Raw genomic sequence first — 56,685 nt, 5'->3', positions numbered from 1 at the left:
GACCGTTTCAAGGAGAGCTTTCAGGTTGCCCAGAATTTTTTCCGGTCCAAAGGAAACCTTGCCCAGCGGGGCATGCAGCACGCCCGCCTTGTCCACCTTGAAATCAACGCGTCCGGCCTTCAGTTCATTGACGGCCTTGGCAACCTCAAAAGTTACGGAGCCTGTCTTGGCATTGGGCATGAGCCCGCGAGGACCGAGAACGCGGCCAATCTGGCCCACAAGCGCCATAACATCGGGCGTGGCAACGGCGGCGTCAAATTCGAGCCAGCCTTCTTTGATCCGGGCGACCAGATCTTCGGCGCCAACAACATCAGCTCCGGCTTCTCGCGCCTCGGCCTGCTTTTCACCCTTGCAGAAAACGGCCACACGCACCGTTTTTCCCAGCCCGTGGGGTAGGGTTACGGCGCCGCGCACCATCTGATCGGAATATTTCGGGTCAACGCCGAGACAGATGGCCACGTCCACCGTTTCGTCAAATTTTGCAAAAGCGGCGGAAAGGGATTTGCTGACGGCATCTTCCACACTGAAGCGTTCCTGAAGGTTGACTCCGTCAAGGGCCTTATGAAAATTTTTGCCATGTTTGGGCATGGGACACAATCCTTGTCGTTTGGCATCTCCTGCCCCTTTTCGGGGCAGTACAATTGATTTCAACGAATACTTTCAACGATCCCGGCTGTGCGCTCTCGCGGCACTGCGGGCAACGCACCGCTGCCGCGGACAACAGCGGCCTGAACTCAGCGTATGTCAATGCCCATGCTGCGCGCTGTTCCGGCAACCGATTTGACGGCAGCCTCAATGCTTGTGGCATTGAGGTCTGGCAGTTTGAGACGCGCGATTTCCTCTATCTGGGCCATGGTCAGGCTGCCGACCTTTGCGCGGTTGGGCTCGCCGGAACCTTTTTCCACCTTGGCCGCCTTCATGATCAGAACCGAAGCGGGAGGGGTCTTGGTGATAAAGGTAAACGAGCGGTCAGCAAAAACCGTGATCACAACGGGAATGATCATCCCTTTCTGATCCTGCGTCCGGGCATTGAATTCCTTGCAAAAGCCCATGATGTTCAGACCGTGCTGCCCTAGGGCAGGGCCGACCGGCGGAGAAGGATTCGCAGCGCCTGCGGGGATCTGCAACTTGATTTTGGCAACTTCTTTCTTGGCCATCTGGTTATGTCCTTACATAGCTCAAGCGACAGCAGCACGATGTCTGCCGTGCAAGGCTGGTCAATAAAAAAGGGGAAGCCGGAGCGAAGGGGCTGCCGGAAGGAGGAGAACATCCTCCGGCCTGTCCGTGCCTGTGCCAGGCAAACCCCTCGTACTCTGCCTATCCCTTGGAAACTTGCGTAAAATCAAGCTCCACCGGGGTTTGTCTGCCAAAAATGGACACAGAAACGCGCAGTTTCCCCTTGTCATGGTTGACATCGTCAACAACGCCGTTGAACCCGCCAAAAGGCCCTTCAACAACACGCACTTCGTCACCCCGATCAAAATTGAACTTCGGCCGGGGTTTTTCCTGCCGGTCTTCCATCAGGGCAAGGATCCGCTCCGCTTCGCTGTTGCGCATGGGAGCCGGGCGGTTTTTCCCGCCAACAAATCCTGTGACCTTGGAGATGGACTGGATCAGGTGCCAGGACAAATCTGTCATGACCATTTGGATCATGACGTAACCGGGATAAAACTTGCGCGTCGAGGTACGCTGCTGGCCGCCCTTGGTGGGTTCAATAACCTTTTCCGTGGGAACGACGACTTTCTTGATAAGCCCCTGATCCTGCCCGGTACGGCACAACTCGTTGATGGTCTTCTGCACTCGCTGCTCAAACCCGGAATAGGTATGCACAATATACCAGCGAGCCGCAGAGGACTGTTCCGAAGTTTCGTTGATTTCGGGCTCTTTCATGGGATCCTTCAGGAAAGTATCGTCTTTATCAGGGATGACAGACCAAGATCCACCAGTCCCAGAATGACAGCCATCACGGTTACAAAACCGAGCACGGCAAAGGTGGCCTTGCGCGTTTCCTTGACAGTGGGCCAGGTAACCTTGCGCAATTCCGCCCTGGCATTTTCAACATATCGCAGAAAACGCGTGACAGGATTGGGAGTTTCGTCCGACCTGGCATCGGCGCCTGCCTGAATCTGTTTTTTTGCCATTCTGCAATCCGTGATAAAAATGGCAGGGCAGGAGGGATTCGAACCCCCAGCTTGCGGTTTTGGAGACCGCCGCTCTAGCCGTTGGAGCTACTGCCCTGCATGCGTCCGGGAGCGGATGCTCCCGGACGAAGTTTGTCTGCTACCTGGTTTCGCGATGCACAGTGTGCTTCTTGTCCCAGGGACAATATTTTTTCATTTCCAGCCGCCCGGTGGTATTTTTCTTGTTCTTCCGGGTGCTGTAGTTACGTCGCTTGCACTCGGTGCAGGCCAGAAGGATATTCACTCGCATGGGACACTACTCGATGATCTCGGTTACAACGCCGGAACCGACAGTGCGGCCGCCTTCACGGATGGCGAAACGCAGTCCGGCCTCCATGGCGATGGGCGCGATAAGCTCGACGATAAACTGGGAGTTGTCGCCGGGCATGACCATTTCCACACCTTCAGGCAGGCTGATGACACCGGTGATGTCCGTGGTACGGAAGTAGAACTGCGGACGATATCCGGTGAAGAACGGGGTGTGACGGCCGCCTTCTTCCTTGGAAAGGGCGTACACTTCCGCCTTGAACTTTTTGTGCGGGGTAATGGATTTGGGAGCGGCGAGAACCTGTCCGCGCTCAACTTCGTCACGCTTGGTGCCGCGCAGCAGAGCGCCCACGTTGTCGCCAGCCTGACCCTGATCAAGCAGTTTGCGGAACATTTCCACGCCGGTGCAGGTGGTCTTTTGCGTGGCCTTGATGCCGACGATTTCCACTTCATCGCCCACCTTGAGCACACCGCGTTCCACACGGCCGGTCACCACGGTGCCGCGGCCGGAAATGGAGAACACGTCTTCAATGGGCATGAGGAAGGGTTTGTCAACATCGCGCTGCGGTTCGGGGATGAAGCTGTCGCAGGCAGCGAGCAGGTCAAGAATGCACTTGGCATCGGGCGAGTCGGCGGAATCGGCCTCCAGAGCCTTCAGAGCCGAACCGCGGATGATGGGCACTTCGTCGCCGGGGAATTTGTAGGAGGAAAGAAGCTCGCGCACTTCCAGTTCCACAAGTTCCAGCAGTTCTTCGTCAGGCATGAGGTCGCACTTGTTCAGAAAAACAACAAGCTGGGGCACACCCACCTGACGGGCAAGAAGAATGTGCTCGCGGGTCTGGGGCATGGGGCCGTCAGTGGCGGCCACCACCAGAATGCCGCCGTCCATCTGGGCCGCACCGGTGATCATGTTCTTGATGTAGTCGGCGTGGCCGGGGCAGTCAACGTGGGCATAGTGGCGGTTTTCGGTTTCGTACTCCACATGGGAGGTGGAAATGGTGATGCCGCGCTCTTTTTCTTCGGGGGCCTTGTCGATTTCGTCATAGGAAATGAACTTGCCCGAACCCTTGAGGCCGGCGATCTTGGTGATGGCCGCCGTCAGGGTGGTCTTGCCGTGGTCAATGTGTCCGATGGTGCCGATGTTCACATGGGGCTTTTTGCGTTCAAATTTTTCCTTGCCCATTGTACGTCTCCCTGGAGAAAAGATTTTTGCGTTGTACTTGCGTTACAGAGTTTTTTGCATACGCATTTTGTGGTAACGCCCGTTCCTGCGTGCACCGGACGGCAAAAAATTCGCCGCATGGCCGCACACGCTTTGTCCCTGAAAGCCAGGGAACGTGCATTGGCAGACAGGATTGAGAGGGGATCGAGCAGGAGTGGAGCGGGAAACGGGACTCGAACCCGCAACCCTCAGCTTGGAAGGCTGATGCTCTAGCCATTGAGCTATTCCCGCACGCTACTGTAGTTCCCCGACAGATCCTGTCTCCTACAGCCAAGGCAGTCTTTGTAAACGCCACAATTCTTCTGCATGGCAGAGAAATCGTGGTGGTGGAGGGGGGTGGATTTGAACCACCGAAGTCTTACGACGACAGATTTACAGTCTGTTCCCTTTGGCCACTCGGGAACCCCTCCACTTTTGCCTGCAAAGTCCGGAATACCGTCCTTTGTTCAGCTTTTTGTGGAGCTGGCGATGGGACTCGAACCCGCAACCTGCTGATTACAAATCAGCTGCTCTGCCAGTTGAGCTACGCCAGCAACAAGAGTTTTCTCTATCCTCTTCCGGAAAATTTGGCAAGAAAAAAATATTTGCCGGGAGATTTTGCAGAAAATGTGGATGCGTCTTGGAAGTGGATGCTCCCGACGGCTGCTCAGCGGCCTTTGCTCAAATCTTGTGGGCCAGGGTGCAACGCTCTTTCCCGGCCAGATCCTGCAGGGTGGTGATTCCGGAAAAATTTTTTGTGTCGTGCACAAGCTGGCGCACGGCCAGTCCCTGGGATGCCCCGTGCTCAAGCAGCACAATCCCCCCTGTGCGCAAGGCGCGCGAAGCCGCGCCGATGGCGGCAGCCAGATGCGCCAAGCCCCCGTCAGGTGAAAAAAGGGCTTGGGGAGGTTCAAAGTCCAGCACCTCCCGCATGACCTCCCCCCGTTCTTCCGGAGCGATGTAGGGAGGATTGCTGACGAACAGATCCAGCGAATCCGGAAGGAGGGGAGAGAAAAACATGTCGGACTGTATGGAAGCGACACGCTTTTCAAGGCCGAGCCTGCGGGCATTGCGTAGTGTCACTTCCACAGCCTGGGGGGTGACGTCTGCCAGCACGCCGCGCCACAGGGGGCGCTCCGCGGCCAGGGTCAGGCCGATGCAGCCGCAACCGGCGCCCATGTCTGCAAACAGGATATGGTGCGCGGGTAACAGGCGCAGGGCAGTGTCGACAAGCAGTTCTGTTTCCGGACGGGGAATGAGCGTATGGCGCGAAACAAGAAAGTCACGGCCATAGAATTCCCTGCGCCCCGTGAGCTGTGCAAGCGGTCTGCCTTCAGCGCGCCTGCGGACAAGAAAGTCCACAACGCGGCACTCCCGCTCCGTGAGTTCCCTGTTTTTCTGCATGAGGCAGAACAGGTGCGCCGCAGTGGCAGGCGCGCGCTCCAAGGCCATCTGCACCAGAACGGCAGCGCAAAGGCGGGGACTGTCTACCCCCGCCTTCTGCAGTTTTTCCGAGGCCGCGTTCAGGCATTGGTGCAGGCGCATACGAGCGGCGTTCCGCAGGCAGAAAGAAGCACTGGCTCCGCTTGGGCAGACTTGAGGGCCGCGGAACCGGGCATTTTTTTTCTTCCCGTCCCCTTGGGAGAAGGGGTGTCAAACACCAGAGGCAACAGATCATCAATGTGGGCAACGGGGTGAACCGTGATTTTTTTCAACAGATCCTTGGGAATTTCCTCAAGGTCTTTGGTATTCTGCTGGGGAATGGCCACATGCCGCAAACCTCTGGCAACGGCAGCCAGTATTTTTTCCTTGATTCCTCCCACCGGCAGAATGCGCCCCTGAAGCGTGATTTCGCCGGTCATGCACACATCCGCACGCACAGGGCGCTGGGAAAGGGCGGAGATGAGCGCGGTGGTCAGGGTAACACCGGCAGAGGGACCGTCCTTGGGGGTTGCGCCCGCGGGCACATGGATATGGATGTCGCGGCGGGCCGCGAACTGCGAATCCAGATCCAGGATTGCAGCCCGGCTGCGGATATAGCTCAGGGCGGCCTGGGCGCTTTCTTTCATGACATCGCCCAACTGGCCTGTCAGGATAAGGCCGCCCTTGCCCTTCATGATGGCGGTTTCCACCGTGAGGACTTCGCCGCCCGCAGGAGTCCAGGCCAGCCCAAGCGCCATGCCGGGCATGAGTTTCTTTTCTTTTCTGTCTTCAAGAAAGCGGGGAGCGCCCAGCATTTTTTCCACATCGCCCGTGCCTGCCCGGAAAGGCCCTTTTTGCCCTTCGGCCTTGCGTCGCGCAAATTTGCGGCAGACAGAGGCCAGCTCCCGCTCCAGATTGCGCAGCCCGGCTTCCCGCGTATATTCCTGAATGATTTTTTTCAGCGAAGCGGTATCAATGGAAACTTTTTCCGCACTCAGGCCGTTTTCCACGATTTTTTTCGGCAGAAGATGGCGGCGTGCGATCTCGATCTTCTCCTGCATGGTATAGCCGGGAAGGGAAATGACCTCCATGCGGTCGCGCAGGGCCGCGGGGATGTTTTCCAGATGGTTTGCCGTGCACAGAAACATGACGCGCGAGAGGTCAAAGGGGACGTTCAGGTAGTGGTCGCTGAAGGTGTGGTTCTGTTCGGGATCCAGCACTTCCAGCAAGGCAGAAGACGGATCGCCGCGAAAATCCGTGCCCAGCTTGTCCACTTCGTCCAGCAGGAGTACAGGATTGCGCGTGCCCGCCTGTTTGATGCCCTGAATGATGCGCCCGGGCATGGCGCCGATGTAGGTGCGCCGATGGCCCCGGATTTCTGCCTCATCGCGCATGCCTCCCAGGGAAAGCCTTTGGAATTTGCGCCCCAAGGCGCGGGCGATGGAGCGGCCCAAAGATGTTTTGCCCACGCCGGGAGGCCCGGCAAAACAGAGAATGCTTCCCTTGCTGCGAGGATTGAGCTTGTGCACGCTCAGAAATTCGAGGATACGGTCTTTGACTTTTTCCAGGGCAAAGTGGTCTTCATCAAGAATTTTTTTTGCGCGCACAATATCAAGGCTGTCGCGTGTGGTTTTTTTCCACGGAAGATCCGCCAGCCATTCCAGATAGGTGCGCACGACATTGGCTTCCGAGGAATCCGAATGCATGCCGGACAGGCGGCGCAACTGCTTGTCCGCCTCTTTGCGCACGTCCTTGGGCAGACCGGCTTTTTCCAGAGATTTTTTGAGGCTCGCCAGTTCTTCCTCGCCGCTGTCTTCCCGGTCGCCAAGTTCGTGGCGGATCGCCTTGATCTGCTCACGCAGAAAATAGTCCTTTTGCGCCTTGTCCATGCCTTCCCGTGCAGAACTTTGGATGCGCGCCTGGACAGTGGCCACCTCGACTTCATGCTGGAGGTGGGTGTTGACAAGCATGAGGCGGTCAAGGGGATTTTCCGCCTCCAGAATTCCCTGGGCTTCCGCGGTCTTCATGCGCATGTTGGCGGCAACAAGGTCGGCAAGACGGCCGGGATCATCCACCCCCTGCAAAACGCCCAGAACGTCCGGCGAGGAAAGGCCCCGCAAAGCCAGCACTTTTTCGCTCTGCTCGCGTACCGAACGCAGAAGGGCTTCCAACGTGGTGTCTGCGGGAGGAGCCTGTTCGGCAATGGGATCAATCTGCGCCTCAAGATAGGGGTTGACCTGTCGGAACTGCGTGATGCGCGCGCGGCTGACGCCCTGCACAAGAATCTTGACCCGCGAATCGGGCATTTTGAGCATGCGCATGATCTGCACTACCGTACCCACCGCATACAGATCCTGTGGCTGGGGGTCGTCGGTGCTTTCTTCCTTCTGGGCGCACACCAGCAGATGGCGTCCGGCTTTCAGGGCGGCGTCCACAGCCTGGACAGATTTTTCGCGCCCGATGAACAGAGGGAGAATCATGTAGTTGAAAATCACCACATCACGTACCGGGAGAACCGGAAGAACCCCGGGAATGTCCTGCCGGGCGGCTTCCAGTTCGTCACCGGAATCGCTGGCGGCAGGGGCAGTGGGCCGGGCTTCCGGCTCTTCAGCGGCAACGGCGGCCTGCGCCGTTTCTTCCGTTGCTCGCGCACAGTCGTCTTTTTTCTGTTCGTCAGCCATGTGTATGCTCCCTGACCGCCTCAGATGCGTTGTGAACGTGTCATGCTGTAGCAGTCTTCGTCTGTGACGATGATATGATCCAGAAAGCGCAGTCCCATACGCGGGGCAAGGGCCTGCAGTTCCCCGGTCAGTTTCTGATCCGCAGGGGAGGGTTCGGGGTTGCCCCCCGGATGATTGTGGACCAGAATGATTCCGCTGGCCTTGCGCAAAAGAGCCCGCTCGAAAACGTCTCTGGGTTCAAGGAATACTGAAGTCACGCCACCGTGACGCAGGCGTTCCCACGCCATCAGCCGGTTGCCCTGATCTACCAGAACCAGCCAGCATTCTTCATGCGGGCAACCCGCCAGGCGGGCCTGCGCCATCTGCGCTACGGATGCCGGGTCGGCAAGCACTGTGCGTTTTTGCACTTGCGATGCCATATAGCGGCGGTGCGCCTCTTGCAATACCTTCCAGAAGGCCAAAAGGCCTTTGCCAATACCCTGAACTTCCTGCAAGTCTTCTTCCCGTGCGTCCATGACTGCCCGGATGTTTCCAAACCGCTGCAGCAGGGCCTTGGCAAGGGGCTTTGTGTCCTTGCGTGTCAGTCCGTATCCCAGCAAGAGTTCAAGAACCTCATAATCCGCCAATGCGGTTGCGTCCCGCTCAAGACGTTGGCGCACTCTGGCGCGGTGTCCCGAGTGCGCCAACGGGGATGGTGATGCTTTTTCTGTCATAAAGGTAAGCAGTTTTCAGAGGTGTGCAAGGGGAGAGGGCAGAAAAAGGAGGAGGTATGGATGCTTTCTCCGGGGGCGCTACGGGCGCGAAAAAACGGCTGTTGCGCGTTCCAGAAGGCATTCCAGCCCTTGCAGCGTGGAGTAGCGGCCGCTTTTGACCTTCCATTCCACATCCACGAGAGTGGACATGATTTCCGCTAGATATTGTGGCCCCAAGTTCTCTGCCAGACGGCGCTTTTCCGCCTGACCGGACGGCGGCATGCGCACCTTCTCACCAGCCAGAAGCTGCCACAGCATACGGCATTCACGGGCAAGCAGCCCCGCCAGGGCAAAAAGCAGCCCATCATCGCTGCTCCGGGAAAACTCTTTCCATACGCCGACCAGATTGCCGGCCTGTATCTGCTTGAGACCAGAAAAAATATTTCCTTCGGCTGTCCAGGAGCCAGTAGCGATCATGGAAGGAGAAATGGAAAAGGACTCTGGATCTGTGCTGCTGCCTTGCTCCAGGACCGCATTGCGCAAAAAGGCAAGCTTGATGAGCTCGTTTTCAATGGCCTGGGCGTCAGGCGGCACGCAAGAGCACAATGCTTCCAGTGCTTCCGGCTCCATGCGCAGGGAGAGTGCGCGCGCGCGTTGCTGCACATATTTTTTGAGGGAATATTCTGTCAGACCTCCCTGTTTCCATACCCAGCCCTGCCTGTCGGCAAAAATCATGCAAGGCAGGCGGATCAGGTGAGCGGGTATCTTGGGCTGCCCCTTGTCCCAGGGCATTTCCAGACAGAACTGGGGCCAGACGTGCTCTGAAGGACTGGAGAGGATGCGGGAGATTTTTTTCCACACGTCCGCAGGCCAGAGCTGGGCCTGACGCACCAGAACAGCGCGGGAAGAAGGAAAGAGGCCGTGGAGGGTGATGTGCTCCCAAAAAGACGGTGGGGGGGCTTCGTCTCCCCAATAGACATGCCGCTCCCACTCACCGACGGCAGGCAGATGCTGCGTGAGCAGCCGGGCAAGCTGCTCACGCAGCATCTGCCCGTCCGGGCAGACCAGAAAGCTGAATCCGGGCCGTTGGCTGCTCATGGATCATTCCGGTTTGCGGATGCGCCGCCCCGGCAGACGCGCCTTTTTCCCGAGGGGACGCCTGCCGGGCACAAACTATCTGGCAACAATATTGACGAGCTTCCCCGGAACCACCACGACCTTGTGCACCGTATGCCCTTCAATATGGCGCTGCACGGCGGGGGAGGCCAGAGCGGCGGCCTCCTGCTCGCTACTGTCGGCTCCCTGGGGAATTTCCACGGTTCCCCGCAACTTTCCGTTGACCTGCAGGGCCACGGTGAGCATGTCTTCCGTGGTGGCGGCCTCGTCCCACAGCGGCCAGCATTCTTCCGCCAGTGGGGAGGAATGCCCCAAACGTTCCCAGAGTTCTTCGCAAATGTGCGGGATAACCGGGGAAAGCAGCGTCAGAACAGTCGCGATGGCAGAGGAGAATACGCGGCACTCCGCTTCCTCTGTTCCCAGCTTTTCACGCGTGAGGTACATGGCGTTGACCAGTTCCATGACAGAAGCAATGGCGGTATTGAATTGAAAGCGGTCATTCATGTCGGCGCTGCACTTTTTGACTGTGCGGTGTTCCCGGCGCCGCAGATTTCGCGCTTCCGGGGTTTGCGCATCATCCGCCGTTGCCTGGCAGGCCTTGAGAGGCTTCAGGCGGTGCCTTTCTTCCATGAACAGACGCCATATTCTGCCGATGAAGCGTGAAGCGCCTTCAATGCCGGAGTCTGACCAGTCAAAATCCCTTTCGGCCGGAGCGGCAAAAAGGCAGAACAGCCGAACCGTGTCTGCTCCGTACTTTTCGATCATGTCCGCAGGGGAAACAACATTGCCCTTGGACTTGGACATCTTGCTGCCGTCCTTGAGCACCATGCCCTGGGTCAGGAGGTTGGTGAAAGGTTCCGACAGGCCGGACGGGAAAAATCCCAAATCGCGCAGCGCCTTGGTAAAAAAGCGCGAATACAGAAGATGCAGAATGGCATGCTCCACGCCGCCGATATACTGATCCACCGGCAGCCAATAGCGCAGGGCATCGGCGTCAAAGGGGGCGTTTTCCATCCGTGCGCAGGCATAGCGCGCAAAATACCAGGAGGATTCCACAAAGGTGTCCAGCGTATCTGTTTCGCGGCGGGCGGGCTTGCCGCACTGCGGGCACATGCAGGCCACAAAGGACGGCGTGTCCGGCAGGGGAGAGCGGCCGTCTTCCCGGATTTTCACGTCCAGCGGCAGGACGATGGGCAGGTTTTCTTCTTTTTCCGGAACCACGCCGCACTGTTCGCAGTACACCACGGGAATGGGAGCCCCCCAGTAACGCTGGCGCGAGATATTCCAGTCCCTGAGGCGAAATTGGGTTGTCGCTCTGCCTTTGCCCGCTTTTTCCAGGGCCTGGGCAACGGCTTTTTTTCCTTCCTCATTGCCCAGGCCGGTGAACTGGCCCGAGGAAAGCATGATGCCTTCGCCGCTGAAGGCTTCTGTCATGCTTTCGGAAGACTGCTCCTCCCCGTGGGGAGCGATGACAACACGCACAGGCAGGGAATATTTGCGCGCAAAGGCAAAATCGCGCTGGTCGTGGGCAGGCACGCCCATGACAGCTCCTGTGCCGTAATCTGCAAGCACGAAGTTGCCAAGCCAGAGGGGGATTTTTTCTCCGGTAAAGGGGTGCAGGACATATGCTCCGGTAAAAATGCCCTCTTTTTCTGTTGTTTCGTTCTGGCGGTCCAGACGGTCCATGCGGCGGGCGCGGTCAACAAAAGCCCGAACCTCATCGGCCTTGGCGTAGTTCTTGATCAGTTGCTCAACAAGGGCATGTTCCGGAGCCAGAGTCAGAAAAGTCACGCCAAACAGGGTGTCGGGCCGTGTGGTGAAAACATCAATACTGCTGACGCCGTCCAGTGGTTTTTCCAGATCAAAGGTGACGGATGCGCCAAAGGATTTTCCTATCCAGTTGCGCTGCATGGCGATCACCCGTTCCGGCCAGCCTTTTTCCAGAGCGGCAAGGTCTTGCAGAAGTTCGTCGCCGTAGGCCGTGATTTTCAGGAACCACTGGGTGAGGTCCTTCTGCTCCACCGCAGAATCGCAGCGCCAGCACTGGCCGTCAACAACCTGCTCGTTTGCCAGAACCGTATGGCATGCGGGGCACCAGTTCTGCGGGGCTTTTTTGCGATAGGCAAGGCCTTTTTGCAGCAGGCGCAGAAAGAACATCTGCTCCCAGCGGTAGTATTCCGGGCGGCAGGTAGCGATTTCACGCGCCCAGTCGTAGGAATATCCCAGTCTTTTGAGTTGGTCGCGCATGGCGCGGATATTGTCATACGTCCAGAGGGAAGGGTGGGTGCGGTTTTGTATGGCGGCATTTTCTGCGGGCAGGCCAAAAGCGTCCCAGCCCATGGGATGGAGAACATTGAAGCCCTGCATGCGTTTGCTGCGCGCAACAACATCGCCGATGGCATAGTTGCGCACATGCCCCATATGAATTTTTCCCGAAGGGTACGGAAACATTTCAAGGACATAATATTTGGGCTTGTGTCTGCCGTTCTCGCAGGAAAAAGAATTTTTTTCCTGCCAGTACGCCTGCCATCTGGTTTCAATGCTGTGCGGGTTGTAGCGTTCTTCTGTCATGACGCGGTCACTCGAGTCGGGTTGGAGAAATGTGGGTGGAGCGGGATACTTCGCCGTTTTCCAGCGCACCGGCCACAGCGTCCAGAATGCCGTTGACAAAGCTTTTGGCCTTGTCTTCGCCGAAAAGGCGGCTCAGTTCCAGCGCTTCGTTGATGGCGACCTTGGGTGGAATGTCTTCACGGAACACCAGTTCAAAAACAGCCAGGCGCAGCAGCGTCAGTTCCACGCGGCCCATGCGGTCCACGCGCCAGTTGTGAGAAAAGCGTGTGATCACTGCATCCAGTTGGGGAGAGGTGCTCCATACCCCCTCCACCAGTTCCCACGCAAACGTCATGGCCCCTGCCGGCTGCTTTGTGTCCGCACGCCATTGGGCCATGCTTTTCAGAGATTCCGCAAAGATCCGCCGTAACGCGTTGATTTCCGTAACAGGAGAAAACGACAGGCTGTACAGCACCTGGAAGGCCAGTTCGCGTTCTCCGTGGCGGGTGGCTGCCTTCTGCCTGCGCATGGACTACAACTGCTCCATGACGCGGATAGTCTCAAGCATGGCGGACGCCGCTTCGACTCCCTTGTTGCCTACCTTGGTCCCTGCGCGTTCCACAGCCTGCTCGATGGTATCGCACGTCAGCAGCCCAAAGCCTACGGGCACGCCGGACTGGAGCATGACCTGGGCAAGCCCCTTGCTGGCTTCCGCGCAGACATAGTCAAAATGCGGGGTTCCGCCACGAATGACGGCCCCGAGGGCGAGAATGCCGTCAAACTTTCCCGACTGCGCAAGCTTCTGGCAAACCAGAGGTAGCTCAAAGGCTCCGGGAACGCGAACCAGCGTTCCGGCATCAGGGTCCATGCCGTGGCGTTCCAGATAGTCCAGGGCTCCGCTGATCAGGCGATCCACAATAAAGTCGTTGAATCTGGCAGCAACCACGGCTATTTTGAGCCCTTTGGCATCCAGGCGTCCCGCAATGGTTGTTGGTGCGCTCATGTTTCTCTCCTTCTGGTGGGTCCGTCATATCTTGCCGCCGCGCGTTCCTGACGTGGGCGGAGGGGCCGCAATCCGGGCTGCGGCGATATGCCTTCTACAAAAAGCCGTTGCGCAAGAGCATCTCACGGCTCAGCCTGCCAGCATTGTCCCCTTTGGGTAAGGTTTGCTGCATGCCGGGAGCCTGCCGCCAGGCAGACAGCAGGCTGTGGACGTATTTTCCGATGAGATCGGTTTCCAGATTCACCAGGGTGCCGGATTTCCAGCGGCGCATGGTCGTGCGTTTGCTGGTGTCCGGGATAATGTTGACCTCAAGAAAGTCCGGCCCGCAATCATTGACTGTAAGGCTTATGCCGTCAAGCGCCACAGATCCTTTGGGGATGATCTGCGGAGCATACTCTGAGGGAAAGGAAAGACGGCAACGGAGGGACTGGCCCGCGGGGCGTATGCTGTGTACTGTGGCAAGACAGTCCACGTGACCGCTCACCATGTGCCCCCCCAGGCGTTCGCCCAGGGCCAGCGCCCGTTCAAGATTGACAAAATCCCCGGCGCACAAGGCACCGAGTGTGGTGCGCGACAATGTTTCTGCGGAAGCATAGGCAACAAAAAAATCTGCGCCGTGTTCTTCCACGGAAAGGCAAACTCCGTTGACAGCAATGGACTCTCCGTCTGTCATGCGGGGCATGGCACAGTGGGGACGAATGCGGAAGCGCCGCTCCGCCGCTCCTCCCTGAAAAGCAAGAATTTCGCCCTGCCCCTGGATGATGCCCGTAAACACTCGCGCTCCTTATGTGTTTTCGCCGGAAACCGCAGGGCGGAAGCGTATGTGCAGGTCTTCCCCGCACGGGGAAACGCCGTACACGCGCAGGCGAAGCGCCTCATCCAGAGTGAGCGGGGAGCGGCCGGAAAAAAGAGGCGCTGCCTCCGCATCACCCAGAACCACAGGGGCCATATGCAGAAAAAAATCATCCACCAGACCGGCCTCAAGCAGGCTGAGCGCCAAGCGGCCTCCCCCCTCGCACAGCAGGTAGTGGCATTGCAGTTCTTCCCTCAACATCTGGAGAAGGGCGTGAAAATCCGGCCCCTCGTGCAGGCCGTGCGGGCTTGGGCCCAGCGCCAGAACGCGCACACCCTTGTCGCGCAGGGCCTTGGCCGTGGTGGATGCGGCAGCGGCTGGAGAAACCAGAAAGACGGTTTGCTCCGGGCGTTCTTTCAGGAGGCGAAAATCCGCATCTGGCAGAGGCAGGCGTGAAGTCAGCACACAGGCAAGAGGCTGGGGGCAATGTTTCTGGTCATGTACGCCCAGGTGGGGATTGTCTGCGCGAAAGGTGCCTCCGCCCACCAGCACCACGCCCCCGCACGGGGCGATACTCCGGCGCAAATCCTGCACGTGCTTGCGGGACGCCGCAGAACTGATCCACTGTGACTTGCCTGTACGGGTGGCAATGCGTCCGTCAAGGGTGGCGGCCATTTTCAGCATGACAAAGGGGCGGCTGGTTTTCTGCCAGACGAGGAAATCGGCCACAAGATCACGGCATTCCTGCACGCAGACATTTTCAATGACTTCGATCCCTGCCGCGCGCAGTTTTTTCGCTCCGCCACACGCCTGGGGATTGGGATCCGCCATGCCTGTGACCACACGGCGTATCCCTGCCCGGAGGATGGCATCGGTGCAGGGAGGAACCTTGCCTTCATGGCGGCAGGGCTCCAGTGTGACAACCAGCGTACACTCCGCAGGGTTCACCCCGTGAGTCTCCGCGTCCGCGAGGCATGCGACTTCCGCATGATCCTGCCCGGCAGCACGATGCCAGCCCCGTGCCACAATGCTGCCATCGCGCACCAGCACGGCACCTACAGTGGGGTTGGGGCATGCTTTCCATCTGCCCTGTTCTGCCAAGCCAATGGCTTCGCGCATGAAGGGAGCATAGTCCACGTCATTCATGGTTGCGCTTCTCCGTGCTGCGCGCTGATGATCGGGGGGGAAAACGGCAGTTTTTCCACGAGCACTCCGGCCTCGGCCAGCATTTGGGCCGCAAGGTCGTCAGGATAGTGCTCCGTGTACACGATGCGGCTGATGCCGCAGTTGATAAGCATTTTGCTGCAGAGAACACAAGGGTGGGTTGTGCAGTAAAGCTCCGCTCCCATGATGTTGATGCCGTGCACGGCAGCCTGGATGATGACATTCTGTTCCGCGTGAAGACCCCGGCAGATTTCATGCCGCTGTCCGGAGGGTATGCCCAGTTGTTCGCGCAGGCAGCCGATATCCAGGCAGTGGGGAATCCCGGCCGGAGCGCCGTTGTAGCCGGTGGCGAGGATGCGTTTGTCCTTTACGGCAACAGCCCCTACCTTGCGGCGGGTGCATGTGGAGCGTCCGCTCACAAGGTAGGTGATATTCATGAAATATTCCGTCCAGGGCATGCGCATGGGAATATCCGTGCTCAACCGGCAAACAGGGGAAAGCGGCGGGCAAAGGACACCACTTCCTTGCGGATCTGCGCAAGGGCCGCGGCATTGGCAGCTTTTTCCAGAGCCGCAACAAGGAAACCGGCGACAGAGCGCATATCGCTCTCGGTCATGCCGCGCGTTGTCAGGGCTGCCGTGCCGAGGCGGATGCCCGAGGTCACAAAGGGGGAGCGGGTCTCAAAAGGAACCGTATTCTTGTTTACGGTGATGCCCGCCTGATCAAGCGCATGCTCTGCGTCTTTTCCCGTCAGGTTCTTGCTGGTCAGGTCAACGAGCATGAGATGGTTGTCTGTTCCTCCGGAAACGAGATCATACCCCGCATCTACAAGGCATTGGGCCAGTGTCGCGGCGTTTTTGACCACGCGTTGCTGGTACTCCGCAAAGGCAGGCCGCAGAGCCTCTCCGAAAGCTACAGCCTTGGCGGCGATGACGTGCATCAGGGGGCCGCCCTGAATGCCCGGAAAAATCTGGCTGTTCAGGGTTTTGCCCATATCTTCGGATGCCAGGATCATGCCTCCGCGCGGCCCGCGCAGGGTCTTGTGGGTTGTTGTGGTGGTGATGTGGGCATGCTGCACGGGGTTCTGGTGCAGTCCCGCAGCCACAAGACCGGCGATATGGGCCATGTCCACAAGCAGTTTGGCTCCGGCATCGTCGGCGATACGGCGAAAGCGGGCAAAATCAATGCTGCGCGGGTATGCGCTGGCACCGGCGATAATGAGCCCCGGCTTGTGCTTTTGGGCAAGCTCGGCCACTTCGTCATAATCAATGCGGCCGGTTTCGCGCTGTACGCCATAGGAAACCACACGAAACAGACGTCCGGAAAAATTGACGGGACTGCCGTGGGTCAGGTGGCCGCCGTGGGAAAGGTTCATGCCCAGGACTGTATCGCCGGGATTCAGGCAGGCCAGGTAAGCTGCCATATTGGCTTGGGAGCCGGAGTGGGGCTGAACGTTGGCGTACGGGCAGCCAAAAAGTTTCCGGGCGCGCTCCTGCGCCAGGCTTTCCGCAATATCCACATACTGGCAGCCTCCGTAATAGCGTTTTCCGGGGTAGCCTTCCGCGTACTTGTGGGTCAGGATGCTGCCCTGCGCCTGACGCACGGCAGGGGAGACAAAGTTTTCCGAAGCGATCAGTTCAAGCTGGTCCATCTGTCGGTCAGACTCCAGGGAAATTGCCCGCGCCAGTTCGGGATCTTGCAGCAAAACTTCGTCCATTTTCCTGTCCTTTGAAAGATAGCGCCCGCCACAGGGCGGGCGTGGTGATTACGGCGCACAGCGCGAAAATACGGCTATGGAATCCATTTTTTGAAGATGACCGAGGCGTTGGTTCCGCCAAAGCCGAAGGAGTTGCACATGGCGTACTCACAGACGACATTTTCAGAGCCGCCGGCCAGATAGTCCAGATCACATTCGGGATCCGGATTTTCAAGATTGATGGTGCCCGGCAGCATTTCGTCGTGGAGAGCCAGGGCGGTAAAGACAGCCTCTATGCCTCCGGCCGCGCCCAGAAGATGTCCGGTCATGGACTTGGTGGCGGAAATCTTGAGCTTTTGGGCATGCTCGCCAAAAACCAGCTTCATGGCCTTTGTTTCCGTGCTGTCGTTGAGCATGGTGGACGTGGCGTGGGCGTTGACATGGCCGATGCTCTGGGGCGCAAGACCGGCGTCCCGCAACGCGCTGGTCATGGCCTGCGCCATGCCTTCTCCCGATTCACAGGGGGCTGTCATGTGATAGGCGTCTCCCGATGCGCCGTATCCCACCACTTCCGCATAAATTCTTGCGCCTCGCGCCTGTGCGGACTCCAGGGTTTCGAGCAGCAGCATGCCTGCGCCCTCGCCGATGACAAATCCGTCACGCTGTGCGTCAAAGGGGCGGGATGCCTTGGTGGGGCAGTCATTGTACTTGCTGGACAGAGCTTTGAGGGCCGTGAAGCCCGCAACGCCCAAAGGAGTGACTGTGGCTTCCACGCCACCGGTGATCACTGCGGTGGCCCGCCCGAGCAAAAGGGCGTCAAAGGCCGAACCAAGGGCATGGATGGCCGAGGCACAGGCAGTGGTGGTGACCACATTGGGGCCTTTTGCCCCGGTAAAAATGGAAATCTGCCCCGGTGCCATATTGGATATGAGCATGGGGATCATGAAGGGCGAAATTTTGTTGGGACCAGACTCCAGCAGTTTGGCGTGGTATGTTTCCAGAGTGTGCAGACCGCCAAGTCCAACGCCAAGAATGACCCCCGTATCCCGGGCATTCTGGTCGGTAATGCCAAAACCGGCATCAGCGAGCAGCATTTGCGCCGAGGCAACGGCGAACTGGGTGAAGCGATCCATGCGGCGGGCCTGCTTCACGGGGATGTGATCCTCGGCCGTAAAATTTTTTACTTCACCGGCAATACGCGAATCGTAGGCGGAAGCGTCAAACAATGTGATGGGCGCAATGCCCGACTCGCCAGCGAGCAGCTTTTTCCATGTGCTCTTCATGTCGTTGGCGAGTGGCGTAAGGCCGCCAACGCCGGTAATCACTACGCGGGGACGGGTCATGCAGGCTCCTTGTGGACGGGGGAGGTGCAAGGCCTCCCCCGTTCGGCGTATGCCGGAAAACGTGTTTTTATTGTTTGCTTTCGATATAGTTGACGGCGTCCTGAACCTTCAGGAGTTTTTGCGCGTCTTCATCGGCGATTTCGAGATCAAACTCTTCTTCCATCGCCATGATCAGTTCCGTCAGATCCAGAGAGTCGGCGCCGAGATCCTCGACAAAGGAGGCCGTGGGGGTCACTTCCTCCGCCTTCACGCCGAGTTGATCCACAATGATTTTTTTCACCTTTTCAGCAACATCAGACATGGTTTCCTCCAGATGCGTAGATGGTCTTCTTGCATGATCGCTGTATTCCTCAAAAAAGCATTCCGCACCGGCGTTCAGGGGAAGGGCGTGGTTTTGCGCATGCCGAAAACGGCGGCAAACAATGCCCTCCTGTCAGCAGTGCATTCCTCCGTTTACCCCCAGAACCTGGCCTGTAATATAGGAGGCTCTGTCCGATGCGAGAAAAGCCACGGCTTCGGCCACATCTGCAGCACTGCCCATGCGCTTGAGCGGAATGGCGTTGGCATAGCTTTCCTGAACCTCGGCGCTGAGTCCGGACGTCATGTCTGTCTCGATGAAGCCCGGCGCAACGGCATTGACGGTGATCTGCCGGGCAGCCAGTTCTTTTGCGCAGGATTTTGTCAGCCCCAGCAGGGCGGCCTTGGCCGAAGCGTAATTGGCCTGACCCGCGTTGCCCGTCTGGCCGACCACAGAGGAAATATTGATAATGCGCCCCTTGCGTGCGCGGCTCATGATTTTTGCCGCTTCACGGGTACACACAAACGCGCCGCGCAGATTGATGGCAAGAACCTGATCAAAATCTTCGTCCTTCATGCGTACAAGAAAGCCGTCCTTGGTGATGCCCGCGTTGTTGACAAGAACAGCCAAGTCCACGCGATCCTTGATCTCTGTTGCAAAAAAGCTGCTCACGGCCTCACTGTCGCCGACATTCAGGCGAAAAGCCTTGGCCTTGCCGCCTGCGGCGCGGATTTCCTCAACAGCGGCTTCTGCCTCCTCGGGGCGGCTCACATAGGTGAGAAAAACCTGAAAACCGTCACGCGCCAAGGTTTTTGCAATGGCACGACCAATGCCGCGCGACCCTCCGGTAACAAGGGCCACAGGCGTGCTGTCAGAGACGTTGGAATGTGTTGCGCTCATTGGGGGTACCCTTCTGATACGGTATTCTTGTTCTTTTGCTCTTGCTCCACATTTCCGGCAGGGGCCGCCTGCTGTCAGGGGGCCCCTGCCCCAGTGCCGGATCAAAACTGCAGGAGAGAAGCCCCCCAGGTAAGCCCGGCTCCAAAAGCTGTTATGAGAACCCTGTCGCCCTCGGCGATGCACCCTGCGGCGCGGGCCTCCGCAAGTGCCAGCGGTATGGAGGCGGAAGATGTATTGCCGTACTTGTCGACATTGATGAAAACTTTTTCTCCGGTCAAGCCCAGACGGCTGCCCACGGCTTCAATGATGCGCAGGTTGGCCTGGTGGGGAACCAGAAGATCCACCTGGGCGGCGGTCAGGTTGTTGCGGGAAAGGATTTCCGCGCAGACTTGCGACATGTTGCGGACAGCGTACTTGTAGGTTTCGCGCCCGCGCATGGCGACAAAAAAGTCTTCATCCACCGGATCGCCCTTCTTGTAGCGGCAGCGGGACCCCCCGCCAACAACAATAAGCTCGCTTTGCGTGCCGTCGCTCATGCAAAGCACATCTTCCACCAGAGCCATTTGTTTGTCGGGGACGGAAGCCACAAGGCACGCTGTTGCCGCATCGCCGAAGAGAATGCATGTGGAGCGGTCAGTCCAGTTGAGGCGCCGGGTGAGTGCTTCGGTGCAAACAAACAGTATTTTTGCCATGGGCGACTGCGCAAGCAGGGCCTGACAAAGGGAAAGGCCGTACAGGAAGCCGGAGCAGGCCGCGCTGATATCAAAAGCCATGGCATTTCTGGCCCCCAAGCGTCCCGCGACAAGGCAGGCAACAGACGGAGAAAGCGCATCAGGGGTGCACGTGGCTGCAAGCACATGCGTCAGTTCTTCCGGTTCTGTGCCTGCATCGGCCAAAGCCTTGCGGGCTGCGGCAAGGCCGAGATCCGAGGCGTTGTCTGTTTCCGGCAGGATGTGGCGCTGGCGTATGCCCGTGCGGGAAACGATCCAGTCGTCGCTGGTATCGACCCGTTGCGCAATGTCGTTGTTGGTCAGCACCGCGTCCGGTACATGGGTACTCAAGGAAAGCAGATGGCAGGCTGGGATCATGGAACACCGTCTGGGTTTGGAGCCGTTTTCTCAGGAGGTGGCTCTGTCGTTGTGCCAAAGAAGTTCTTACAGGCTCGCCCGGGGCAGCGCAAAACCCGAAATTCGCGTGCTAGATGGCGCGCGAAAAGCGCGTAAGCTCTTCATTGGCCGATATTGTTTCGGCCAAGCGCCTGTTTGTCCCCTTGCGCACAAAAACCCCCGCCATCTTGACGGCATTGGTGATGGCCAGCGCATTGGAGCGGCCATGACAAACAATGCCCAAGCTTTGCAGGCCCAGCAAGGGCGCTCCCCCGTATTCGGCATAGTCAATGGTGCAGGCAAAGCGCTTGAACGCGCCTCTGGCCAAAATGCCGCCCAGAGCAGGCAAAAAGCCCGAAGTAAAAACACGTTTGAGCATGCGTATCAGTGACGAGGCAAGGCCTTCGCTCATCTTGACTACAACATTGCCCACAAAGCCATCACAAACAACGACATCAAGATCCCCGGCAAAAATATCCCTTCCTTCTGCATTGCCGACGAAGTTGAGGTTTTGGGCCATCTTGAGGAGGTCGTATGCTTCTTTTACCTGGCTGTTGCCCTTGCCTTCTTCCTCGCCAATGCTCAAAAGGCTGACCCGCGGCGCGGCATACCCCAAAAGGTCACGGGCAAAAGCATCGCCCATGAGGCCGAACTGAAAAAGATGGTACGGGCGGCAGTCCACATTTGCGCCAGCATCCAGAATGACTACCGGCTCTTTTTCGGTTGGGAGCAGGGCCGCCAGAGCAGGCCTTTCCACCCCGGCCAAACGTCCCATGATAAACATGCCGCAGGCAACGGTGGCTCCGGAGTGGCCCGCGCTGACAACGGCGTCCGCCGCGCCCTCTCTGACATGGCGGCAGGCAACCTGGATGGAGGCATTCTTTTTGCGGCGCAGAACGTCAGAGGGCTTTTCATTCATGTGCACCACGTCATCAGCCTGGACAATATCGAAATGCACACCGGTCAGGTCAAGTCGGGCGAGCTCGGCCTCCAGCTTCGGAGTGTCTCCGACAAGCAGAATGTGCAAATCATGAATCCGGGAGGCCGCAACAGCCCCCGGAACAACCACGGCGGGGCCGAAATCCCCCCCCATGGCATCCACGGCAATGACGGGACGCTCGCTCATTATTCGTTTTCGGTCTTGGGCATCACCTGTCGGCTCTTGTAGACGCCGCAACTGGGGCATACGCGGTGGGGAACCGTGGGCTCGCCGCACGAGCAGTAAATAACAGCGGGCGTGGCCACCCGGTCATGGGACCGACGCATTCCCTTGCGGGAGCGGGATTTCTTGTTTTGCTGCACTGCCATGATTGTCTCCTTTTCGGCCCTGTGGGCCGTGCTGCACGGAGGCTGCAAGAGAGATCTTGCGGGCCTGTCCGCAAGCATGAAATGTTAGTCGAGAGTTTTATGAATGTCCAGTCTTGCGCAGAACGACACCACGCAATGCCGCCATGCGGGGATCCCCGGTCTCTGCGGGGCAGGCGCAGGTGTTTTCATTGAGGTTGGTGCCGCAACGGCTGCACAGTCCCTTGCATCGCGGCGCGCACAGGGGAATGGGTGGCAGGGCCAGAGCCAGCTCTTCCCAGCACACGGCGGCCAGATCAAGCATGGGGACTCCGCGAACAAGGGTGACCCAGCCCTGCGCTTCCCCAGCCCCGTCGCTCTCTCCGGCATCGTGCTCCGGCAGAAAGGCCATGTCTTCAAAGTGTATGTCGAGGTTGACGGCGGCATCTTCCGCACAGCGGCTGCACGGCAGAACCACCTCGCCCGCCAGTGTTCCGCGCACCAGCCAGCCTTCGCCTGCGGGCAAAATATGGACGCGCGCGGCAAGGGGACTGGAAATGCGGCATTCCATGCGAAATTCCCGTATGGGGTCTTCCCACACGGCAGGATCATCTACCACAAAATCCTTGCCTTCCCGCGGCAGATCGTTGAGAGAAACGTGGTGGTTCTGCATGCTTCTACCTCGAAACGCACTAAATACGCATGACATATGCGCCTGTCAAGACGCGCATGGTTGCCCCATGCAAGGGATGCTCCGGGAAAATCGTGCGGGCGTTGTTTTTTCTCCGGCTTATGGGCGGGGGAGTTTCAGGAAGAAGCAGGCCCGGCGTCCCCTTGAAGCAAAAAGGCGGCTTTTTTTTCGCGCGGCAGGGACTTGATCGTTTTTTCCAGGCGCAGTGCCTTGCTTCTGTTGGGGCACACACGGCAGGCCAGCAGGCGCACAGGTCGCCTGCCGCGCGTATAGCGCGCTCCTCCGGGGAGAAGGCCATTGTGCTGCAAAAGGCGTCGGTCCGGATCCGTGGTGATGCCGCAGTACAGAGTGCCGTCGCGGCACTGCAAAAGATATACATGCCAGAGCAAAGTCATGCGGAAAGTGTGGGGAGGACCCGGCGTTGCTTGTGCACGCAGGGCGTGCCCCTTTGGGGAGTATCCAAAATAGCGTCCGTTGGCATATGGTAGCGGAAAAAATCTCGGGCCGCCATACGTTTCTGCGCGCTTTCCCGGCACTGCCCCCTTGTGGATTTTCTGAATGTTGCGTATGCCATGCACAGGCATGATTGCATGCCCAACCATTGTTTATGTTGGCCCGCATGCCGACGGAGGTTCGCATGGCTCTTCCCGCTCTTCGTATCGGCCATCTCCTTGCCAAGGTTCCTGTGATTCAGGGCGGCATGGGAGTAGGCATTTCTCTTTCCGGACTGGCCTCTGCTGTCGCCAATCAGGGGGGCATAGGCGTTATCGCCGGCGCCATGATCGGCATGAAAGAGCCGGACGTGGCCAAGGATCCTCTCACGGCCAATCTGCGGGCCCTGCGCAATGAAATTCTCAAGGCGCGCGAGCAGTCTCCCAAGGGCATTATCGGCGTCAACCTGATGGTGGCCCTGACGACATTCAGTCAGATGGTGCGTACCTCCATAGAAAACAGGATCGACATTATTTTTTCCGGAGCCGGTCTGCCGCTGGATATGCCGCAGCACTTGCTGCAGGTTTGCGAGGAAAAAAAGGAAGAAATCAAAACAAAGCTGGTTCCCATTGTTTCCTCTGCCAGAGCGGCGACGGTGATCGCCAAAAAATGGGCTTCGCGCTTTGGATACACGCCGGACGCCTTTGTGGTTGAAGGCCCCAAGGCGGGGGGACATCTGGGGTTCAAGCCCGAAGAGATTCAGGATCCTGCCCACGCCCTTGAAGTGCTTGTTCCTCAGGTGGTGGACGCGGTAAAACCTTTTGAAGACAAGTGCGGCCGTGCTGTGCCCGTGATTGCTGCGGGGGGCATCTATTCCGGTGAAGACATCAGAAATTTTCTGGCGCTCGGCGCTTCCGGCGTGCAGATGGGGACACGCTTTGTGGCTACACACGAGTGTGATGCCGACGAACGCTTCAAGCAGTCATATCTTTCTGCGACAGAAAAAGACATCACCATCATCAAAAGTCCTGTGGGCATGCCGGGGCGGGCACTGGAAAACCAGTTCATCCATGCTTCACGCCTCGGGAACAAAAAGCCTTTCAAGTGCGTCTTTCAGTGCGTTCACACCTGCGAGCAGGAAAAAACCCCCTACTGCATTGCCCAGGCGCTCATCAACGCCATGAAGGGCAATCTGGAGCGGGGGTTTGCTTTTTGCGGAGTGAATGTTGCCCGGGTGAACCAGATCGTTTCGGTGCGTGAACTGATGGAAAGCCTGCAAAAGGAATTTGATGAGGCTGTTTCCTCTTTCAGCAGGGGCGTACAGAATATGCAGAGTTTTTTTGGATACGGAAAAAAGTGATTATTGCCCCGCGTGGCAGCGGAGGCCTTTTTGCGGAAACAGCCGACATGCGGGAGAGCAGGTCGGCTGTTTCCTTGGTATTTGTTTTCTGACAGTTGAAGTCCCGGAACCGGAGATCGGTTTTTTCCGTGCCAAGGCTGCCCGCATGGGGCGGTTCAGAGGATATAGCGGCTCAAGTCCTGATCATTGCGCACGTCACGCAAATGCTGTTCCACATAATCCCGGTTGACCTCCACATGTGTGCCTTTTTTGTCGGGAGCCTCGTAGGAAATGTCCGAAAGAATCTTTTCCATGATGGTATAGAGGCGTCGTGCCCCGATATTTTCTGTCCGGGCATTGATTTCCTCGGCAAAGGATGCAATTTCTTCCAGACCGTCCGCCGTGAAGTTGAGGACAACATCCTCTGTGGCAAGAAGGGCTGCATACTGTTTGGTGAGCGCATTGTCCGGTTCGGTAAGAATGCGCAGGAATTCCTTTTTGCCCAAAGGCTGCAACTCGACGCGCAGGGGAAAGCGCCCCTGAAGTTCCGGTATCATATCTGCCGGTTTGCTGAAGTGAAAAGCCCCAGCCGCAATAAACAGGATGTGATCTGTGCGCACCATGCCGTATTTCGTGTTGACGGAACTTCCCTCCACAATGGGCAGCAGGTCGCGCTGCACGCCTTCGCGTGAGATATCCGAACTGCGGTTTTGCGAGGTGCTGGCAATTTTGTCTATCTCGTCAATAAAAATGATGCCGGTCTGCTCCACGCGCTCGCGGGCCTTGTCCACAATGGCGTCCTGATCCACCAGCTTGCCGGACTCTTCCTGTGCAAGCACATTGAAGGCGTCCCGCACCTTCATTTTGCGGCGAACGCGCTTGGGCGGAAAGGCCTTGCTGAAGACGTCCTTCATCTGTCCGCCCATTTGCTCCATGCCGGGAATGGCAAAAACGTCTATATTGAGGCCCCCTTGTTCGGTGACTTCCATTTCCACTTCGCGCGAATCCAGAAAACCCAGGCGGAACTGCTGGAGGAGTTTTTCCCGCGTGGAAGACCGTTCTTCCGTGCCAAAGGAATGCGGCAGCAAAAGATCCATGAGGCGTGATTCGGCGGCAGCTTCCGCTGCCTTGCGAACGCGCCTGTTCTCCTCATCGCGTATGATGGTGATGCCGATCTCCATGAGATCGCGCACCATGGACTCGACATCGCGCCCCACATAGCCCACCTCGGTAAACTTCGTGGCCTCCACCTTGACGAACGGAGCGCCGGAAAGTTTTGCCAGGCGTCGGGCTATTTCCGTTTTGCCCACTCCCGTGGGCCCCATCATGATGATATTTTTGGGCGAAACCTCGTCCCGCAGATCAGGGGCAAGGAGCTGGCGCCGCCAGCGGTTGCGCACAGCCACCGCAACCATGCGCTTGGCCTGTTCCTGGGCCACAACATATTTGTCAAGCTCTGCAACAATCGCCTTTGGCGTCAATGTACTCATGCCCGGATTCCGCCTGTTCTTTGATATACTGCTTCAGATAGCCACTTTTCGGGACTTGGCAACGCGTCTGCTTTGAAAATGTCTCTTGTTGAGAATAATTCTTGACAGGATGGGCTTTCTGACACAAGCTGCCCAAAATACATCGTACATCAGGAGCTGCATCATGAATACAGTAACTTTTCAGGGCAACGTGCTGCACCTTGAGGGAGCGCCGGTGGTGTGCGGCCAGAAGGTGCCCGACTTCACCCTTTCTGCCAACGACCTGAGCCCGCGCAGCCTTGCGGACTATGCAGGCAAAGTGCTTGTGCTGGTGACCGTTCCTTCTCTGGACACGCCCGTATGCGACATGGAAGTGCGCCGGTTCAATACGGAAGCCGCTGCACTGTCGGACAAGGTGCGCATTGTGGCCGTGAGCTGCGACCTGCCTTTTGCCCAGGCCCGGTGGTGCGGTGCTGCGGGAGTGCAGGCCGTGGAAACCCTGTCGGACCACAAGGAGACGGCTTTTGGCAAGGCATACGGCTTGCTGATCCGGGAACTGCGCCTGCTTGCCCGCGCTGTTCTGGTCGTGACGCCCGATGGCGTGCTGGCCCACAGTGAGGTGGTTCCGGAAATCACCCACGAGCCGGACTATGCCGCAGCCCTCGCGGCCATCCGGAAGCTTGCCTGATTTTTTGTACGAGAAAGCCGTTGCGGCAGAATGTACATTCTGCCGCAACGGCTTTTTGAGCTCCCCGCCGCGCTTCCTCTCTCGTGACAGTGCCCATTTTTCGACAAGCGCCACAATCACAGATTTTTTCGGAGCGGGCAGGCTTTGCCCGCTCGCGGCGCGCGGGTGACACCGGGGAGTTTTCTCCGGTATTTTTGCGTCAGACCCCTTGAGCTTCCATGGCGCTGGCAACCTTGCGGAAGCCCGCAATGTTCGCCCCCAGCACCAGATTGCCCGGCTGGCCAAATTCTGTGGCGGTTGCTGCGGCAATTTTGTGAATGTTATACATGATCTGCCGCAGCTTGCTGTCCACCACATCAAAAGTCCAGCTCTGCATGCTGGCATTCTGGGCCATTTCCAACTGGCTGGTGGAAACTCCGCCTGCATTGGCTGCCTTGCCCGGCCCGTAGGCAATGCCGGCTGTGATAAAGGCGTGCACGGCGTCAAGCGTGCTGGGCATGTTGGCCCCTTCGGCCACACATTTGCAGCCGTTTGCCAGCAAGGTTTTTGCATCATCCAGGGCAAGTTCGTTCTGCGTGGCGCAGGGAAAAGCGGCATAGCAGGGAACGTCCCATACAGCATTGCGCCCTTTGGGATATTCGGTTGTCGGCGTATAGCGCGCCGTGGGCACAAGTTCCGCGTATCGCGCAAGGGAGGCGCGCTCCGTTTCCTTTACCTGCTTGAGCACATCAACCTTGATGCCCGCTGCATCGTGAACCATGCCGCGGGAGTCGGAAACCGTCACAGGCTTTGCGCCGATCTGGAGCAGTTTTTCGCAGCAGTAGATGGCCACATTCCCGGCCCCGGAAACCGCGCACGTTTTTCCTTCCAGGCTTTCGCCACGCGCTTCAAGCATTGCCTGCGCAAAATAGACAGCACCGTAGCCCGTGGCCTCGGTGCGGACCAGAGAACCGCCGAACAGCAGGTTTTTTCCGGTCAAAACACCTTCGTAGCGCTGGGTGAGCTTTTTGTACTGTCCGAACAGATAGCCGATTTCGCGCCCCCCAACGCCAATGTCTCCGGCGGGCACATCAACGGTCGCTCCGACATGGCGGTACAGTTCCGTCATGAACGCCTGGCAAAAACGCATGACTTCCATATCGGATTTGCCTTTGGGGTCAAAGTCGGATCCGCCCTTGCCCCCTCCGATGGCCAATCCCGAAAGGGAGTTCTTGAATATCTGCTCAAAACCCAAAAATTTGAGTACGCCCGGATTGACGCTGGGGTGAAAGCGCAGCCCGCCCTTGTACGGCCCGATGGCCGAGTTGTACTGGACACGGTATCCCCTGTTGACCTGAACCTGCCCCTTGTCGTCCACCCATTGCACCCGGAAGCTGATCATGCGTTCCGGCTCCACAATGCGCTCAAGGATTCGCAGGCGCTCGTAGTGTGGATTTTTGTCCAGCAAGGGCTGGAGGCTTTCCAGTACCTCTTGGGCCGCCTGCAAAAAAAAGGTTTCGTGGGCATATTTTTCTTTCAGTTCGTTCAGCACCTGATGCGCATAGGTCATGGTCATCTCCCAAAAAATAGAGGTTTCGCGCTTCCGGTATGTATCCAAGACGCTGCAGGCTGACAAGGGATTTTCTTGGCAGATTGGCGGAACAGACCGGGAAATAACGGTTTTTATGGGAGAAGTCTGTGCCAGACAGAGGGGGGGGGTCACTGTGCGCCGGTGAACGGGATTTTGCGCCCTGTGCCGTCAACACCAAAAAGGTTGTCCAGCTTTTTGTTGTCACCCGGAACGGAAAAATAGCCGTCCATGGTGCGTTCTGCCTGCCCTGCCTGCAAGAGGGTACTGACGGTCACGAAGCTGTATCCCTTGCGTCGGAGTTCCGACACAATGTTTTGCAGCAAAAGAGCAGAATGCCGGGGAACCAGATTGGCATGAAACAGCAGAATGGAGCCCGGTCGCACCCGTGCAGCCACATCCTGGGCCAGAAGGGGGCTGCTGTTGTCTCCCTCGCCTTCTGCCACAACATCCCACTGGACAACCTGAAGTCCCGCTTCGGCAAGAATTTTCAGGGCGGGAGTGCTGCTGCGACCGTACGGCAGGCGAAAAAGCGTCGGCACAGGAGGTATGGGCGGCAGCGCATGCCCGGCCGCCCTTGTCTCACGCAAGACTTCTTCCCGCAAAAGCTCATACTGCGCCTGCGTCCAGGCAATCTGGGCGCGTATGCCCTCTGGGGACAGCAGGGCAAAATTGCCGTGTGACCATGCGTGGTTGCCTATCTCGAACAGGGGTTCCGCCATGAGTTGTCTGGCCCGTACGGCATGCGTGCGCATCCACTTTCCGCCCATGAACAGGGTGGCGGGTATTTTTTCCCTGTGCAGAAAAGCCAGAATTTCCATGTCACAGCCAGTGGTTTGTGTGTCCAGCTCGCACAGGTCAAATGTCAGTGCTACCGTTTTGACGCCTTGCGGAAGGATGACGCGTCGTATTGTACCCATGCGCTCCGGAGGCAGCGAAGGGAGGGATGTCAGGGGAGTCGTGCGCCGGGGAGGGCTGGTATCGTTGGGGAGAGCGCGCCGCTGGTCCAGGGCATTGGGCTGCCATGCCGGTGCGGGGGCATTGGCATGGCTTGGTGTTCCGGAACCGCAGTCAGCCGGTGGAGGGAGGGCGCAGAACAGAAAAAAACAGACAGCGCAGGCCGACAAAAAAATGCGACAGGTGAAAGGGGAGCGTGCAGGCAAGGGGCTTCTCGGTGTCAAGGTTGCAGATCCGTCATACGTTGCGGTTCAGGGTGGGGAGGAGGGAGAGGCTGCTTTCGGCATAGCTGCCGAAGTACTGGGTACTCTGCCCCGAGCCTGCCCACCAGGAGGCCAGGGATTCTATTTGTATGCGCTTGCGCATTTCGCCAAGGGGAATTTGCATGGCTTTGCGGGCATCGTCCAGTCCCTCCAGGGCTTCTATCTGACGAAATTTTTTGACCAGAGCGGGATTGGCGTCAAAAAATTTCTGCAAGGAAACCTGGTACGCGCCCTCACTCTGGACGCGTACAGTGCCGTCCTGATCCGTCTTGAGCGTAAAGCGGGCGTGGGCGGGTACGCCGAGGCCCTGCATGCCTTCAAGCAGCGTTTTGCCCAGAGGTTGCTCCCGCAGCACCTGCCGGACAGTCTCTTCGCGCCCGGCCTGAAGCTCGTCCGGAGAAGCGCCGATTGCGGCATTTGTGCCGGGCGCGAGCACAAGCTCGCCTGTCGGAGAAACGGTCATGCGCAATTCCGGAATATCATCCAAACCCGCACGGACAAGAGCGGAAAGAAGGCTGTTTCCCAGGTCTCCCCGGGATTTCAGCCAGGACTGTACGTTGGTCTGGTCTGCCGCATGGTGGCTGTGGGCCGTGAGGTTTCCGTCGGGGTGCAGTGAAAAGACAACCTGTTCCGGATGGGCAACCCCTGTTCCGGCCAGTCCCCGCCTGACTTCGGCATTGAATTCGCTGGTCAGGGTGTCCCGATATTTGGCAATCTGGCTGAAGGTGACCTTGCTGGAACTGTCAAGCCCCATGGCGTTCATGGCGTAACGGCTGAGTTCGATCATGCTGGCCAACTGTCCGGCAACAGAATTTCTTTGCATCGGGGGTGGCGCTGCTTCTGAAGACGTTTTTTGCGAGTTTTCCGTGGCGGAGGCAGCCCCCAGCCTGCTTTGCCATTGGTATGCGGCCCTGCTCGAACTGTTGAGGATGCTTATGCTCATAGCTTTCGTTCCCGAGAGGTTGTCGGAGTGCCTGAACGTACTCCCATCTGCTTCAAAAAACTCAAGCAAAAAATGATCCATGTTTTTGATTGTGAAGAAAATCAGTAGTTTTTCCGGTGATGGACAGCAGTGGGGAAATGGGCTAGACGACAGCATGGCAATTTGTTCCTCCGAGTGTGAAACCATCGAGTTTGACGACCCGATTCTGGCCAATCAGCTGTTTGGTCCCCGCAATGCGCATCTGGATCTGCTTGCCGTGGCAAGCGGGGCGCAGATCAGCAGCCGTGGGGCAAGCCTCCGTATCTTCAGTGCCAGTGCTGATGTGCGGCAGACGCTTTGCAATGTTTTTCTGCAACTGTACGATGTGTTGCGCGAGGGTCAAAAGCTCGTTCAGCAGGATTTTTCCCGCGCCTACGACATGCTGCGGAGCACTCCCGGATTGCGACTGGAACAGGTTTTTTGCGATACCGTGCATACTCCCCGCAAGACGGTTACCGCGCGCACCGTGGCGCAGCGCAGTTACCTTGACCTCTTGCGCCGTCACGAAGTGGTTTTTTCTGTGGGACCGGCGGGTACGGGCAAGACATACCTTGCCGTTGCCGTGGGCTTGAGCATGCTCCGGCAGGGCCGGGTCAAGCGCATTGTTTTGACGCGTCCCGCCGTGGAAGCCGGGGAGCGTCTGGGATTTTTGCCGGGAGACATGGCGGAAAAGATCAATCCCTATCTCCGGCCCCTGTATGACGCCCTGTACGATATGCTCCCGCAGCCCAAGGTGACTGCCATGCTGGAGGCTGGATCCATTGAAATAGCGCCGCTGGCTTTCATGAGGGGGCGTACTCTCAACGAAGCCTTCATGATTTTGGACGAAGCGCAGAATACCACGCGGGAGCAGATGAAGATGTTTCTCACCCGCATGGGGCTGGGATCGCGCATGGTTGTGGCCGGTGACATGACGCAGGTTGACCTGCCGATGCCGTCCGGAGACGCGCGCTCCCGTTCCGGGCTGGTTCATGCCATGCACATCCTGAAAAACGTTCCCGGGCTTGCCATACACCATTTCACCAAGGCTGATGTGGTGCGTCATCCCTTGGTAGGAGCCATTGTAACAGCCTATGACCGCGCGAATACAGACAGCGAAAAAAGCTGGTAATATCCTGTCCCTTGTCCGGAGTCTGAAGGCCCGGCATCACTATGGCTGGGGGCTTGTGGTCCTCATTGCCGCGCTTTTTGCACTTTCTCTCCTGGCCGGAGCCAATTTCAGAGGCGTGCCCCGCATATATGTTGCCGGGCAGATCGCGGATGCCGAAGTTGTTGCCGACCGGGACCTTCTGGTGGAAGACACGCAAGCCACAAAAGCGCGGCGAAAACAGGTTCTGCTGATGCAGCCCCCGGTCTATGACCTGAGCCGGGAGCCGGGCATTGCCTTTCACGGGCGGATTGTGGATATCCTGCGGGGGCTTAGCAACAGTCCTGACCCCAAAAACGTCCACCACGGTGCCGTGCAGCGTCTTGCAGAAGAACTGACCCCTGCGGTTGCCGATGAAATTTTGCCGGAACTGGCCAATCCCGGCGTGCAGACATATCTTCTGAAAACGCTTCTGCCGCAGGTTCTTGAGCGTCTGTCCGAAGGCATGGTCAGCGATATACGCTCCGCCCGTGTGGGGAGGCCGGGCGTCATCGTGCGCAATCTTGATACCAATACCGAGATGCTGCGTTCCGATGTGACGGCCCTGCGGGACATACCGTCATTTTTGGCGGAACTCTCAGCCCAGATTCGCCAGACTTCCGGTCTGGATCCGCAGTCGCGCCGGGCGATCAATATTTTGCTGTCCACCACCATTCCGGCATCCCTGACCCTGAACCGCGAGGCAACGCAGAAGCGCAGCAGCGCGGTGATGGATATGGTGGAACCCGTGTACTACTCCATCCAGAAGGGAGAGTCGCTGGTGCGCAAGGGGGAGCGCGTCAGCCGGGAACAGCAGATCAAGCTCCAGACTCTGTACGACTCTTCTTCGGACCCCATGCGCTGGAACATCACTGTCGGTGCCTTTCTTTGTTCGCTGTTGCTGGCCGTGGGATTTTTTGTCGCGCCCAGCGGCCGTCCGGGAACACCGCTCCGGTTCAAGGATTTGCTCCTCATTTCCCTGATTTTGCTGTTGTCCGGTATTGCGGCCAAGGGGGTCTATGTGCTCGGGCTGCGCATGGACAATGCGGCCGGTCTGAAGTTGTTGGCACTGGGGCTGCCCATATCCGGCGCAGTGGGGCTTGTGGCAATGGTTTTTGCGGCCCGGCGCTATTGTGTGATGGGTATTTTGCTGGCCTTTTTTGCCATGCTCATGTTTCAGGAGAATTTTTACTTCTTTTTGTACCATTTTTTTGGAGGAATGCTGGCCACATGGCTTGTGGTCATGGCGCAGAGCCGCCAGGATGTTGTCTGGAGCTTTCTCCCCCTGACCATAGGGCAGGCGCTGATCTGGCTCGCCACGGCTTTTCTCTCCCACACGCCTTCCGCGGAACTGCCGATGCAGTTGGTTTCGGTTGCCGCCAACAGCCTTTTGTCGCTGATTCTGCTGTTTGCCGTCAGCCCTGTTCTGGAACTGCTTTTCGGATACAGCACACGCTTCCGCCTCATGGAACTGATGAGTCTTGAGCAGCCCCTCATGCAGGAGCTCATGGTGGCTGTGCCCGGAACCTATCACCACTCGCTGATTGTCGCCAATATGGTGGAGGCGGGGGCCAAGGCCATCGGAGCCAACAGCCTGCTGTGCAAGGTTGCCGCACTGTATCATGACGTGGGAAAGCTGTATTATCCGGAATATTTTATCGAAAACCAGTTTGGCGGCCCCAACAAGCACGACAGGCTGGCTCCTTCCATGAGCGCCCTGATTCTGCTTTCGCACGTGAAAAAGGGCGTGGAACTGGCGGAACGCTACAAACTCGGGCAGGAAATAACCGAGATCATCAACCAACACCACGGAACACGCATCATCCGCTATTTTTATCAGAAAGCCGTGGATCTTGGCGAAAAACCCCGTGAATCGGACTATTGCTATCTCGGCCCCCGCCCGCAGAGCAGGGAGGCGGCCCTTCTCATGCTTGCGGACTCTGTCGAGGCGTCAAGCCGCACATTGAGTGATCCGACTCCGGCACGCATCAAGACGCATATCGACACGATCATCAAGGGCATTTTTTCCGAAGGGCAACTGGACGAATCGGAGCTGACCTTCAAGGATCTCCATTATGTGAGCGAAAGCTTTCAGCGGATTCTGACCGGTCTTTTTCACCAGCGTATTGCCTATCCTGACGTCAAGGGCAAAGTTCCGGAAAAAAACGGGGCAAAACCGGCAGGTGCCCAGACGCCGGGCAGGGAGGCAGAGGGTGTTGCGGCCAGCGGCGATGCTGGCAAAGAGCCGCAGTGAATGATTGCCTGATCCGGGAAGAGCTATGCGCAAACAGGCTCCACTTTTCGTGGTATCACACCAGCGGGTGGGTGTGGTGCCCGTTGTCAGGATTTTTTGTTGTTATGCCGCCGCTGCATGGCTTTTGCCTCTGGACAGGCGCGCACTGCGCATATGCGTGGCGGCCATGACAAAAGCCGCACATCTGGCTGCCCCGCCTTTTTCCCCGCGCTCTGTGGACATCTGGCTGCTGGACGATGCCCACATGGGCGTAGCCAACGCGCGGCACATGGCGTGTTGCGGCCCCACCAACGTCTTGTCTTTTCCCGCAGGAAGTGACGGGGCAGGCGCGCTGCTGTTCGGGGTGGACAGCATGCGGCGCGAATGCCTTCTGTACGGACAGGAGCCAGTGGAGCATACCCTGCGCCTGCTGGCTCATGGCATGGCCCATGTGGTTGGATTTGATCACGGTTTTGGCATGGATGAGCTTTGCGAAAAACTTGTCGCGGCCGCCAGGACGGCATGTCATGTGCATTACCGGTCAGTGTCCGGCGCGGCCAGGGCCAGACAATGAAGCTCCCGCAGCTTTTGCGCCGAAGCCTCTCCCTTGTCCTGCCAGTCCGGGGGCAGTTTGACGCCCAGAAGAATGTCCCGTTCACGGTGGGCCTGCTGGCTGACTTCTGAACCGCAGTCCGCGTCAACCAGCTTCCAGAAGGGTTTCCACAGGCGGGACAGATGCACTCGCCACAGCAGGTCGCGGCGCGTGCCGATGCGCAACTGTTGCAGATTTCCCGCCTTCATGTGCTCCGTGGCTGCCAGCACTCCGGCTTTTTCGTGCACAGCAGGCAGGCGCAACCGGCGAACCATGCCGGAAACCAGAGGAGACCCGGCTTGTGTGTGTCTGTGGTGGTGGGGCAGAAGTTCCGGAGGCGTGGTGATTTTGCCCAGATCATGGCACAGCGCCATCCAGACTGCCAGCGGATCACCGGCCAGAGCGCCCATCAGTTTCAGGCTGTGTTCCAGAACGGAACTGTCATGCCAGCGTGCCGGACCGGCGGGGACATGCCGGGCCTTTTCCATTTCCTGGAACCAGGGCACGAGTGCATTCCCTTGTGCGAGTACGCGAAAAAAGCGCACAGGAGCCGGAGCGGCAAGCGCCTTGCACAATTCACGTCCCACACGCTCTGCGGGGATGGAGGCCAGGGCCGGAGCGTCGAGCGCGCGCATTTGCCAAAAGGCATCGGGATGGATATGCCAGTCAGGCCACAGGGCGGCAAAGCGCGCCAAGCGGAATATCCGGGCGGGATCAGCGGAAAAGGCGTGCGGAGAGGCCGGGCGCAGCGTGCGGTTTTTCAGGTCTTCCAACGCATGGGGATGCATGAGAAGGATCCCTTTTTCGTCCAGCGCCAGCGCGTTTATGGTCAGGTCGCGCTCCGCCAGATCCGCCTCCAGGCCGCAGTCGTGCAGGGGTGTGCATTCACGGCCCCGCCACAGGCATATCCGGACACTTTTTCCCACCTGCACAGCGTCCGGGAAGGCGCGCAGAAAATCGGAAGTCGGGCCGGAGAAGGAAAAATCCCACTCGGCGGGGCAACGCCCCAGCAGCATATCGCGGACAGCCCCGCCCACAAGGTAGAACTTCATGGAGCCACTGTGTCATACTTTGGGCAAGAGAAAAAGAGAAGCCTGGGGCATTGCGAGCATCCTTTCTTTCAGCGGCGCATATGGCGCTTTGGCGAAATCGCATCCTGCCTGGATACTGCCATGCGCCTTGCAGAACTGGGCTGGTTTGCGCCGTGGGACAGTGTTCAGGCCACATCACAAACAGCAGGGCGCGGGCAGTTGCGCCGAAGGTGGCATTCGCCCCCTGGCAATGTTTATGCCGCCCTGCGTCTGCCGCTGACGCCACCGTTTGCAACGACCGCAGCAGCCCCCGCAGTGGCGGCGTTGCTGGCTGGCGGTTTGGCGGAGGTGGGCTGGTCTGTACGCATCAAGTGGCCCAATGATCTGGTTCTTGTTTCCCCCGCTGGCGAAGTTCGGAAAGTGGGGGGAATATTGCTGGAGGAGCGGGGAGGCGTTCTTGTTGCCGGAGTGGGCATCAATGTGCTTTGCCCGCCGTCCCCCGATTTCTTGCGCAAGGGTTGCGCCATGCGGGCGACCAGTCTTGCAGAGGCGGATTTTTCCGGCCGCCTTCCTCTGGCTGAAGAACTTTGGCCGCTGCTTGTAAACTGTGCCTTTTCGGCATATGATGCGTACAGTTCTTCTGCTCTGTACTGGAAAACGCATGCGGAGAGCATGCTCCTGTGGCGTCACGAACAGGTGGAACTGCGCGAAGGCAGCCATCGTGTGTGCGGTACTTTGGAAGGGTTGACGGAAGAGGGCGGACTGCGCCTTTCGTCCGGTTGGCGGGAGCAGGAGTTTTTGAGCGGGAGCCTTTACCCCTGTCCATGACAGGGCAGGTCTGGTTCCCTGTTGCATGCCGGATCTTCATGAAAGGCAGAATTCATCCTGGCACAGCAACAAAAAGCGGAGAGTTCCGGCGGGCGCGGCACAGTTTCGCGTTATTGCCGGAGACAGGATAGGGGCAGGGCTTGCCCCACCAAACCACAAAGCCTGTCATGTGAATGCCCGCGTTGCGGGATTTTTTGGCGGGGAAAGGCTGAAGGCATGGCAAACAAAACATTTTCCGAAGTGCAAGATTTCCTGAAAGGCAAGGTAATACTGGTTGCCAACAGAGGTATTCCCGCCAGACGTATCTGCCGTTCCATTCGAGAGCGTTTTGATGCTGTGGCCGCCATGACAGCCACGGATGTGGACAAGACAGCGCCCGCGGCTTCCACGGCCCAGGAACTGCTGCTTCTGGGGGCAGAGCCGCGCGCGTATCTGGATGTGGACAGCATCATCGCCAAGGCGAAGCAGCGTGGTGTTGTGGGTATCCACCCCGGCTGGGGATTTGCCTCCGAGGACACGCGCTTTCCCCAGCGTTGCAAGGAAGCGGGAATAACGTTCATAGGAGCCACTGCCGAGGCCATGAATCTCTTGGGCAACAAGGTGCAGGCGCGCGCTGTTGCCACCAAACTGGGCATTCCGGTGGTGCCCGGTTCCGATGGCGCGGTGGACATTCCCACCGCCCGGAAGCTTATTGCAAAAATGGGCCTGCCCATCATGCTCAAGGCCGAGGGCGGCGGAGGCGGGCGCGGCATTTTTGCCATCCACAATGAGGCGGAACTGGAAGACGCCTTTTTCAAAGCATCGACCATGGCCCAGGCCTCGTTCGGCAATCCGCGCCTTTTTGTGGAAAAATTTCTGACCGATGTGCGCCATATTGAAATACAGGTCATTGCCGACATGTATGGCAATGTTTTTGCTTTTGACGAGCGGGACTGCTCCGTACAGCGCAACCATCAGAAACTTATTGAAATCACGCCTTCTCCCTGGAGCGGCATGACGCACGATTTGCGGGAGCGGCTGAAAGAATATGCCCGCCGCCTTGTCCGCGCGGTGGGCTACCACTCCCTGGCAACAGTGGAATTTCTGGTCACTCCTGAAGGCGAGCCATATCTCATTGAAATCAATACCCGTCTTCAGGTGGAGCACGGCATCACCGAATGCCGTTACGGCATTGATCTGGTGGAAGAGCAGATCGCCGTGGCTTTCGGCGCGGAGCTTCGCTATCGGGAGGAAAGCCTGCGGCCTTCGTATTATGCCATGCAGGTGCGCATCAATTGCGAAAACCCCCAGGACAATTTTACTCCCAATTCGGGCCTCATTTCGCGTTATGTCTCTCCCGGCGGGCCTGGTGTGCGCCTTGATTCCAACGTAAGCGCCGGTTACGAATTCCCCGCCAACTACGATTCCGCGGGTGCGTTGCTCATTTCCTATGCCCAGGACTGGGAAAAAACCTTGGGCATCATGGAGCGTGCGCTGGGCGAATATGTGATCGGCGGCATCAAGACCACCATCCCCTTCTACCGTCAGGTCATGAAGAATCCTCTTTTCCGGAAGGGGAAGATCAATACGAATTTTATTGCCGACAATCCGGATTTGATGGTGTATACGGATCTGGCGCCCGAAGGGGAGCGTCTTTCCCGGCTCGTCGTGGAAATTTCTGCACGGGGATACAATCCTTATATCCAGTTGGGGGAATACCGCTCCGGGAGTACGCCCCGCATTGGGCCGTTCGCGCCTGTTCTGCCGCCTGTGTCCGCACCTCTGCGCCGCCAGCCCTCCCCCTATCCCCGGGGAGACAGAGTGGCCACTCTCGCCTATCTCCGTGATTCGGGATCCGTGCATTTTACCGACACAACGCCGAGGGACTTCACGCAGTCCAATTCGGGCAACCGCTTCCGGTTGGCAGAGGACAGTCTTGTCGGGCCGTATCTTGACAATGTGGGCTATTTTTCCATCGAAAACGGAGGGGGGGCACACTTTCATGTGGCCATGCTGGCCAACATGACCTATCCCTTTACGGAAGCGAAGGAATGGAACAATTTTGCCCCCAAAACCCTCAAGCAACTGCTGGTGCGCTCCACCAACGTGCTGGGCTACAGTCCGCAGCCGCGCAACCTCATGCGCAAAACCGGAGAGATGATCTGCGACCACTACCATGTGGTTCGCTGTTTTGACTTTTTGAACCATGTGGAAAACATGCGCCCCATGGCTGAAGTCGTCCTGAACCGCAGAGACGCCATTTTTCAACCGGCCATCTCCCTTTCCTGGGCACGGGGATTTGACGTGCAGCACTATCTCGGCATTGCCGAGGCCATGTTGCGCATGGTCGGAAGCGTGCTGGGTACAGACCCCCGGGAGGCTTCGCGCCATATCATTCTGGGCCTGAAAGACATGGCCGGAGTATGCCCGCCCCGCTTCATGGCGGAACTGGTGAGCTCCCTGCGCAAGGCATGGCCGGATCTGGTGCTGCACTATCACAGGCACTATACGGACGGGCTGTTTGTGCCCGCATGCGGAGCGGCAGCCAAGGCCGGGGCGCACATCCTTGATGTGGGGCTTGGCTCTGCCGTAAGATCCTACGGACAGGGTGATGTGCTGGCGACCATGGCCTATCTTGAAGATGAGCTGGGGCTCAAATGCCACCTGAACAAGAGCGCCATCCGCGATGCCAATTTTGTCTGCAAGCAGATAATGCCGTACTACGACCGCTACTGCGCACCCTATTTTCAGGGCATTGACCACGATGTCATCCTGCACGGCATGCCGGGAGGAGCGACCTCTTCCTCGCAGGAAGGTGCCATGAAACAGGGCTATATCCACCTGCTGCCCCATATGCTCCAGTTCTTGGCCGGAACGCGTCAGATTGTGCGCTATCATGACGTGACGCCCGGCTCGCAGATTACCTGGAATACGGCATTTCTTGCGGTTACCGGTGCCTGGAAGCGCGGCGGCGAGGAGGAAGTGCAGTATCTTCTGGAAGTTCTGGATCATGTGACGCGCTTTCCGGAGAATGAACTTTCGGAGGAAATGCGCAAGGCGCGTCTGCACATTTATCAGGACTGCAACGACGCTTTCCGCAATCTGCTGCTGGGCAGGTTCGGAAAACTGCCGCTCGGCTTCCCTGCGGACTGGGTGTACATGAGCGCCTTTGGCTCCGACTGGAAAAGCGCCGTGGCCAGCCGGACGGAAAACTCGCCTCTGGACTCTCTGCCGGAGGCCGATCTGGACGCCGAATATAGTGCCTGTTCGGAGCATTTGCGGCGCAAGCCCACGGATGAGGAATTTGTGCTGTACCTCAACCATCCGGCCGATGCGCTGAAAACCATCCAGTTCAGGATGAAGTATGGCGATCCGAACCGCCTGCCCCTCCATGTGTGGTTCGAGGGTCTGACCGTGGGGCAGGATCTGCACTTTACCGACAGCAACGGCAAGCCCCACCACTTGCTCCTGCTCGGCATTTCCGGCCCCAACGAAGCGGGGGTGTCCATCTGCCGCTATGTTCTGGATTCCGAATTTTTGAGCTATGAGGTTCAGGTCGCCAAGCCCAGCGGCCATGCGGAAAAAGGTACTGTCATGGCGGATCCGGCCAACCAATACCATGTTCCCGCACCCAGTAACGGCGATCTGTGGGTCATGTATGTCCATCCCGGTGATGTGGTCAAAGCCGGTGAGGAGCTTTTCAACGTTTCCATCATGAAGCAGGAAAAGGCTGTGCTTTCGCCTGTGGACGGCGTGGTGAAGCGCGTTTTGAAAACGGCGGACTTCAAGGAAAAGAAACAGATGGTTTCTGTTCGTGAAGGCGAATTGATTGTCGAACTGGGGCCCATCCCCCGCATGTGCTGCAATGAGGCGTGCGGACAGCCCATTCTCATGGAAAACATTGCTTTTTGTCCCTATTGCGGCACGAGCGTCGGATAGCGCGCCGTGGAAACTGTGGACAGCAGACACACGCGCGGTATACATTATGACAAACCTGCAAGGCTTTTGTTTCCAACCCGGAGGAAAACATGGCTAAAACCACCGCCAAAACCACTGCACAGGCGAAAGCCAAGCCAGAAGCGTCCGATGCCATTCGGGAGCAGCTTGTTCTCACAGGCGCGGACATTGTCCGGCTTGGTCCGGAAGCAGAACTGCTTGTTGGCGGCAAAAACTACAATACAGCCCTGATCAGTCAGATTGAGGGCATTCAGGCCCCATATTTCCGCGCTGTTTCTTCCCTCGCCTTCCATCGGCTGCTGGACGAAACCCGGGTAAACGCGCGCGTTGCGCGCAGTGTGGTGGACAAGGAGTACGGCCGTATCGACTGGAAGGATCCCGAAATCAACCAGGATCCGGAATTTTTGCAAAAATTTGTCCGCCAGTTGGGCCGGCAGATACGCCAGGCCGCCCAGGCCGAGGGCGGCGAGTCGCATACAAAGCTGCGCACGTTTGTCAACACGATTGTGGAGGGCTTTGCCACTTCCCCGGAAGGCATTGACCAGTTGCGCAAGCGGTCGGTCATGGTGCAGGCGGCCATTCTGTCCGTGGAGGTGCCGGAGGAAGTGGGCGTGGCGGTGCGCGGAGCCTATCAGGCCATTTGTGCCGAAAACGGGGACGACATGACGCCGGTGGCCGTGCGCTCCTCGGCGGCGGGAGAAGATTCGCGAAAAAAGGCCTTTGCCGGGCTGCAGGACACCTATCTGAACATGGTGGGCGCGGACAGGGTGCTGGAAGCCTATCATTGGGACTGCGCTTCCGCGTATAATCTGCGTTCCATGACCTATCGGCGCGAAGCCATTCTTGACGCTCTTGCCAAAGCGGAGGAAACAGGAGACGAATCCATCGCCGAACTGGCCAAGAAAGAATGGGCCATCGAAAATACCTCACTTTCCGTCTGCATGATGCAGATGATCAATCCTGTCATTTCCGGAACGGCGTTTTCTGCGGATACGGCAACAGGCTGTCGCGGGAGCGACAGGCAGGATCTTGTCAGCATTGATGCCAGCTATGGCTTGGGCGAGGCTGTGGTGGGCGGCAAGGTGACGCCGGACAAGATGTATGTCTTCCAGCGTGACGACGGCTCCGAGGTGGTCATCCGCCAGATGGGCTGCAAGGGAATGAAGATCGTATATGATGAGCGCGGCGGGACCAAGGAGGTTGAGGTCCCCGAACTGGAGGCGTTGCGCTGGGCACTGTCCCTGAGTCAGGCGGAAAGGGTAGCGCAGGGCGTTCGCGCCGTGAGCAAGGCCTATGATGGCATGATCATGGATACGGAATTCTGCATTGATGCCAATGACAAGCTCTGGTTTGTGCAGGCCCGCCCGGAAACCCGCTGGAATGAGGAACTGGAATTGTATCCCTCCACCATTTTCATGCGTCGGCGCGAGGTGGATGCCAAGGCTGCGGCCCAGGCCGAGGTGCTGGTGGAAGGAAACGGCGCTTCGCGCGGAGCGGGGCAGGGGACCGTACGGTTTTTGCGCTCTGCTCTGGAACTGAACAAGGTGTCCAGAGGCGATGTGCTGGCCGCAGAGCGCACCGACCCGGACATGGTGCCCGGCATGCGCGTGGCATCGGCAATCATGGCCGATGTCGGGGGCGATACAAGCCATGCGGCCATTACCTCGCGCGAACTGGGCATTGCCGCGGTTATCGGCATTCAGAGGATGGATGTTCTGCGCGCCCTTGACGGAGCGGAAGTTACGGTTGACGGTACGCATGGCCGCGTGTATCGCGGGCTTCTGCCGCTGCACCTTGTGGGCGGCGAGATGGACATTGCCAAGCTGCCGACCACAAAAACAAAAGTTGGCTTGGTTCTGGCTGATGTGGGGCAGGCGCTCTTTCTTTCCCGCTTGCGCAATTTCCCCCAGTTTGAGGTCGGCCTTTTACGCGCGGAGTTCATGCTCGGCAATATCGGCGTTCACCCCCAGGCTCTGGAAGCCTTTGACAACGGCAAGCTTGAGGGGGTCGTCCAGAACAAACTGAAAGATCTGGAAGACCGTCTTTCCAAGGTGTTGCGCGAGCAGATGGGCGCAGGGCTTATCGTCTTCAATTTCAATTTGCGCGAATATGTGGGAGAAATCACCGGTTTCACTGCCGAAGTTGTGGCACTGGCTGATTCCACAAAAAATCTCGGTGCCGAGGAAGTCCTGTTGCAGCACCGCAAGATGCGCGAACTGGAACACAAGATTGACCAGCACATGGAGATAGCGTCCAGGCGCATGGAAATTCTCAAGACCTCCGCCAACCTGGCGGATCATGTGCGCATCATCATGGGCTACGATGATGAACTGGCCCTGCTGCATTTTGGCGACCCTGAAGCTTCCAAGCGCGCTGCGGAAATCGAGAGCAGCGTGGAGGCTCATGTGGAGCGCGTCAGGCATCTGCCACTGGTCAGCAAGGTGCTGGAAGATATCCGGCTCTTGCGGGAAGAAGCTGCGCTGCGTACCGGCCTGAAAAAAGAAATGGACGATGTGCGCAACCTCCCCGACACCATCCGTGCCCTCATCAAATCGCGCGGCTTCCGTACGGGCAAGGAGCATTACGTCCAGACCTTGGCGCAGAATTTGGCGCTTTTTGCCGTGGCCTTTTACGGAAAGCCCATCACATACCGCACCACGGACTTCAAGAGCAACGAATACCGCAATCTTTTGGGTGGCAATCTTTTCGAGTATATGGAAGACAATCCCATGCTCGGCTATCGCGGAGTGTCGCGCAATATCCACGATTGGGAAATCGAGGCGTTCAAGCTGGCGCGGGGTGTGTACGGCGGTTCCAATCTGCGCATGATGCTGCCCTTTGTCCGCACGCTGGAAGAAGCCCGCTCCATGCGGAGTTATCTGGATCAGGTGCACAAGCTCAAAAGCGGGCAGGACGGGCTCAAGATCATTCTCATGTCCGAACTGCCTTCCAATGCCATTTTGGCAAAGGAGTTCATTGCCGAGTTTGACGGATTTTCCATCGGCTCCAACGACATGACCCAGATGGTTCTGGCTACCGACAGAGATAATGCGCGTCTGTCCCACATCTATGATGAAGAAGATCCCGCTGTTGTCTGGGCCATTCTGGTGACCATCTTTACGGGCCAGAAGTACGCGAAAAAAATCGGATTCTGCGGCCAGGGGGTTTCCAACAGCGTTATTTTGCGCGGTCTGGTCGCCATTGCCGGTATCACTTCCGCCTCTGTTGTGCCCGATACCTATTATCAGACGGTCTTTGACATCGCCGCCGTGGAAGCGGAAAACATTGCCGCCGCCGATCTGGGCAAATGGCTTGTGCAGCAGCACCATAAACGCCTTGCAAGCCTGATGGAAAAAGCCGGATATGGGCACATCCTGAAAAAATACAAAAATCCCCAGGATATTCAGGAATGGTATGAGGGCGAACTCCAGCGGCGGCATGAGCAGTTCCGGGAAAACCTGGATACGCCCAAGGAAGACTTTTACCGCTCCGAACTGCAAAACTTCCGTTCCGACTTCCACAAGCCGGTGATCTATGCCACATGGAACTGGGACGAAACTGTTTCTGATGCCTTGCACCACGCGGGTTTTGCAAACTTTGAAGAACAGGCAAAAGCCTTGGAAGTTTCCCGTCAGATGAATGACTGACGTTGTGTACTTTCTCTCGCGCATACCAAGTCATGCAAGGTGCAACGGTACTGCCTTTGTGCCTTCGTGTTCCGGGTTTTTCCGCAGTAGGCGCGCAAATTGGGGAGTCCGCATCAACCGGGAGCAGGCTGCTTCTGATCCGCGCAGCGGTTCAGGGGCGGCCTGCTCCTGCGTTGCGGGCACACTGCCCGGCGCACGCGTTGCCCAGCAACATACTGCCTGCCGCAGGGCGGACAGGGAGACGGCACATGAGCCAGCAGTACAGCAGCATCCGCACCGTCCCTGAGCATTCGGTGTCTTTCATGGCAGCGATTTCCGGCGGAAAGAGCGTGATTTTTCGCGACTATCTGTTCCTGACTGGCGAGGGCTGGCTTATCGCCGTTGGTTATCCTTTTGGCAGCCCCCATGATGCCAGAGAGTTTTTTGCGGCCCTGACAGACATGGCAGAAAAAACGCAGGCCGGGGACTACTGGGCCATTGCCCCGGAAATGCCGCAGGAACTCCAGCCCCATGTTGACGAAACGGACGTGTACTATGTGCTGCCTGTCCATTTTCCCGTTCCGGCAAAGGTGCGCGGCCCGGTGCGCAAGGCTGCAAACAGCCTGACTGTGGACGAGGGCAAGGTGTTTACTGCGGCCCACAGAAGATTGTGGGCGGAGTTCTTGCGCAGAAAAGATTTCAAGCCGCATGTCCATGAGCTCTTCGCCCGAACAGCGTCCATGCTGGCGGCTCCCGGCACGGACGTGCGGCTTCTCAACGCGTGGGACGCCGGGGGAGATCTGGCTGCATGCTGTGTCATGGATTATTCGCCCCAGGAATTTTCCTCCTATATCATCGGGGCACACTCGCGGGAAAACTATACGCCGCACGCGACAGACCTTCTTTTTGCCATGATGCTGGAAAATGCGCGAAAATCCGGCAAGAGGTACATTCATCTTGGGCTTGGGGTCAATGACGGCATACGCCGCTTCAAGGAAAAGTGGGGGGCAGTCAAAACTCTGCCGTATCAGGCCGCATCCTGGAAAAAGCAGAACCTGCAGGCCCAGGGCAGAAAAGTGAAAGACAGCAGGGCGGATTTTTTGAATTTTTCCCTGTCCGCCCTGGGAGTGGGGAGATACGGAGCGCGTCATCAGGAGGAAAGAGAAAGCCTTTCCGATCAGCGTGACTTCGCCATGCTGTGGAAATTGGAAAAAAACGGAAAAACTTCCTGGATAGGCGGAACAGCCCATATTTTTCGCTACTCTTTCGCACCGTCCTTCCGCAATCTTTTTCAGCAGGCGGACACGGTGCTTTTTGAAGGGCCGCTGGACGCCGCCAGCCTTGAGGCTGTGACGCGCCACGGGAGCACGCTGGGGGCCGGGCCGCGGTTGGCCGACTGCCTTGCCGAACAGGAAATACAGCGTCTGGAGCGTGTGGTGCGCGGCCCGGAAGGGAAACTTGCCCGTTTTCTGAACATGGCGTGGGAAAAGCCCCTGGACGTCAGGCGGGTTCTTGCCGAGCACCGCCCGTGGTCAGTTTTTTTTACGCTGTACTATGCCTTTCTGGAGCGTAACGGCTGGCGGCACTCCGTGGACCTTGAAGCATGGGAGATTGCCCGGTCCATGAATCGCCATATTGTTGCCATGGAAAGCATTCCGGATCAGATTGCGTCGCTTGAGAGTGTGCCTCTGGAGCGCATTTTGCGGTTTTTGCGCTGCCCCGAAACGTGGGGCAGGAAGATGCGGCAGAGTCTTCGTGCCTATCTGGCGGGAGATCTGGAGAAAATGCTGGGTACAGGCACGGAGTTTCCCACGCGGACAGAACGCGTCATCTCCATGCGCGATCATTTGTTCCTCAAGGTCATGCGACCGTATATTGAACGGGGGCGCGCCGTTGTCCTTGTCGGTACGGCACACATGCTCAATCTTGAAAAAATGTTGCGTGAAGACGGTTTTCGCGTCAGCAAGGTCTATCCCTCCCTGCTGCACAAGATTCGGGCAAGGATGCAAAGGATGGGGTGACATGTTCTTTCACGGCTTTTCACACATCACGGCCCAGGCTTTGGTTCCCGAGCATCTGATACACTATGTGACGGCAGTGGCCGGGTCAAAACCGCTGCTCCATGCGGGCCACATTGCCTATGAGCAGAGCGGGCACAGAGTTTTTGTGGCCTATGATCCGGGCGTTGCTCCGGAGGAACTGCATACCTCTTCGGCGGACATGCGGCTGGTTGCAGCAAAGGCTCTTGAGGACGAAAACTGTTCGCTGCTGACCGTACTTTCGCCGTCCCGTCCGGACATTGCTCCGGGCGATGCGTCTTGCCGGGAAGATGCCTATGCATTTCTTAAACTGCCTGTGCGCTCTTTGGGCGGGAACCTGCGCAACATGCTGCGGCGCGGCGAGCGTGAGTGTGTGGTGTGCCGGGAGGAATGGGGGGAGGAGCACGAAATTCTGATGCGGTCTTTCTGCCAGAGAAAGTGCCTTTCTCCGGAAACGGAATTTATTTTTTCCCGCATACGCGCGTATCTTGCGGCAAGTCCGGACGCTGTTCTGTTTGCGGCCCGGAGCAGGGGAGAAAACCTTCTTCTTGCTCTGGCTGTGGGGGATTTTTCTTCCCTGACAACAGCTTTCTACCTGTTTGCATTTCGCCAAAAAGATTGCCCGCCAGGCGTTTCTGATGTGCTCTTGCATGCCATTGTCAGAGAAGCGGAAGACAGGGGCTGTCAAAACCTCAATCTGGGGCTGGACACCAACGGAGGAATTGCGGCCTTCAAGCGCAAGTGGGGCATTTCCGTTTCTGTTCCTTTTTGGGAGACAACATGGCGGGTGGCGCGAAAAAAGCAAAAGGACGTGCCCGGTGCGGAGGGAGGCAAGATCTCTGGCCCATTGTCTGTCTATGCCAGGCCGGGCTTTGTATACAGACTGATGCAGGCTCTCCGGGGAGAGGAGAGACCTTTCGACTGTTTGCAGATAGAAGTAAGCTCACACTGTCCGGGGCGCTGCACCTACTGTCCGCACACAACAAAAAAACATGTCTGGCGGTCGCGGCACATGGAAAAAACAACCTTTGCAGCCCTGCACCCTCTTGTGCGGCAGGCCAGGCGCGTGCACCTTCAGGGATGGGGAGAGCCGCTGACACATCCGGATTTTTTCTCTTTTGCGGCGGCGGCCCGCAGAGTCGGCTGCGCTGTCTCCACAACCACATGCGGTTTGGGGGTCAATGACCTGACAGCAGAACGGCTGGTGCGCAGCGGTATGGATATTGTCGCCTTTTCTCTGGCAGGCACTGACGCCAAGGGCAATGCCGCACGCGCCGGAATTCCGGTGGAAAAAGTTTTTGCGGGTATCGAAAGTCTCAACAGGGCCAAGCGGGCTGCAGGCAGCGAATTTCCCCATGTGCATCTGGCCTATTTGCTGTGTGCTTCGCAGATCAATGAGGTCAGCGGCCTTGTGGAGCTTATGGTGGCCCTGGACGTTCCCGTGGCGGTCATAAGCACTCTTGACTATCCTGCATCCCCCCAGATGAAGGAGGAGGCCTTTGCGCCCCATGAGGAGGAGAAAATCGTCCCGGCCCTTGCGGTCTTGCGGCAGGCAGCGGCGCAGGCTTCTGCCGTGGGAAGGGAGATATATTATTCCCTGCCGGGAAAGGCCGAGCGCCCCGATTGCAGCGAGCGCATCCAAAGCTGCCTGTATGTGGATGCTGATGGGGTGATTGCCCCGTGTATCTACCTGAATGTGCCCACTGACGAGGATGATCCGGACAGAAGAATTTACGGCACGGTTGAAAAGCAGGATCCGCTGGGCATCTGGAATTCGGAGGCGTATGCGCTTTTCCGGCATCGCCTGCACTCGGGCGACCCTGATACCCCCTGCCGCGCGTGTCCCAAGCGTTGCGTCGGACGCGTCTGAAAAAAATTTCAGGGGACAGTAAAAAAACGGGGGCATCTGTGCGACGGGTGCGTGTTCCCCTGTCGACTCCATAACGCCAACAAGGGACTTCCGGACAGCGGGAAGTCCCTTGTTGCCATTATACGGATTTTTATGCCGTACAGTTTTTTGCTTAAAATCCGTACCGCAGGCCGAACATGAATTCGTTGTTGTAGGGGCGGTTGCCGATCTCGTATTTCTGCGAGTTGGAGGTGGCGCTGACCTGATTGTAACCAAGGCCCACAAAGCGGTAAGACGCGTCAAGGGTGAAGTTTTCGTTGATGTTGTAAGCCAGACCGGCTCCAGCATTCCAGGCGAAATTGGTAAAGCGGTCGTCGGCGGAGAACCTGTTGCCGTTGTTGTCCTTGAAGTCGTAGCCAGCATAGGTGAAGGCCAGTCCGATGCCCGCACCCACATAGGGCGTCACAGCCGTGTCATTGTGAAAGTCCCAGAAAAGATTGGCGAACAGGGTAGAATTGTTCCATGTTCCCTTGACTTCAGACAAGTTGACTCCCCTGTCACTCCAGTTTTTTCTGCTGTTGGCGCGCAGTGCGAATTCGATCTCCGTGCGCAGGGGCAGCATCTGTTCCGGCCAGAAATCGTAGCCCAGAGCCAGTGCTCCGCCGAGTGTAAACTGGTTGTAACTGCCCACGCCGCTCCCGGCCATGGCGCTGGAGCGTTCAATGGGACCGGTGCTCTGGATGCTCATGAGAAATTTGGGAGCCAGATAAAGCCCCGTGCCCTCTGCCTTGACCATGCCGGGCAGCAACAGTGCTGCTGCAAGAAGCAGCGAGACAAAAAAGCGTTTCATCACTGTCCTCCTACACTCTTTTGCTGAATATTTTTGAAAGAGTTTTCAGCTTTGTCCAAATATTAGAAAAAGTCAATATTTTTTCTACACTATGCCATAAAAAATTGTCACTGCGGCACATGTGCCACCGTGTATCGAGATATTCACCTTGTTGATATTTTTTTAAAATTAATTTTTATTTCAAATAGTTGAAGAGAAATTTTCATTGGAAACGTGAAGCTCTCCGTGTATCTTTCCCCTCGATTTTTTGTGGTGAGTCTGGCATGCTTTGAACCGTCCGCTTTTGGGGCGGGGGCTGTGCAAGGGCACAAACGGCCTGCATCCGGAGGCAGTCATGACAGCCGTGCTGGCGGGAACAATATTGCAGTTTCAGGCAATAGCCGCATTCAGGCAGGTTTATGCCCAGTTGGACAAGGCATTGCGGCGGCGGTTCTGGCGGGTGCTTTCCCTTTCCGGCCTGGTGGGAACTCTGGAGCTGCTCATCGCCGCCGCTCTTTCCCTGCTGGGCGTGGCCTTGGCTGCGCCGCAAAGCTTGTTGGACAATCCGGCTGCAACATACCTGCTGGGCGCGTTTCCCGCCCTGGCTCCGATTGCCGCCGATCAACGCCAACTGCTCATTTTTCTTCTTGCCAGCCTGTGCCTGGCCATTGCCGTCAAGGCGCTTTGTCTGGCCTTTCTTACCTGGAGGCAGGCCTGCCTTGCCCAGGCGGTGGGCGTCTTTTTCAGCGTGCGCTTTTACCGTTTGCTGCTGGCCGCTCCCTACCTCTGGCATGTGCGGCAGGATATGAGCATGTTGCAGACGCGCCTGACCTGGGCGCGCTTCAGCGCAGACTACCTGCTGGCTGTCATGCAATCCCTTTCGCAGTTGCTGGTGGGCTGTGTTCTGGTTGTGGTGGTTTTTGGCATTTCGCCTTGGGCCGCGCTGCTGGTCTGCCTCACAGCCGGGGGGAGCGGTCTTGTGGCCTACAGGCTTGCACGGCGCAAGGTGCAGCAGCTCAATGCCGTGTCCATGCAGACCGAGGCGGACGCCAACCGGGTTGCCTATCCTTCGCTGGCGGGTATCCGTGAGGTAAAAATCTATGGACAGGAGCAGGCGTTCCTGCACCAGTTCACCCGGCAGCGCCAGGCCTTTGCGCGGGTACAGAGCCTGCTGCCTGTTGTGTATCCTGCCCCTTCATGGATGCTGGATTTCACGGGAATGGTCATGATGCTGGCGGCCCTTCTGGTCATGAACCTGCAAGGGCTTTCCGTAGCGCGTCTTACGGCGGAGCTTGCCCTGCTGGCAGGCGTGACTTGGCGTTTGCTGCCCACGGTGGACAAACTGGTGACCTGCCTTTTGCAGGTGCAGCAGCACATGATGTACACGCAGGATGCCGTGCGCTTTCTTGCCGCCCTGCAAAGCAGTGTGGAGCGTGGCGGAACGGGCCGGGAAGAACCGGAGCCCTGCCCGCTCACCGGGGCGCTGGAGCTCAAAAGCGTTTTTTTCCGCTATCCGGATACGCCTGCCGACAAGCCGGACGCCTTGCGCGGCCTTGATGTGCGCATACACCGGGGCGATATGGTGGGCTTTATCGGCACGTCCGGAGCGGGCAAAAGTACGCTTGTGGGGCTGCTGACAGGACTGCTTGCGCCCACCGGGGGAGAATTGCTGGTGGACGGCAGGCCTCTGGAGGGAGGGCGAAAGTCCGGCTGGCTGCGATCCATCGGGTATGTACCGCAGTCGCCTTTTCTGCTCAATGCGTCCATTGCGGCCAATGTGGCCTTTGCCAACTGGGGAGAGGACATTGACCGCCAGCGTGTGAAAGCATGCTGTCGTATGGCCGCCATGGATTTTCTGCCCGATTTGCCGCAGGGATTGGACACTGTGATCGGCGAGAGAGGGGTGCGCCTTTCCGGCGGACAGGTGCAGCGCGTGGCCATTGCCCGTGCCCTGTACGGAAAGCCGCAGCTCATGCTTTTTGACGAGGCCACCAGTGCTTTGGACGGCGCTTCGGAGCAGGCCATCCAGCACACCATCGAATCGCTGGGCGGGCATGTCACCCTTGTGCTGGTGGCCCATCGCCTCAGTACGGTGAGACAGTGCGACTATCTGTACTGGCTTGGCAACGGAACCATTGTGGCGCACGGAACGCCCGCCGAACTTCTGCCCCGCTACGAGGCCTGGTTGGAGGCCAAAGCGGCGTTCACGCCGTAGTCTCCACGCCCGCCCGGCTCACATTTTGCGTTGCGATACAGGATCCAGCGAACGCAGCATGTCCTGATACCGTTGGTCATCGTCGGCTTCAGGCAAGGATTTTTCGCGGATTTCTCCCTCTGTTGCGCCCTGGGTGGCTCTGCGTGCTCCGGCCTGACGTACCATGTCTGTTGCGGCATCGGGAACAGGCTGTGCAACATTCTCGGGGGAACTGCCCTTGCTTTTTTCCCGGCTTTCGGCATAGCGGCGCAGCACTTCGTTGCACACCATGATGGGGGCGTTTGCCCGGATGGCCAGGGCAACGGCATCAGACGGGCGGCAATCAAGCTGTACGCTTCCTTCAGGGCCATGGAGGATCAGGAGGGCATAATATGTGCCCTCCTTGAGGTCGATTATCTCCACACGCTGCAATCGGGACTTGAGGGCCGTGAGCGCCGCGATCATGAGGTCATGGGTCAGGGGGCGGGGCAGTGCCTCCCGGTTGAGCACCAGAGAAACAGCCATGGCCTCCATGGCGCCCACCCACATGGGCAAAATCGCATCGCCGTCCACAGCCCGCAACACAACAACAGGCGTTTTGCTTTGGGGATCAATGGTCAGGCCGAAAACCCGCATTTCCGTCATGGCGTCCCCGGACACACAGCCATGAGGCTGTGCTTTTTTGCAAGAGTGATTGTTGCGTCAACCATGCAGCCGGTGTGGTCTTTTTGGGGAGGCAGGTGCACATGCACGGGCGTACCGTACGGGTCGCGCCCTTGCCAGCTTGTGGACGAGGCGCATTCCTGCTTGGGACTGGGGTGTTCGATGAGCAGGCGTGTTTCTTGCCCGACCCGGCCCTGAAGCCAGCGGGAGGCAAGATCCTCCTGCAAACTCTGCAAGCGCAGCAAGCGTTCCTGCGCAACTGGGGAAGGGACTTTGTCGGGATACAGGGACGCTCGCGCTCCGGGGCGGTCTGAATAGCAAAAAGAAAAGCTGGACATGAAGGCACACTCCCGCATTGTGTTCAGGGTGTCCTCAAAATCTTCTTCGCTTTCTCCGGGAAAACCCACAATAAGGTCAGTGGAAAGAGCCAGGTCGGGACGCGCCTTCCGCAGGCGGTCCACCAGTGTCAGGAAGTCGGACCTGGTATAGCCGCGCCTCATGCGAGAAAGCACCTGATCGGAGCCGGACTGGAGCGGAAGATGCAGGCGTGGGCAGAGTTGGGGCAGGCGGGCAAAGTCCCTGATGTCGCCCTCTCCCATGTCCTTGGGATGCGGCGTCACATAGCGCAGGCGCGCAAGGCCCGGCAAGGAGGCAACGCGCCCCAGCAGTTGGGAAAATGTTGTGCCGTCACCGCTTTTGTCCTGCCCGAAGGCATTGACGTTTTGCCCCAGCAGGGTGATTTCCCGCGTTCCTCTGCCCAGAACGGTGCGGCATTCGCCGAGGATGGCTTCTGTTGTCCGGGATTTTTGGCGTCCGCGGGTAAAGGGCACAATGCAGTATGTGCAGAAGTTGTCGCAGCCCTGCATGATGGTGACGTGGGCTGACGGCACGGGGGAAGAAGTTTCCCCGTCTTCCCGCTCCACATAGTGCCTGGTGAAGTCCAGCAGGGAGAGGCGCTGGCGGGGGTTGAGCAGGAGGTCTTCGATGGCCTGCGGGGCTCCGGCCAGACCGTCAGTGCCGACAATCAGGCGAACCTGACTGCTTTTTTCAAAAAGAGCGTCCCCCAGTTGCTGTGCCACACACCCGAGAACGCCGACCAGAACATCGGAACTGCCGCCGGTGATCTGCCGGATGCGTCCCAATGCGCTCAGAACTTTTTGCTCCGGCTTTTCACGCACAGAACATGTGTTGAGCAGGATGACCCCGGCGCTTTCCGCCGGAGCCTGTGCAAAGCCCCGCTTGGTCAGCACTCCGGCAAGCCAGTGTGAATCGTGCACATTCATCTGGCAGCCAAAAGTGATGATGTGGTACGTCTTTTTCGGCATGACGGCTATTGTTCAATATCCAGAGGCGTTTCATACATTCCGGGAGCGCCTTCTTCTTCCAGGGCGGAGAGGCGGTCTTCCAGCCATTCCAGCACAGCGCGCGCCGTGTGGTAATTGAGCAGCACACGGCTGTGGATGCAGCGGCTGACTTCGCGCAGGTCTTCGTTGCCGGGAATGATTTCATGGCCTATGGAGCCATCGGGCGCGACAAGCTGCTCGGAAAAAGCGGGCAGGCTGTCGCTTTCATGGTAAAAATTCATTTCTATCTCGCCCTGGGGATTGACGCCTCCCCATACGCCGTGCGCTGTCTGCAGGCGGGCAGACGGGTCTGTCTGGTATGTATAGCGTATTTTTGCGGGATGTGCTGCGGGCTTTGTCATGGAAAATCCTTTGTCTTCTGATCTGTTCACACGTCAAGATTGGCAAATGACAGAAACGAACTACAGGAAAGACGCGGGCAGGGCAAGTAAAGGCGGACTCGCCCTTGACGCTGAACGCTGCTTAGGTAAAGTATGGATATGTTTTGTCGGTGCGTATTTTTTTGAAAAAATCCCCGGAAGTGGCACGACATTTTCCGGCAGAAGGCGGCAAGGAGCGCGGGATTGAGCGAGGCACATTGCAAAGAGCACGATATTCGGCCCTACTTCGATATGGAAGGTTTTATGCGCATGAGCCAGGAAACACGCCTGGGCGGCGCTGTTTTGGAGCGGCTTGCAGGGCTGTGGGGAGAGTGGCTACCTCTCCTGAAAACCTGTGAGGTCACTGCAGGAAAAATATCCTACTTGGCCGTATGGCTGCCGGAATCAGTGGAGCAGCAGATTGACATGGCTTGGGAAAAGTCTCCCTCGGACGGCTTCATGGTCAACAATCTTGCGCAGTTCATGTGCATGGCGGCCGTGCACGAAATGCTTCCGCAGGTGGAGGATGCCGGCTGTGCGCCCTCTCCCCGCGTTACGGAAAACTTGCGCCATGCGCTGTCTTCTCTGGGCCTGGACTATACGGAAGACGCCTTGCCTGCCCGGCGCTTTGCCGTGGTGACGCACTACCCTTTCCGGGGCGGATGTGAAATCTGCCATTTGCAGTCCCGATGCCCCAAGGGGCAGGGGCAGGCAGAAAGCGCCAGCATCCTTTTGCCCGGGTACGAACGCGGCAAAGACGAGGGGGAGGGACGGTAGCTTACCGGCCCTCCATGACTAGGGTACGCACAGCACCGGAGGGGGTGCGCACCACAAGCTCCACTGTTTTTTTGTTGCGGATGACGGATTCCACCAGGCAGGTTTGCGTGGCTTCGGTGTCGTGACTGCGCACGTCCACCGTATCCCCTCTGGAGGGAACACGGTCCGGGCTGACTTCAATCAGATCTGCGGACTCGGCGTCAAATCCGTCCCATGCCAGGGAGGTCCAGGGAGGGCAGAGAAGAAACAGGGCGGTTCCAAAGAACAAGGGCAGATATTTCATGCAATCAGGTGTAAATTCATTTTCGCCTCTTGGCAACCAGGAATGCCCGCCCGGTTCTGGTGTGGCTCAAAATGCCGCGCCTGCCGCGCCTTCCCTGCTGTGCGACGGTCACGGGCGGGCGGTGCGCTATGTGCGCCTTTCCGTCACGGACAGGTGCAATCTGCAATGCCTGTACTGCTGCAATGAGGGAAAGCAGACTTTTATCCCGCACGAAAAAGTTTTGCGCTATGAGGAGATGGCGCGTTTGATCGGCGTGATGACGGCCATGGGCGTGGGAAAAGTGCGTCTGACCGGAGGTGAGCCTTTTGTCCGCAAGGGCTGTGAAGAGCTGATTTGGCTGTTGCGCAGGCGTTTTCCCCTGCTGGATTTGCGCATGACCTCCAACGGGACCCTCCTTGAGCCGCACATTCCCCTGTTGCGCAGCGCGGGCGTGGCGGCTATAAATCTCTCTCTGGACAGTTTTGACCGTGCCACCTTTGCGCGCGTGACAGGGCGCGACCTTTTGCCCGCAGTGCTCGCCTCGCTGGACGGCCTGTTGCGTGCGGGAATTCGCGTCAAGATAAACGCTGTGGCCATGCGCGGCGTCAATGACGGACAGGTGGACGATTTTGTTCATGCTGTCCGCTCCATGCCCGTGGATATGCGCTTTATCGAGTTCATGCCCATGGGCGAAGGCACCCTCTGGAAGCCGGAAGTTTTTTGGCCTGCGGCTGAAATACGGGCGCAGATAGAGCGCCGTGTGCGCCTTTTTCCTGTTGCGGCAGATGCTCCTGATGGTGGCCCGGCCCGCATGTTTGCCGTGCAGGGGGGGCGCGGGCGTGTGGGCTTCATTGCTGCGATGTCCTGTCATTTCTGTGCTTCCTGCAACCGCATGCGCCTTACCAGCGACGGTCATTTGCGTACCTGTCTTTTTGACGACAAGGAATATCGTTTGCGGGGGCTGTTGCGCAATGTCCGTATCACAGACAGTGATATGGCATGCGTGGTGCAGCGGGTCTGTGCCGTCAAGCCGGTGGGGGCCGATATTTTGCGAAAACGGCACCAGGGGGAGGCCGTGGCCGGAAAGAAAATGGTGGGTATAGGCGGGTAGCGTTGTGTACGAATTTTTTTGCCGCTCTGGCGTGAACAGCGGGACGATATGATTGCCTATCTTGAAGGGCGTTTGACGGAGATATGGGACAATTCCTGCCTGCTCGTCACTGCGGGGGGGGTGGGGTACGCGGTTGCGCTGCCCGCGCATACGCTCGCGGCGTTGCCGGCAAAGGGCGAGCCGGTGTCTTTGTTCACCAGTCTTGCGGTGCGCGAGGATGCGTTGGAGCTTTATGGCTTTTCTTCGTTTGAAGAACGGCAGACCTTTGATGTGCTGGTGTCCATTTCCAAGGTTGGTGCGCGCACGGCGCTGGGCATTCTGTCTGTATTCCGGCCTGACGATCTGCGGCGCATTGTGCTGGAAGAAGACGTTCTGGCGCTCACGCGGGTTTCCGGAATCGGGAAAAAAACCGCGCAGCATGTTTTTCTGGAACTCAAGTACAAATTGAACCTGAACAGAGAGCAACAGGCGGCGGCATTTGCTGCTTCCGGGGGAGCGGGCACGGTCTTTCGGGATGTTCTCGGCGGGCTGATCAATCTTGGATATACGGAGGAAGAATGCGCACCCCTTGTCAGAAAAGTGCTGTCTGCAGAGCCGGATCTTGACGTGACAGGCGGGCTCAGGGCTGTCCTCAAGGCGTTGGTCAGGGAGAAATGATGAACGGGCATCAGTTGGCGGACGAGGATTTTGCCACGGCTGACGAGAGCGTGCGGCCACGCAGCCTGGATGATTTTATCGGCCAGGATGCTCTGCGGGCAAACCTGCGCGTGTATCTGGACGCAGCTCGCGGGCGCGGCAAGGCTTTGGACCACACGCTCTTTTATGGCAACCCCGGCCTTGGCAAGACAACGCTGGCCCAGATCATGGCGGCGGAACTGGGCGTCAGCCTGGTCTGCACTTCCGGCCCTGTGCTGGAGCGGAGCGGGGATCTTGCGGCCATTCTCACCAATCTGAACCGGCACGACCTTTTGTTTGTGGACGAAATCCACCGGTTGCCCATAGCGGTGGAAGAAGTGCTGTACCCCGCCATGGAGGACTTCAAGCTGGATCTGGTCATCGGGCAAGGTCCGGCGGCGCGCACCGTGAAAATAGATCTGGAGCCCTTTACTCTGGTGGGTGCCACCACACGCATGGGGCTCATTTCATCTCCATTGCGCGACCGGTTTGGCATTGTCGCCCGCCTGGAATACTACAGCCCTCAGGATCTGGCGCGGGTTGTGCTGCGCACGGCGCGTATTCTGGGGATCGATATTACCGGGGAGGGAGCGGAAGAGATCGGCCGACGCTCTCGCGGAACGCCGCGCATAGCCAACCGTCTGTTGCGGCGGGTGCGTGATTTTGCCCTGGTTCACGGAAGTGCGCAGATTACGGACACAGAAGCTTCCCACGCGCTCAAGCGTATGGACGTGGACGAGCTGGGCTTGGACCAGATGGACCGCAAGCTGCTGGAAGTGCTCATCAGGCATTATGACGGAGGCCCGGTGGGCATCAAGACGCTGGCTCTGGCCTGCTCGGAGGAAGTGCGCACCATTGAGGATATTTATGAGCCGTATCTCATCCAGTGCGGATTTCTGAAGCGTACTCCGCGCGGGCGGGTGGCCACGGCACGGGCATATACGCATATGGGACTGCTTTCATAGTGGGTAACGCTCTGCGCACAGGGCGCGTTTTTTGGTTTTGGCGGGAGTTTTTGATTTTGGGCAAGAAACCGATTGACATGAGGGGTGGGGTTGGTTCATAAGGAGGTTTCGCGCTGTGGACTTTTGTGGGGCAAAAACTTTT

General features: G+C 58.1%; 51 protein-coding genes and 4 tRNA genes (1 of these 55 only partly in view). 16 read left to right on the top strand and 39 right to left on the bottom strand.

Going from position 1 to position 56,685, the window contains the following annotated elements; all coding sequences use genetic code 11:
* The 29 genes from rplA to EII23_RS00135 form a co-directional block, all read right to left on the bottom strand.
* Positions 1-588: the 5' portion of a 50S ribosomal protein L1 gene (rplA, locus tag EII23_RS00275; RefSeq protein WP_124791069.1), read on the bottom strand. It extends 120 nt beyond the left edge of the window; 588 of the gene's 708 nt are visible here — the first part of the coding sequence; its start codon is at positions 586-588; the stop codon falls past the left edge of the window.
* Positions 589-734: 146 nt separating this feature from the next.
* Positions 735-1,157, bottom strand: coding sequence for a 50S ribosomal protein L11 (rplK, locus tag EII23_RS00270; protein ID WP_124791068.1), 423 nt, complete (start codon positions 1,155-1,157; stop codon positions 735-737).
* 160 nt (positions 1,158-1,317) lie between these two features.
* Positions 1,318-1,890 carry a transcription termination/antitermination protein NusG gene (gene nusG / locus EII23_RS00265; RefSeq protein WP_185702251.1) on the bottom strand — a complete coding sequence of 191 codons (573 nt, stop codon included), beginning with the start codon at positions 1,888-1,890 and terminating at the stop codon, positions 1,318-1,320.
* Between the two features lie 8 nt (positions 1,891-1,898).
* A complete protein-coding gene (secE, locus tag EII23_RS00260; protein ID WP_124791067.1) occupies positions 1,899-2,141 on the bottom strand; it encodes a preprotein translocase subunit SecE in 243 nt (80 codons plus the stop codon).
* Positions 2,142-2,161: 20 nt separating this feature from the next.
* Positions 2,162-2,238, bottom strand: a tRNA-Trp gene (locus EII23_RS00255).
* A 42-nt stretch (positions 2,239-2,280) separates the two neighbouring features.
* Complete coding sequence (gene rpmG, locus EII23_RS00250) at positions 2,281-2,430, bottom strand: 50S ribosomal protein L33 (RefSeq protein ID WP_012625252.1); 150 nt, start codon at positions 2,428-2,430, stop codon at positions 2,281-2,283.
* Positions 2,431-2,436: 6 nt separating this feature from the next.
* Complete coding sequence (gene tuf / locus EII23_RS00245; RefSeq protein ID WP_124791066.1) at positions 2,437-3,630, bottom strand: elongation factor Tu; 1,194 nt, start codon at positions 3,628-3,630, stop codon at positions 2,437-2,439.
* Between the two features lie 194 nt (positions 3,631-3,824).
* Positions 3,825-3,900 (bottom strand) — tRNA-Gly (locus EII23_RS00240).
* A gap of 93 nt (positions 3,901-3,993) precedes the next feature.
* A tRNA-Tyr gene (locus EII23_RS00235) sits at positions 3,994-4,079 on the bottom strand.
* A 47-nt stretch (positions 4,080-4,126) separates the two neighbouring features.
* Positions 4,127-4,202, bottom strand: a tRNA-Thr gene (locus tag EII23_RS00230).
* A 127-nt stretch (positions 4,203-4,329) separates the two neighbouring features.
* The gene (gene prmC / locus EII23_RS00225) at positions 4,330-5,193 is read right to left on the bottom strand and encodes a peptide chain release factor N(5)-glutamine methyltransferase (protein WP_124791065.1); all 864 of its coding nucleotides are present in this window, start codon (positions 5,191-5,193) and stop codon (positions 4,330-4,332) included.
* Entirely contained in the window at positions 5,172-7,751 is a 2,580-nt protein-coding gene (gene lon, locus EII23_RS00220; protein ID WP_124791064.1) for an endopeptidase La, read from the bottom strand. The genes prmC and lon overlap by 22 nt, the downstream gene beginning before the upstream one ends.
* A 20-nt stretch (positions 7,752-7,771) precedes the next feature.
* Positions 7,772-8,464 carry a RadC family protein gene (gene radC / locus EII23_RS00215; protein ID WP_124791063.1) on the bottom strand — a complete coding sequence of 231 codons (693 nt, stop codon included), beginning with the start codon at positions 8,462-8,464 and terminating at the stop codon, positions 7,772-7,774.
* Positions 8,465-8,542: 78 nt separating this feature from the next.
* Entirely contained in the window at positions 8,543-9,541 is a 999-nt protein-coding gene (locus EII23_RS00210) for a DNA polymerase III subunit delta (RefSeq protein WP_124791062.1), read from the bottom strand.
* A gap of 75 nt (positions 9,542-9,616) precedes the next feature.
* Positions 9,617-12,130, bottom strand: a complete 2,514-nt coding sequence (gene leuS, locus EII23_RS00205; RefSeq protein ID WP_124791061.1) for a leucine--tRNA ligase — start codon at positions 12,128-12,130, stop codon at positions 9,617-9,619.
* Between the two features lie 7 nt (positions 12,131-12,137).
* Entirely contained in the window at positions 12,138-12,638 is a 501-nt protein-coding gene (nusB, locus tag EII23_RS00200; RefSeq protein ID WP_124791060.1) for a transcription antitermination factor NusB, read from the bottom strand.
* Between the two features lie 3 nt (positions 12,639-12,641).
* The gene (gene ribE, locus EII23_RS00195) at positions 12,642-13,112 is read right to left on the bottom strand and encodes a 6,7-dimethyl-8-ribityllumazine synthase (protein ID WP_124791059.1); all 471 of its coding nucleotides are present in this window, start codon (positions 13,110-13,112) and stop codon (positions 12,642-12,644) included.
* A 94-nt stretch (positions 13,113-13,206) separates the two neighbouring features.
* The gene (locus EII23_RS00190; RefSeq protein ID WP_124791058.1) at positions 13,207-13,887 is read right to left on the bottom strand and encodes a riboflavin synthase; all 681 of its coding nucleotides are present in this window, start codon (positions 13,885-13,887) and stop codon (positions 13,207-13,209) included.
* Between the two features lie 9 nt (positions 13,888-13,896).
* On the bottom strand, positions 13,897-15,051 hold the full coding sequence (ribD, locus tag EII23_RS00185; RefSeq protein WP_124791057.1) for a bifunctional diaminohydroxyphosphoribosylaminopyrimidine deaminase/5-amino-6-(5-phosphoribosylamino)uracil reductase RibD: 1,155 nt from the start codon (positions 15,049-15,051) through the stop codon (positions 13,897-13,899).
* The gene (locus EII23_RS00180) at positions 15,048-15,533 is read right to left on the bottom strand and encodes a cytidine/deoxycytidylate deaminase family protein (protein ID WP_124791056.1); all 486 of its coding nucleotides are present in this window, start codon (positions 15,531-15,533) and stop codon (positions 15,048-15,050) included. The genes ribD and EII23_RS00180 overlap by 4 nt, the downstream gene beginning before the upstream one ends.
* Positions 15,534-15,547: 14 nt before the next feature.
* Positions 15,548-16,786, bottom strand: coding sequence for a serine hydroxymethyltransferase (glyA, locus tag EII23_RS00175; protein ID WP_124791055.1), 1,239 nt, complete (start codon positions 16,784-16,786; stop codon positions 15,548-15,550).
* A gap of 74 nt (positions 16,787-16,860) precedes the next feature.
* On the bottom strand, positions 16,861-18,108 hold the full coding sequence (gene fabF / locus EII23_RS00170; protein ID WP_124791054.1) for a beta-ketoacyl-ACP synthase II: 1,248 nt from the start codon (positions 18,106-18,108) through the stop codon (positions 16,861-16,863).
* A 67-nt stretch (positions 18,109-18,175) separates the two neighbouring features.
* Positions 18,176-18,409: an acyl carrier protein gene (gene acpP / locus EII23_RS00165; protein ID WP_124791053.1), complete on the bottom strand. Its 234-nt coding sequence runs from the start codon at positions 18,407-18,409 to the stop codon at positions 18,176-18,178.
* A gap of 132 nt (positions 18,410-18,541) precedes the next feature.
* The gene (gene fabG, locus EII23_RS00160) at positions 18,542-19,306 is read right to left on the bottom strand and encodes a 3-oxoacyl-[acyl-carrier-protein] reductase (protein ID WP_124791052.1); all 765 of its coding nucleotides are present in this window, start codon (positions 19,304-19,306) and stop codon (positions 18,542-18,544) included.
* A 101-nt stretch (positions 19,307-19,407) separates the two neighbouring features.
* Positions 19,408-20,394 (bottom strand): beta-ketoacyl-ACP synthase III, encoded by a 987-nt coding sequence (locus tag EII23_RS00155; RefSeq protein WP_124791051.1) that lies wholly within the window; start codon positions 20,392-20,394, stop codon positions 19,408-19,410.
* A gap of 109 nt (positions 20,395-20,503) precedes the next feature.
* Entirely contained in the window at positions 20,504-21,538 is a 1,035-nt protein-coding gene (gene plsX / locus EII23_RS00150) for a phosphate acyltransferase PlsX (RefSeq protein ID WP_124791050.1), read from the bottom strand.
* A complete protein-coding gene (gene rpmF / locus EII23_RS00145) occupies positions 21,538-21,720 on the bottom strand; it encodes a 50S ribosomal protein L32 (RefSeq protein WP_124791049.1) in 183 nt (60 codons plus the stop codon). The genes plsX and rpmF overlap by 1 nt, the downstream gene beginning before the upstream one ends.
* A gap of 97 nt (positions 21,721-21,817) precedes the next feature.
* Positions 21,818-22,369: a DUF177 domain-containing protein gene (locus EII23_RS00140; protein WP_124791048.1), complete on the bottom strand. Its 552-nt coding sequence runs from the start codon at positions 22,367-22,369 to the stop codon at positions 21,818-21,820.
* A 134-nt stretch (positions 22,370-22,503) separates the two neighbouring features.
* Positions 22,504-22,782, bottom strand: a complete 279-nt coding sequence (locus tag EII23_RS00135; protein ID WP_124791047.1) for a GIY-YIG nuclease family protein — start codon at positions 22,780-22,782, stop codon at positions 22,504-22,506.
* A gap of 242 nt (positions 22,783-23,024) precedes the next feature.
* Here EII23_RS00135 and EII23_RS00130 point away from each other — a divergent pair, with 242 nt between their 5' ends.
* Positions 23,025-24,179 carry a nitronate monooxygenase family protein gene (locus EII23_RS00130; protein ID WP_124791046.1) on the top strand — a complete coding sequence of 385 codons (1,155 nt, stop codon included), beginning with the start codon at positions 23,025-23,027 and terminating at the stop codon, positions 24,177-24,179.
* Between the two features lie 155 nt (positions 24,180-24,334).
* Here the strand turns inward: EII23_RS00130 and hslU are convergent, their stop codons facing one another.
* Positions 24,335-25,648: an ATP-dependent protease ATPase subunit HslU gene (gene hslU, locus EII23_RS00125; RefSeq protein WP_124791045.1), complete on the bottom strand. Its 1,314-nt coding sequence runs from the start codon at positions 25,646-25,648 to the stop codon at positions 24,335-24,337.
* Between the two features lie 163 nt (positions 25,649-25,811).
* On the opposite strand from hslU, the gene tpx reads away from it, so the two are divergent.
* Positions 25,812-26,315: a thiol peroxidase gene (tpx, locus tag EII23_RS00120; protein WP_124791044.1), complete on the top strand. Its 504-nt coding sequence runs from the start codon at positions 25,812-25,814 to the stop codon at positions 26,313-26,315.
* Between the two features lie 199 nt (positions 26,316-26,514).
* Here tpx and gdhA read toward each other — a convergent pair whose 3' ends face one another.
* From gdhA to EII23_RS00105, 3 genes are all read right to left on the bottom strand, one after another.
* On the bottom strand, positions 26,515-27,864 hold the full coding sequence (gdhA, locus tag EII23_RS00115; protein WP_124791043.1) for an NADP-specific glutamate dehydrogenase: 1,350 nt from the start codon (positions 27,862-27,864) through the stop codon (positions 26,515-26,517).
* Positions 27,865-28,013: 149 nt separating this feature from the next.
* Positions 28,014-29,045 carry a polysaccharide deacetylase family protein gene (locus EII23_RS00110; protein WP_260424529.1) on the bottom strand — a complete coding sequence of 344 codons (1,032 nt, stop codon included), beginning with the start codon at positions 29,043-29,045 and terminating at the stop codon, positions 28,014-28,016.
* 31 nt (positions 29,046-29,076) lie between these two features.
* A complete protein-coding gene (locus EII23_RS00105; protein WP_124791042.1) occupies positions 29,077-30,045 on the bottom strand; it encodes a hypothetical protein in 969 nt (322 codons plus the stop codon).
* Between the two features lie 154 nt (positions 30,046-30,199).
* Here EII23_RS00105 and EII23_RS00100 point away from each other — a divergent pair, with 154 nt between their 5' ends.
* The 3 genes from EII23_RS00100 to EII23_RS00090 are packed head-to-tail and all read left to right on the top strand — an operon-like array spanning position 30,200 to position 34,017.
* On the top strand, positions 30,200-31,195 hold the full coding sequence (locus EII23_RS00100) for a PhoH family protein (RefSeq protein ID WP_124791041.1): 996 nt from the start codon (positions 30,200-30,202) through the stop codon (positions 31,193-31,195).
* The gene (locus EII23_RS00095; RefSeq protein WP_124791040.1) at positions 31,158-33,464 is read left to right on the top strand and encodes an HD family phosphohydrolase; all 2,307 of its coding nucleotides are present in this window, start codon (positions 31,158-31,160) and stop codon (positions 33,462-33,464) included. The genes EII23_RS00100 and EII23_RS00095 overlap by 38 nt, the downstream gene beginning before the upstream one ends.
* 25 nt (positions 33,465-33,489) lie before the next feature.
* Complete coding sequence (locus tag EII23_RS00090; RefSeq protein WP_124791039.1) at positions 33,490-34,017, top strand: rRNA maturation RNAse YbeY; 528 nt, start codon at positions 33,490-33,492, stop codon at positions 34,015-34,017.
* Here the strand turns inward: EII23_RS00090 and EII23_RS00085 are convergent.
* Positions 33,978-35,087 (bottom strand): polynucleotide adenylyltransferase, encoded by a 1,110-nt coding sequence (locus EII23_RS00085; RefSeq protein WP_185702250.1) that lies wholly within the window; start codon positions 35,085-35,087, stop codon positions 33,978-33,980. The two genes, EII23_RS00090 and EII23_RS00085, sit on opposite strands and share 40 nt — an antisense overlap.
* A 120-nt stretch (positions 35,088-35,207) precedes the next feature.
* Here EII23_RS00085 and EII23_RS00080 point away from each other — a divergent pair, with 120 nt between their 5' ends.
* The 5 genes from EII23_RS00080 to EII23_RS13115 all read left to right on the top strand — a co-directional run bounded on the left by EII23_RS00080 (position 35,208) and on the right by EII23_RS13115 (position 47,365).
* Complete coding sequence (locus EII23_RS00080) at positions 35,208-35,894, top strand: biotin--[acetyl-CoA-carboxylase] ligase (protein ID WP_124791038.1); 687 nt, start codon at positions 35,208-35,210, stop codon at positions 35,892-35,894.
* A 216-nt stretch (positions 35,895-36,110) separates the two neighbouring features.
* Entirely contained in the window at positions 36,111-39,812 is a 3,702-nt protein-coding gene (locus EII23_RS00075) for a pyruvate carboxylase (protein WP_124791037.1), read from the top strand.
* Between the two features lie 89 nt (positions 39,813-39,901).
* The gene (locus EII23_RS00070; protein WP_124791036.1) at positions 39,902-43,477 is read left to right on the top strand and encodes a PEP/pyruvate-binding domain-containing protein; all 3,576 of its coding nucleotides are present in this window, start codon (positions 39,902-39,904) and stop codon (positions 43,475-43,477) included.
* Between the two features lie 248 nt (positions 43,478-43,725).
* On the top strand, positions 43,726-45,477 hold the full coding sequence (locus EII23_RS00065) for a TraB/GumN family protein (RefSeq protein ID WP_124791035.1): 1,752 nt from the start codon (positions 43,726-43,728) through the stop codon (positions 45,475-45,477).
* 1 nt (position 45,478) lies between these two features.
* Positions 45,479-47,365, top strand: a complete 1,887-nt coding sequence (locus EII23_RS13115; RefSeq protein ID WP_221620344.1) for a radical SAM/SPASM domain-containing protein — start codon at positions 45,479-45,481, stop codon at positions 47,363-47,365.
* 151 nt (positions 47,366-47,516) lie between these two features.
* On the opposite strand, the gene EII23_RS00055 is transcribed toward EII23_RS13115, so the two are convergent.
* Positions 47,517-48,194 carry an outer membrane protein gene (locus EII23_RS00055; RefSeq protein WP_124791034.1) on the bottom strand — a complete coding sequence of 226 codons (678 nt, stop codon included), beginning with the start codon at positions 48,192-48,194 and terminating at the stop codon, positions 47,517-47,519.
* Positions 48,195-48,528: 334 nt separating this feature from the next.
* On the opposite strand from EII23_RS00055, the gene EII23_RS00050 reads away from it, so the two are divergent.
* The gene (locus EII23_RS00050) at positions 48,529-50,388 is read left to right on the top strand and encodes an ABC transporter ATP-binding protein (protein WP_124791033.1); all 1,860 of its coding nucleotides are present in this window, start codon (positions 48,529-48,531) and stop codon (positions 50,386-50,388) included.
* Positions 50,389-50,406: 18 nt separating this feature from the next.
* On the opposite strand, the gene EII23_RS00045 is transcribed toward EII23_RS00050, so the two are convergent.
* From EII23_RS00045 to EII23_RS00035, 3 genes are read right to left on the bottom strand one after another with little or no spacing between them, the layout of a single operon-like run.
* Positions 50,407-51,012 carry a bifunctional nuclease family protein gene (locus EII23_RS00045; protein ID WP_124791032.1) on the bottom strand — a complete coding sequence of 202 codons (606 nt, stop codon included), beginning with the start codon at positions 51,010-51,012 and terminating at the stop codon, positions 50,407-50,409.
* A complete protein-coding gene (miaB, locus tag EII23_RS00040) occupies positions 51,009-52,355 on the bottom strand; it encodes a tRNA (N6-isopentenyl adenosine(37)-C2)-methylthiotransferase MiaB (RefSeq protein WP_124791031.1) in 1,347 nt (448 codons plus the stop codon). Before miaB ends, EII23_RS00045 begins: the two co-directional genes overlap by 4 nt.
* A gap of 5 nt (positions 52,356-52,360) precedes the next feature.
* Positions 52,361-52,735 (bottom strand): hypothetical protein, encoded by a 375-nt coding sequence (locus EII23_RS00035; protein WP_124791030.1) that lies wholly within the window; start codon positions 52,733-52,735, stop codon positions 52,361-52,363.
* On the opposite strand from EII23_RS00035, the gene EII23_RS00030 reads away from it, so the two are divergent.
* Together EII23_RS00030 and EII23_RS00025 are read left to right on the top strand one after the other, a co-directional pair.
* Positions 52,734-52,961, top strand: a complete 228-nt coding sequence (locus EII23_RS00030; protein ID WP_124791029.1) for a hypothetical protein — start codon at positions 52,734-52,736, stop codon at positions 52,959-52,961. The genes EII23_RS00035 and EII23_RS00030 overlap by 2 nt on opposite strands.
* A 56-nt stretch (positions 52,962-53,017) precedes the next feature.
* Positions 53,018-53,530, top strand: a complete 513-nt coding sequence (locus EII23_RS00025) for a hypothetical protein (RefSeq protein ID WP_260424532.1) — start codon at positions 53,018-53,020, stop codon at positions 53,528-53,530.
* A gap of 1 nt (position 53,531) precedes the next feature.
* On the opposite strand, the gene EII23_RS00020 is transcribed toward EII23_RS00025, so the two are convergent.
* Positions 53,532-53,813 (bottom strand): DUF5334 family protein, encoded by a 282-nt coding sequence (locus EII23_RS00020; protein ID WP_124791028.1) that lies wholly within the window; start codon positions 53,811-53,813, stop codon positions 53,532-53,534.
* 61 nt (positions 53,814-53,874) lie between these two features.
* On the opposite strand from EII23_RS00020, the gene moaA reads away from it, so the two are divergent.
* The 3 genes from moaA to ruvB are packed head-to-tail and all read left to right on the top strand — an operon-like array spanning position 53,875 to position 56,543.
* Entirely contained in the window at positions 53,875-54,903 is a 1,029-nt protein-coding gene (moaA, locus tag EII23_RS00015; RefSeq protein WP_260424528.1) for a GTP 3',8-cyclase MoaA, read from the top strand.
* 48 nt (positions 54,904-54,951) lie between these two features.
* Positions 54,952-55,560, top strand: coding sequence for a Holliday junction branch migration protein RuvA (gene ruvA / locus EII23_RS00010; RefSeq protein WP_124791026.1), 609 nt, complete (start codon positions 54,952-54,954; stop codon positions 55,558-55,560).
* Positions 55,560-56,543 (top strand): Holliday junction branch migration DNA helicase RuvB, encoded by a 984-nt coding sequence (gene ruvB / locus EII23_RS00005; RefSeq protein WP_124791025.1) that lies wholly within the window; start codon positions 55,560-55,562, stop codon positions 56,541-56,543. The genes ruvA and ruvB overlap by 1 nt, the downstream gene beginning before the upstream one ends.
* Positions 56,544-56,685 lie beyond the last annotated feature (142 nt).

It is taken from the genome of Desulfovibrio sp. OH1186_COT-070, assembly GCF_003860215.1.
In the GTDB taxonomy this organism is placed as follows: Bacteria; Desulfobacterota; Desulfovibrionia; order Desulfovibrionales; family Desulfovibrionaceae; genus Desulfovibrio.
The sequence above is the reverse complement of the archived record's forward strand: the minus strand, read 5'-3'. Positions and strand labels throughout refer to the sequence as shown.

Excerpts from the sequence above, each read along its gene's own strand:
- lon (WP_124791064.1), bottom strand. The coding sequence starts at position 7,751 with ATGGCTGACGAACAGAAAAAAGACGACTGTGCGCGAGCAACGGAAGAA.
- ruvA (WP_124791026.1), top strand. The coding sequence starts at position 54,952 with ATGATTGCCTATCTTGAAGGGCGTTTGACGGAGATATGGGACAATTCC.
- ribD (WP_124791057.1), bottom strand. The coding sequence starts at position 15,051 with ATGAATGACGTGGACTATGCTCCCTTCATGCGCGAAGCCATTGGCTTG.
- rpmG (WP_012625252.1), bottom strand. The coding sequence starts at position 2,430 with ATGCGAGTGAATATCCTTCTGGCCTGCACCGAGTGCAAGCGACGTAAC.
- EII23_RS00130 (WP_124791046.1), top strand. The coding sequence starts at position 23,025 with ATGGCTCTTCCCGCTCTTCGTATCGGCCATCTCCTTGCCAAGGTTCCT.
- EII23_RS00140 (WP_124791048.1), bottom strand. The coding sequence starts at position 22,369 with ATGCAGAACCACCACGTTTCTCTCAACGATCTGCCGCGGGAAGGCAAG.
- tuf (WP_124791066.1), bottom strand. The coding sequence starts at position 3,630 with ATGGGCAAGGAAAAATTTGAACGCAAAAAGCCCCATGTGAACATCGGC.
- acpP (WP_124791053.1), bottom strand. The coding sequence starts at position 18,409 with ATGTCTGATGTTGCTGAAAAGGTGAAAAAAATCATTGTGGATCAACTC.
- EII23_RS00100 (WP_124791041.1), top strand. The coding sequence starts at position 30,200 with ATGGCAATTTGTTCCTCCGAGTGTGAAACCATCGAGTTTGACGACCCG.
- EII23_RS00050 (WP_124791033.1), top strand. The coding sequence starts at position 48,529 with ATGACAGCCGTGCTGGCGGGAACAATATTGCAGTTTCAGGCAATAGCC.
- prmC (WP_124791065.1), bottom strand. The coding sequence starts at position 5,193 with ATGCGCCTGCACCAATGCCTGAACGCGGCCTCGGAAAAACTGCAGAAG.
- EII23_RS00210 (WP_124791062.1), bottom strand. The coding sequence starts at position 9,541 with ATGAGCAGCCAACGGCCCGGATTCAGCTTTCTGGTCTGCCCGGACGGG.
- EII23_RS00020 (WP_124791028.1), bottom strand. The coding sequence starts at position 53,813 with ATGAAATATCTGCCCTTGTTCTTTGGAACCGCCCTGTTTCTTCTCTGC.
- EII23_RS00155 (WP_124791051.1), bottom strand. The coding sequence starts at position 20,394 with ATGATCCCAGCCTGCCATCTGCTTTCCTTGAGTACCCATGTACCGGAC.
- EII23_RS00025 (WP_260424532.1), top strand. The coding sequence starts at position 53,018 with ATGCGCATGAGCCAGGAAACACGCCTGGGCGGCGCTGTTTTGGAGCGG.
- fabG (WP_124791052.1), bottom strand. The coding sequence starts at position 19,306 with ATGAGCGCAACACATTCCAACGTCTCTGACAGCACGCCTGTGGCCCTT.
- EII23_RS00070 (WP_124791036.1), top strand. The coding sequence starts at position 39,902 with ATGGCTAAAACCACCGCCAAAACCACTGCACAGGCGAAAGCCAAGCCA.
- EII23_RS00105 (WP_124791042.1), bottom strand. The coding sequence starts at position 30,045 with ATGAGCATAAGCATCCTCAACAGTTCGAGCAGGGCCGCATACCAATGG.
- EII23_RS00180 (WP_124791056.1), bottom strand. The coding sequence starts at position 15,533 with ATGCGCATGCCCTGGACGGAATATTTCATGAATATCACCTACCTTGTG.
- glyA (WP_124791055.1), bottom strand. The coding sequence starts at position 16,786 with ATGGACGAAGTTTTGCTGCAAGATCCCGAACTGGCGCGGGCAATTTCC.
- EII23_RS00045 (WP_124791032.1), bottom strand. The coding sequence starts at position 51,012 with ATGACGGAAATGCGGGTTTTCGGCCTGACCATTGATCCCCAAAGCAAA.
- EII23_RS00080 (WP_124791038.1), top strand. The coding sequence starts at position 35,208 with ATGCGCCTTGCAGAACTGGGCTGGTTTGCGCCGTGGGACAGTGTTCAG.
- EII23_RS00030 (WP_124791029.1), top strand. The coding sequence starts at position 52,734 with ATGGAAAATCCTTTGTCTTCTGATCTGTTCACACGTCAAGATTGGCAA.
- hslU (WP_124791045.1), bottom strand. The coding sequence starts at position 25,648 with ATGAGTACATTGACGCCAAAGGCGATTGTTGCAGAGCTTGACAAATAT.
- plsX (WP_124791050.1), bottom strand. The coding sequence starts at position 21,538 with ATGAGCGAGCGTCCCGTCATTGCCGTGGATGCCATGGGGGGGGATTTC.
- EII23_RS00035 (WP_124791030.1), bottom strand. The coding sequence starts at position 52,735 with ATGACAAAGCCCGCAGCACATCCCGCAAAAATACGCTATACATACCAG.
- rplK (WP_124791068.1), bottom strand. The coding sequence starts at position 1,157 with ATGGCCAAGAAAGAAGTTGCCAAAATCAAGTTGCAGATCCCCGCAGGC.
- fabF (WP_124791054.1), bottom strand. The coding sequence starts at position 18,108 with ATGACCCGTCCCCGCGTAGTGATTACCGGCGTTGGCGGCCTTACGCCA.
- ribE (WP_124791059.1), bottom strand. The coding sequence starts at position 13,112 with ATGAGCGCACCAACAACCATTGCGGGACGCCTGGATGCCAAAGGGCTC.
- EII23_RS00065 (WP_124791035.1), top strand. The coding sequence starts at position 43,726 with ATGAGCCAGCAGTACAGCAGCATCCGCACCGTCCCTGAGCATTCGGTG.
- EII23_RS00095 (WP_124791040.1), top strand. The coding sequence starts at position 31,158 with ATGACCGCGCGAATACAGACAGCGAAAAAAGCTGGTAATATCCTGTCC.
- EII23_RS00075 (WP_124791037.1), top strand. The coding sequence starts at position 36,111 with ATGGCAAACAAAACATTTTCCGAAGTGCAAGATTTCCTGAAAGGCAAG.
- secE (WP_124791067.1), bottom strand. The coding sequence starts at position 2,141 with ATGGCAAAAAAACAGATTCAGGCAGGCGCCGATGCCAGGTCGGACGAA.
- EII23_RS00090 (WP_124791039.1), top strand. The coding sequence starts at position 33,490 with ATGCGCAAACAGGCTCCACTTTTCGTGGTATCACACCAGCGGGTGGGT.
- nusG (WP_185702251.1), bottom strand. The coding sequence starts at position 1,890 with ATGAAAGAGCCCGAAATCAACGAAACTTCGGAACAGTCCTCTGCGGCT.
- leuS (WP_124791061.1), bottom strand. The coding sequence starts at position 12,130 with ATGACAGAAGAACGCTACAACCCGCACAGCATTGAAACCAGATGGCAG.
- miaB (WP_124791031.1), bottom strand. The coding sequence starts at position 52,355 with ATGCCGAAAAAGACGTACCACATCATCACTTTTGGCTGCCAGATGAAT.
- ruvB (WP_124791025.1), top strand. The coding sequence starts at position 55,560 with ATGAACGGGCATCAGTTGGCGGACGAGGATTTTGCCACGGCTGACGAG.
- gdhA (WP_124791043.1), bottom strand. The coding sequence starts at position 27,864 with ATGACCTATGCGCATCAGGTGCTGAACGAACTGAAAGAAAAATATGCC.
- EII23_RS13115 (WP_221620344.1), top strand. The coding sequence starts at position 45,479 with ATGTTCTTTCACGGCTTTTCACACATCACGGCCCAGGCTTTGGTTCCC.
- EII23_RS00085 (WP_185702250.1), bottom strand. The coding sequence starts at position 35,087 with ATGAAGTTCTACCTTGTGGGCGGGGCTGTCCGCGATATGCTGCTGGGG.
- nusB (WP_124791060.1), bottom strand. The coding sequence starts at position 12,638 with ATGCGCAGGCAGAAGGCAGCCACCCGCCACGGAGAACGCGAACTGGCC.
- rpmF (WP_124791049.1), bottom strand. The coding sequence starts at position 21,720 with ATGGCAGTGCAGCAAAACAAGAAATCCCGCTCCCGCAAGGGAATGCGT.
- EII23_RS00055 (WP_124791034.1), bottom strand. The coding sequence starts at position 48,194 with ATGAAACGCTTTTTTGTCTCGCTGCTTCTTGCAGCAGCACTGTTGCTG.
- tpx (WP_124791044.1), top strand. The coding sequence starts at position 25,812 with ATGAATACAGTAACTTTTCAGGGCAACGTGCTGCACCTTGAGGGAGCG.
- EII23_RS00135 (WP_124791047.1), bottom strand. The coding sequence starts at position 22,782 with ATGACTTTGCTCTGGCATGTATATCTTTTGCAGTGCCGCGACGGCACT.
- radC (WP_124791063.1), bottom strand. The coding sequence starts at position 8,464 with ATGACAGAAAAAGCATCACCATCCCCGTTGGCGCACTCGGGACACCGC.